We start from the raw sequence: 55,753 nt of genomic DNA, 5'->3' as shown, positions 1-55,753 counted from the left end.
GGCATCTGGGGCCTGCCAGGCCCCAGATGCCCCGCCCTGCTCGCGCTGCACGCGGAGACGCTGCTGTCCCGTGCGTTCCCATCGGTGCGGAGCTCGTTGTCGGAACCGGCAGGTCGGTTGTCCCTGCCGCGTGCCGCGTGCCGCGTGCCGCGTGCCGTCGGTCGGCGGACGGCACGCCCGGACCCACCCCAACTCCCTTCCGCACCCCTACCGTTACCGCGTGACCACCCGCGACCCCCTGCACCACGCCCTCCACGCCCCCGGCCCCCGCCCCCTCCCCGACGAGGCCGCCAGACTCCTGCACACGCTGGACGCCCCGCCCCGCCTTGCTGCCCACCTGAGACTCGTGCACGACGTGGCGTACGAGCTCGTCGAGTGGCTGGCGGAGCGGTGCCCTGGGATCCAACTGGACCGGCAGGCAGTGCTGTTCGGGGCCGCGACGCACGACGTGGGAAAGGCCTCGCACGTCCGCGAACTCTCCGGCCCCGGCTCCGCACACGAGGAGGCCGGCCGTGACCTCCTCCTGGCCCTCGGCGTCACCCCCGACCGCGCCCGCTTCGCTGCCACGCACGCGGCCTGGACCCTTCCCGGCATCGGGCTCGAAGACCTGCTCGTCAGCCTCGCCGACAAGATCTGGAAGAACAAGCGGGTGCAGGAACTGGAGGACCTGGTGGTCAGGAGGCTGGCCGAGGCTAGCGGCCGGACGGTGTGGGAGGAGTTCCTGGCCCTCGACGACATGCTGACGGCTGTAGGAGAAGGCGCGCAGGAGCGGCTGGCCTTTCAGACGGCCCACCCGGTGTGAGCCGGTCGGTCAGGCGACCGATCCCGGTGTGACCGGCCGACGCCCGGCGACGGCAGTACGAGACGTCTGGTCCCGGTGCGACGAAACGGGCGAGCCCCGTCGACTGGACGCCCCTGGCCATGCCCGCGCGGCTCAAACCCCGAGACTCCCCACCCCGCCCATCCATACAGCCAACCCCGAGACAGCCACCCCGCCCATCCACACGCCCAACCCGCCGCCCCCACCCGCAATCCCCCCACGAAACACCGCCACCTGTTTACAGTCGCCCCACTTCGCGCTACCTTCCGCAACACGTGGGGTGGGAGCGCTCCCATTCGGACGGACCGGAACCCGCCCGCCGGTCGCCCCCATCCCACGGCACCCGCAGGTGCCTGCAGGCACCCGCAGGCACCCGCAGGCAACCCCACACCTCGCACGGCCCGTACCCCAAGGAACGGACTGGACTGTCATGATCCTGACAAAGTTATCGAGGGTGACACGCCCCAGAGCCCTCTTCCTGGTCCTCGTCTCCCTGCTCGCCACCATCCCCGCCCTCAGCCTGGTCCTCACGGCCGGCGGCAGGGCGGAGGCCCACGGCACCCCGATGAAGCCCGCCAGCCGCACCTTCCTGTGCTGGCAGGACGCGCTGACCGACACCGGTGAGATCAAGCCGGTCAACCCGGCCTGCCGGAACGCGCAGGCGGTCAGCGGCACCACGCCGTTCTACAACTGGTTCTCCGTGCTCCGCTCGGACGGCGCCGGCCGCACCCGCGGCTTCGTGCCGGACGGCCAGCTGTGCAGCGGCGGCAACACCAACTTCACCGGCTTCGACGCCGCCCGCGACGACTGGCCGCTCACCCACCTCACCGCGGGCAAGACGGTCGACTTCTCCTACAACGCCTGGGCCGCACACCCGGGTTGGTTCTACGTCTACGTCACCAAGGACGGCTTCGACCCCAAGAAGACCCTCACCTGGGACGACATGGAGGCCCAGCCGTTCCTCAGTGTCGACCACCCGCCGCTCAACGGCAGCCCGGGCACGGTCGAGGCCAACTACTCCTGGACGGGGCAGCTCCCGGCGAACAAGTCCGGTCGCCACATCATCTACATGGTCTGGCAGCGCTCGGACAGCGCGGAGACCTTCTACTCCTGCTCCGACGTCGTCTTCGACGGCGGCAACGGCGAGGTCACCGGCATCCACGAGCCCGGCAACCCGTCCGAGCCGGTGCCCGGCACCTGCACGGCCACCCGCAGGACCACCGGCAGTTGGAGCGGCGGCTACCAGTCCGAGGTGACCGTCACCAACTCCGGAAACGTCCCGATGCTGGGCTGGATGGTCGACTGGGCCCTGCCGGCCGGACAGAAGGTCGACAGTCTCTGGAACGGCAACGCCACCTACACCGGCCAGGACGTGATGGTGCACAACGCCAACTGGAACGGCTCGCTCAGTCCGGGACAGAGCGCGACGTTCGGATACGTCGTCACCGGCTCCGGAGGCGACGCGGCCACGACCCTTCCCTGCAGGGTCGGCTGAGTAACCGTCAGAAAAACGCTCGGACCTTCCGCTCAGGACGGACCCGGTGGGGCTGTGCGCCACCGGGTCCGCGAGCCGTGCCGGAACTGGGGCGTGGGATGGATGACTCGGACGGTGCACGGGTGCTGAACCACGCGCCGGGCCGCACGGACAGCTGCCGCTCGCCGACGTGCGAGATCGCGAGCGTGAGACTGCCGCGGAACGCGCACCCGCACGTCTTCCCCCTGGCTACCGACTGACCTCCAACACTCCTCGCAACCAGTCGAGTTGCCGCCGCACCTGCACCCCGTCGCCGCCCTCGTGGCCGTTGTAGGGGTAGGCGTGGATCTCCTTGCGGGGGTTCACGCCGGTCAGTTCGCCGTAGCGGTTGAAGGCCGCGTACGCCCCGCTCGGCGGGCACACCGTGTCGCGCAGGCCGGTTCCGAAGTGGGCCGGGGCGCCGGCGCGCCGCGCGAAGGAGACGCCCTCCACATACGAGAGCGTGCGGTACGCGGCCTCCTCCACCCCCCGGTGCACCGAGAGGTACGCGCTGATCTCGCCGTACGGACTCGCGTCGGTCAGGTCCAGAGCGCGCCGGATCCCGCACAGGAAAGGCGCGGTGACCAGGACCGCCGCCAGATCCGGCACCAGCCCCGCGACCGCCAGCGCCAGTCCGCCGCCCTGGCTGTTGCCGACGGCCGCGACGCGTTGCGCGTCCACGTCCGGCAGCGCCCGCACCGCCGTCACCGCGCGCACCGCGTCCGTGATGAGCCGGCGGTAGTGGTAGGCGCGTGGATCGAGCAGCCCCCGTGCCGCGGGGCCCGGGCCGCCCGGTGCCGAGGGGTGCGGGTCGGAGGTCGCGCCGCCGTTGCCGTACTGGTCGCCCTGGCCGCGGTTGTCCATCAGCAGATGCGCGTACCCGGCGTTCACCCAGGTCAGCCGCTCGTGGGGGAGGCCGCGGCCACGGCCGTACCCGGCGTACTCGACGACCGCGGGCAGCGGCTCGCGCACCCCGGTGGGCCGGCTGTACCAGGCGCGTACCGGATCACCGGCGAAGCCGCGGAAGGTCACGTCCCAGGTCTGGGTCAGCCGCAGACCGCTCTCCGCCGGGCGCACCGACACCAACACGTCAGCCTGCGCCGCCTCCGTCAGGGTGTCACGCCAGAACTCGTCGAAATCGGGGGGTTCCTGGACGTCGGGACGGTACTGCTCCAGCTCCCTGAGGGGCAGGTCGAACGCAGGCACAGGGCACCTCGCATGAGTCGGTCCAAGTAATGAAACTTGCGGAGAGGGCCGGGATGTGGCCTTCGTGTCCTACCCCACTCCCGCCCCAGGTATCTCCTGCCCGCCCCATTGACAGCGCTTTCTCCGTGCCTCTAAGTTGCCGCGAACTTACCGGTAAGGGCTCGAAAGTTTCGGTTCCGTGCCTCCGTCTGAGAGGACCGAGCATGAGCACATTCGTCAAGTCGGCCTCTCCACCGTCCAGCGTCGAAGACCCACCCGTGGCCGTCACCCACCCCTCGCCGCGCAGGAGTTGGCGCCGGGCCCTGCGCCGCGACTGGCAGCTCTACTCGCTGGCCGTCCTGCCGCTGCTGTTCTTCCTGGTCTTCCGCTATCTCCCGATGATCGGCAACGTGATCGCGTTCCGGCGCTTCGAGCCCGGCGGCTCGATGTTCGGCGAGGACTGGGTGGGTCTGCGCTATGTGCGCATGTTCCTCAGCGACCCGACCTTCTGGCAGGTGTTCCGCAACACTCTGTGGCTCGGCGGGCTCACACTGCTGTTCTGCTTCCCCATCCCGATCGTCCTCGCCCTCCTGCTCAACGAGGTGCGCCGGCGCTCCCTGAAGCGGTTCGTGCAGTCGGTGTCGTACCTTCCGCACTTCCTGTCGATCGTGATCGTCGCGGGCCTCACGATGCAGATGCTCGCCACCGACGGGCCGGTCAACCACGCCCTCGCCTGGTTCGGCCACGACGAGATCCGCTTCATCCAGAGCCCGACTGGTTCCGCACGATCTACGTCGGCTCGGAGGTCTGGCAGACCGCCGGCTGGGGCACGATCCTCTACCTCGCCGCGCTCACCACCATCGACGAGGACCTGTACGAGGCCGCGCGCATCGACGGCGCCAACCGCTGGAAACAGATCTGGCACGTCACCCTGCCCGGCATCCGCCCCACCATGATCACGCTGCTGATCCTCAACATCGGCACCTTCATGGCGGTCGGCTTCGAGAAGGTCCTGCTGCTCTACAACCCGCTGACCTACCCGACCGCCGACGTGATCTCGACATACGTCTACCGGGCGGGCGTCGAGTCCAACAGCTTCAGTTACGCCGCCGCCATCGGCCTGTTCGAGGCGGTTATCGGCCTGGTCCTGATCACGACCGCCAACACGCTCTCGCGCCGCACAGTGGGGACCAGCCTGTGGTGAGACCGAGCCGTTCCTACCGGGTCTTCCAAGGCGTCAACGGGGTGATCCTGACCCTGGTGGTGCTCGTCACCCTGTACCCCTTCGTCAACATCGTCGCGAGGTCCTTCAGCGGGGAGCGGCAGATCCGGGCCGGTGAAGTGACCCTGTGGCCCAAGGGGTTCAACCTCACCACGTACCGGATCGTCTTCCAGGACTCGATGTTCTGGCGCAACTACGGCAACACCGTGTTCTACACGCTCGTGTCCACCGTCGTGGCCATGGTCCTGACCACCTGTTACGCCTACGTCCTGTCGAAGAAGAACCTCAGGGGGCGCGGCCTGCTCGTTGGCATCGCCGTGTTCACGATGTTCTTCACCGGCGGCCTGATCCCGAACTACATCCTGGTCACCGAGCTCGGGCTGAAGAACAGCGTCTGGGCCATCGCGCTGCCCAACGCGATCAGCGTCTTCAACCTGCTGGTGATGAAGGCCTTCTTCGAGAGCCTGCCGACCGATCTGGAGGAGGCCGCCCAGATCGACGGCCTGAGCACCTACGGCATCCTCCTCAGGATCGTGGTGCCGCTGTCCAAGGCGGTCGTGGCGACCATGGTGCTCTTCTACACGGTGTCCTTCTGGAACTCCTGGTTCAGCGCGTTCCTCTACATGGACCACTCCGACCTGATGCCGGTCACCGTCTATCTGCGCAACCTCATCGCCGGTGCCACCGGCGGCGGCAACGCGGGCGCCGGCACCGCGGAGCTCAGCCAGGTCGGCGCGAGCATCCAGGCGGTCACCATCGTGCTCACCGCGCTGCCGATCATCTGCGTGTATCCGTTCGTCCAGCGTTTCTTCGTCTCGGGCGTGATGCTCGGCGCGGTCAAGGGCTGACAGCACGTCAATTCACTTACGGAACAAGGGAGTATCCGTGGAGAACACCGGACAGCTGTCACGACGTCAGATCCTGGCCGCCGCGGGATTCATCGGCCTCGCCACTCTCACCGGCTGCGGTACCTGGCCCCCGTCCTCGCGCGCGGCGGCAATCACGTCGACTCCTTCTCGTACTGGACCTTCAGCGACATGTTCGAGGAGAACGGCCCGCCGACCGCGCTCTTCCACGGCGGCTTCGGCCTGCTCACCCACCGACAGGTGAGGAAACCGACCTACCACCTCTACGCCTTCATGGCCCGCATGGGCCCCGACCTGCTCACCCGCGGCGCCGACCACCTGGTCACCCGGCACCCCGACGGCCGGGTGACCGTCCTCGCCTGGGCGCCGGTCGACGCGAGCGGCGAGACCCCCGGGCCGACCCGCCACCGGCTGCGCCTGTCCGTGCCGGTGCCGGGTGCGCGCGAGGCGTTCGTGCGGCGGTCCGTGGTCGACGAGGAGCAGGGCAACGCCCGCACGGCCTGGCAGCGGATGGGCAGCCCGCGCTCGCCCCACCCGCACCAGCTCGACGTACTCCACGAGGCGGCCGAGCCCGGCCGGCAGCACCTGCGGCTGCCGGTCGAGGACGACCGGACCGCACTGGACCTGACGCTGGCCCGCCACGAGATCACGCTCGTGGAGGTGAACCCGGTCGTGGAGGAGGCACCGGAGTGGTGGGACGAACGCCGACTGCTGGGGACGGGGCCGCGGTGAGTGGGGTGAGCGGGGCACGTGGAGCGACCGAGGTGATCCCGGTGAGCCGAGTGCGGCGCGGCACCGTCCCACGCCGCCCACCCGCCGGGCAACGACCGCCCCAGAACCGCGCATCCCCCGCCCCTCACCCCACCACCTCCGCCGCACCCTCCTTCGGCACCGGCTCCCTCTCCCGCGCCGCCGCCCTCATCCACACCCTCGTCACCGTCGAGGCCCTGCTCCTCCTCGCCGCCTCCCCGGGCCTGGCGGGTCTGCTCCTGCTGGGCCCTGCCCCCGCCAACCTCCCCCTCGCCGCCGTATGCCTGCTGCCCCTCGGCCCGGCCACGGCCGCCGCCCTGTACGCCCTCCACCACCGCGACCGCGACCTCACCGACCTCCACCCGGCCCGGTCCTACTGGCGCGGCTGGCGGCTCAACGCCGTCCCCGTCCTGAAGCTGTGGACACCCCTGCTGGCCTGGCTCACGGTCATCGCCTTCACGCTCACCCACTTCACCGCCACCGGCCTGCCCGGCTGGTGGGCCGTGCTGCTCGCGGCGATCGGCGTCGGCTGCCTCCTGTGGGGTGCGCACGCGCTCGTTCTCACCGCCCTGTTCGCCTTCCGTGGGAGGGACACCGCACGCCTCGCCGGCTACTTCCTGTTCCGGCACGGCCGCGCCACCCTCGGCGCCGCCTCGCTGCTCGTCCTGTCGGCCGCCGGGACCGCCGTACTGACCGAGGCCCTGCCCGCCCTGCTGGCGGCCCCGCTGCTGCTGTCCCTGCTGCACAGCAGCCGTCCGGTGATCGCCGAGACCCAGGAGGACTTCACCGCATGAGCCCGTCGAGCTCCAAGATCCCCTACGGCGGCGACTACGACCCGGAGCAGTGGTCCACGAGGGCTTGGAGACCGCGACCGGGGTCTCAGCCGACGGCACGCGCCTGCTGTTCATCCTCAACCACGCCGACGCACCAGCCCGGTTGAAGGCTCACACCACCGCGATCGACCTGCTCACCGGAAACAGACGGAGGCGGACGCCCCACTCGCTCTCGACCGCAGGGGCGTCGCCGTCCTGCGCCCGTCAGTAGATGGTCCGCCCCCGCTCGTCCGGCACCCCGGACTTCCGGAAGAAGTAGCTGTTGACCTGATCGCGCCACTCGCGGGCACTGCGGAGCTGCTCCTCGAACCGCTCCGTCACCCGCGCGTGCCGCGCCGGGTCCACGAGGCCCGCCAGCGAGGCCCACACCTCCCGTGCCGCCTCCACCTCCGCCACGCCCTCGAAGTGGGTGTCGTAGATGTGCTGGATCACCGTCTTGCCGCTGTGCAGCGTGTGGTCGTACGACACGTGGTGGAAGAACAGCAGCAGCTCGTCCGGGCAGGTCTCCACGGACTCGTACACCTCGGCCCAGGGCTTCGCGTACTGCCCGGCGTACCCGGTCCCGCTCGCCACGCTCCGGTCGACACCGAGGCCGTCGCGGTCGGCGAAGTGGTAGGTGCCCCACGGGCTGTACTCGTATCCGTCGACGCTCGGCCCGTAGTGGTGCCCCGGCTGGACCATGAAACCGACTCCGAGCGGCGCGGTGTACTTCTCGTACGTCCGCCATGATCCGGTCAACACCGCGCGCACCCCCGCCGCCGGCCCGCTCCCGAAGGTGAGCCCGATCCATTCGTCGAGGACGCGATGCGGATCGGCCCCCGGCTCCCAGGCCAGCCGCCCGAACGTGTACAGGTTCGCCTGGGCCAGCGGATGCCCGGTCCAGAACACATCGTCCCCGACGTTGGACACGGCGACGAGCCCACCGCGCGCCACCTCACCGACCATGGCATCCCCGTCCATCCCGAAGCGCAGCACCTCGCTCCACATCGGCCCGAGCCAGCACGCGTGCCGCTGCTGCCCGGTGTACTCCTGCGTCGCCTGGAACTCCACCGCCAGCCGCGTGCCGGGCATCGCCCCGATGAGGGGTGAGACCGGCTCCCGGACCTGGAAGTCCATCGGCCCGTGCTTGACCTGGAGGACGGCGTTGTCGGCGAACTCCCCGTCCAGCGGCACGAAATGGTCGTACGCGGCCCGCGCCCGGTCGGTCGAGCGGTCCCGCCAGTCCTGGCGGTGGTCGTAGACGAAGGCCCGCCAGTGGACCGTACCGCCGTGCGGTTCCAGAGCGGCGGCCAGCATGTTGGCGCCGTCGGCGTGGGTGCGCCTGTACGCGAACGGGCCCGGCTGTCCCTCGGAGTCGGCCTTCACCACGAACCCGCCGAAGTCGGGGATCGCCGCGTACACCCGCGCGGTCGCCTCGGCCCACCACGCCGAGACGTCCGGGTCGAGCGGATCGGCCGTCGGCAGACCGCCCAGCACCATCGGCGCGGCAAAGGTCACCGAGAGATGGACGCGCATCCCGTACGGCCGCAACGCACCCGCGATGTCGGCGACTTCACCGATCCGGTCGGTCAGCAGCCGTGCCTCGGTCGCGTGCACGTTGACGTTGTTGACGGCCACGGCGTTGATCCCGCAGGCCGCGAGCAGCCTGCCGTACTGCCGCACCCGGCCCAGGTCCCCGCGCGTCCGTCCGTCTTCCCAGAACAGCGACCCGCCGGCGTACCCGCGCTCCACCTGGCCCATGACCGGGTGCACAGCCACGTTGTCCCAGTGGTCGAGCATGCGCAGTGCCAACTGCGGTTGCTGCTGCTCCTGTTGGAGCTGCCCCTGGAACGCCGCCTCCCCGAGCCGCACGACGTGGAAGAACCCGTACAGCAACCCGCGGGCGCCGGACGCCGTGACGGTCGTACAGCCGTCACGGCGTCCGTACACGAACCCCTCGGAGCCGTCGTCACCGTCCAGCTCCAACACCAGGTCGCAGGACTCGAGTTCGCGCGAGACGCTTCCGCCGAACCGTTCACAGGCCGCCGCCACCTCCCCGTGGACCGTGTCCACCAGTGGACCCGAGCCGCGGATCAGGGTCCGCCGGGTGCCGATCGGCCGGAACGCCTCGTCCGGCAGCCAGGCCGGATCGACACCCTGCATGAGACCCCCAACGCTCCCGCTCAGGCGAGCAGTTCGACTTCCGAGACCACCGCCTCGCCGTCGAGCACGAGCCGGTACTTCCCGTACGTACCCGGAGACCTCACGGAGAACGCCCGTGTCTGCCGGTCCCATGCGAAGGACTCACCGGAGCGCCGGTCGAGGGTCTTCCACGTGGTCCCGTCGTCCGAGCCCTGGAACGTCCAGCCGCCCGGCGCCTTCGTGCGGTCCCCGGAGGACGTCACCGTGTACTGCCGGGCCCTGACCGATCCGGACACCGGCAGATCCACCGAGGTCACGGTCGCGTTCGTCGCGGAGGTGTTGTCGAACAGCGCCCCGTCACCGGCGAGCACGTCCGCACGCGGCGTCGGCACCTCGTCGGCCCGGGTGATGGACACCGGGGCCGCGTTCTTGCCCGTGCCCCACTTGGACGGCCGTGGGCCCATGTCGAAGTCCAGGACGGCCCCTTTGGACAGAACCGAGTGGGGGAGCGAAGTCGACGTCCAGGGCTTGCCGTTGACCTTCAGGCCCTGCACGTACACGTTCTGCGCACTGTTCTTCGGCGCCCTGACCACCAGGTCCCGGCCGTTCTCCAGATGGACGGTGGCCTTGGTGAACAGCGGTGAGCCGACGGCGTATTCGCCGCTGCCCATCACCAGCGGGTAGAAGCCCAGCGCCGAGAACAGGTACCAGGCCGACTGCTCGCCGTTGTCCTCGTCACCGTGGTAGCCCTGCCCGATCTCGCTGCCGACGTACAGCCGCGACAGCACCTCGCGGACGGTCTTCTGCGTCTTCCACGGCTGACCGGCCGCGTCGTACATGTAGGTGACGTGGTGGGCGACCTGGTTGGAGTGCCCGTACATGCCCATGCGGACGTCCCGCGCCTCCGTCATCTCGTGGATGACCCCGCCGTAGGAGCCGACGAAGTCCGGCGCGGCCGTCTCGGGCGTCGCGAAGTACTCGTCCAGCTTCTCGGCGAGCCCGGAGCGGCCGCCGTACAGGTTGGCGAGGCCCCGGCTGTCCTGCGGGGCGGTGAAGGCGTAACCCCAGCCGTTGGTCTCGGTGTAGTCGTAGCCCCACACACGCGGGTCGTAACTCGACGAGGGGACACGCCAGTTGCCCGCCGCGTCCCGGCCCTGGAAGAAGCCCGCCTTCGAGTCGAAGAGGTTCACGTAGTCACGGGCCCGGTTGAGGAAGTACTCCGACTCCTCCTTGTAGCGCTTCTCGCCGGTCTTCGCGTACAGCGCCCGTCCCATGCGGGCGATGCCGTAGTCGTTGAGGTAGCCCTCCAGCGCCCAGGACAGGCCCTCGTGGGTGTCGGTACTGGTGTAGCCGAGGAAGGGCGCGGTATCCATGCCCTTGCGGCCCACACCGGAGGACGGGGGCGCGACCGTGGCGTTCTTCAGGGCCGCGTCGTACGCCGACTTCGCGTCGAAGTCGACCCCCTTGACGTACGCGTCCGCGAAGGCGACGTCCGAGGAGGTGCCGGTCATCAGGTCCGCGTAGCCGGGGGAGGACCAGCGCGAGGTCCAGCCGCCGTCCTTGTACTGCTGGACGAACCCGTCGACCATCTCACCCGCCTGAGAGGGCGTCAGCAGCGAGTACGCCGGCCAGGTGGTCCGATAGGTGTCCCAGAAGCCGTTGTTGACGTACACCTTGCCGTCCACGATCTTCGCCCCGGTGTGCGTCGGGGTGTCGGGAGAGGGCATCGGGGAGAACGGCGAGGCGTACTGGTACTGCGAACCCACCTTCTCGAAGCCGGAGTTGGGGTACAGGTACAGCCGGTACAGGCTGGAGTACAGCGTGGTCAGCTGGTCCTGTGTGGCGCCCTCCACCTCGACCTTGCCGAGCAGCCGGTCCCAGGACCGCCGGGCAGCGCCCTTCACGTCGTCGAAGGACGTGCCGTCCGGGATCTCCTGCCGCAGGTTGTCCTTGGCCTGGTCGATGCTGATGAGGGAGGTGGCGATGCGCAGGGTGACGGTCCGGTCGGCGCCGGCGTCGAAGCGCAGATATCCCTTGACCCCGCTCGACGAGCCGTTCTTCACCGCCCGGTCGAACACGCCGTACACGAAGAGCCGGGTGGCTCCCGTCGACAGCCCGGACTTCACGTCCGAGTAGCCCGTGAAGGTCCCGCTCGCCTGGTCGAGCGTCAGCCCCGCCTGGTCCGTCACGTTGTCGAAGAGGACGCTCGCGTCGTCGCCCGGGTAGGTGAAGCGCAGGGCCGCCGCGTGGTCGGTGGGCGCCATCTCCGCCTTCAGCCCGTTCTCGAACCGCACCCCGTAGTAGTACGGGCGCGCGGTCTCGTTCTCGTGCCGGAACGCCAGCTCCCGCGCCTCCCGGCCGGTCTCCGGGGTCCCGGAGGCGGCCGACGGCATCACCTGGAAGGTCTGCCGGTCGCCCATCCACGGACTCGGCTCGTGGCTCGCGCTGAACGCCTGGATCGTCGGCAGGTTGTCCGCGTTGTTGGCCCGCGCGTAGTCGTACAGCCAGCTCAGCGAGGACGCGTTGGTCACCGGCGTCCAGAAGTTGAAGCCGTGCGGCACGGCCGTCGCCGGGAAGTCGTTGCCGCGCGAGAAGCCACCGCTGGAGTGGGTGCCGCGGGTGGTGAGCGCGTAGTCGGACAGATGCGCCTTGGGAGCCTCGGGCGCGGCCCGCTCCAGTGTCACGTCGTCCAGCCAGCCCCGGAACTTCGCCGGCCCGCCCGGGGAGTCGTACGCGACCAGGATCCGGTCGACGGTCTTCCCGGCCGCGACCGAACCGATCCGCGCGGCCACGTTGTTCCACTGGTTGACGTAGAGCGCCTTCGAGGCGCCCTGCCCCTGCGGCGACAGCGTGAATCCGTGCTGGTCACGGGCCCCGAGGTCGCTCAGGAAGGTGCCGTCGGTGAACGCCAGGTCCACGGCGACGTTCGTCGCGTCGTAGTCCCGGTCGCCGTCCGCCATCGCCGGGAAGATCCGGTAGGACAGCCGGGTCAGCGCGTCGACCTTCACGTCCACGTCGAAGACCTTGTTGTACGAGTACGCCCGCCCGTCCGCGGTGTGCCGTCCGGCGTAACGCAGGGCCCTCTTTCCGGTGAATCCGGCGCCCGCCTTCGCGGTGGGCGATCCGCTCGGGCCGCGGTCGACCAGCGAGAGCATCTCCGGCGGCACCGGCCCCTCGCCGCCGCCCGTCGACAGCTGCACATCGGCCAACTGGAGGATGCCCGGGGCGCCGTTGTTCTTGGTGATCTCGAGCCGGAAGTGCTGGTATTCGGCCGGATCCGCGATGTCGTATGACTTTGTCCGGAACCGTTCGTCGAACGATTCACCGGAGCGGGTGTCGAGGGTCTTCCAGTCCTTGCCGTCCGTCGAGCCCTTCAGCGTCCAGTCGCGGGGATCGCGCTCGGCGACGTCATTGGCCGAGGTCAGCGCATAGGTGACCACCTTGAGCGGCTTGGCCAGGTCGAACTCTGCCCAGCCGGTGGACTCGAAGGCCAGCCACTTGGTACCGGGCTCGCCGTCGACGAGGTTCTCCTTCACCTCGCCGCCGCCGGTGTTCTCGGCGCTCGCCCGGACGTCCGTGACCTGGTCGGTGACATTGCCCGGGATGCCGGTGCGGTAGCCGCCGTCGACGCCGGAGGCCCTGTCGCCGTCGACGCTGCTGGTCCAGTCGGGGGCCGGATCTCCCGCCTCGAAGGAGGAGGCGAACCCCCGGTCGGCCGGGGCGGGCACCTCCGGCAAGGCGACCGCCGCGCCCTGGGAGCCCACCGTCACGCAGAAGGCGGCCGTGATCACGACCGCCGTACTCCGTCTGAGCCGAGTTCTGTACCGATCCATCGGCGAGTACCCTCCCTGCACAAGGACGGACAACGTTGTCACACAATCCGTGCAAGGATCAGTAGTGGCCCAAGTGGTCAGTGATGTCAAGAGTGTTGACTGTGGCATTCGGGGCTTATGTCGAGGATTTTTCCGGCAAGCTTCGCGCAGGCCGCCCATATTTCCGCGAGGTCTCAACTCGAACACACCCATGGCCAACATTGCATTCGATCTTGCTACGCCGACCGGAAGTGGACTATACCTGTCGGCGATTCACCCCTCGTGAACGAACCTCTTGCACGAAGCTCCTGCACGAACCTGCTTGACCTGACCGCGGTGCCGGGGAGGATCCGGTTCACCGCCTGAGTCCTGGAGAAGGCGAGGACTTGAGCATGGGATCCACTTCCGCCGAGAACAGCAACAACGGCAGCGCGGGTGTAGGCCGCCGCGATCTGATCAAGCGGTCGGCCGCACTAGGTCTGATCTCCGTCCCCACGATGAGTTTCCTCTCCGCGTGCGCCAGCAGCGGCGGCGACGACAGCGGCGACAAGGCCAAGGCGGGCAAGAAGACCGCGAAGAACCCCCTGGCCGTCAACGACACCGCGCAGATGGAGTTCGTCCTGTTCGACGGCGGGTTCGGCAAGGAGTACGCCGAGGACGCCGTGAAGATCTACGAGAAGAACTTCCCCAAGGCCACGGTGAAGTTCTCGGCCACCCAGAAGATCCAGTCCACCCTCCAGCCCCGCTTCAACCAGGGCACCCCGCCGGACCTCATCGACAACTCCGGCGCCGAGCAGATGGACATGGGCGTCCTGGTCGGCAAGAACCAGCTCGCCGACCTCACCCCGCTCCTGGACGCGCCGTCCTACGACGACCCGAACAAGAAGGTCCGCGACACGCTGCGCCCCGGCATCGTCGAGATGGGCCAGTTCGACGGCGACCCGGTGTGGATCATGTACTACGCGTACACGGTCTACGGCGTCTGGTATTCCCAGAAGGCCCTCGACTCGCTCGACGAGCAGTACCCGGAGACCTGGGACCAGATGCTCGCGGTGTGCGCGAAGGCCAAGAAGCAGGGCATCGCGGGGTGGACGTACGCGGGCAAGTACCCGTACTACATCCCCTTCTCGCTCTACCCGATGATCGGCAAGGTCGGCGGCCGCGAGGTCCTCGACGCGATCGACAACCTGGAGCCGAACGCCTGGAAGAACCCGGCGGTCAAGGCGTGTTTCGACGCCTACTACGAGCTCTACAAGAAGGGTTACATCCTCAAGGGCACCCCGGGACTCGACCACATCCAGTCGCAGACCGCCTGGGCCCAGGGCAAGGCGCTGTTCATCCCGAACGGCTCCTGGGTGGAGAACGAGTCGGCGAACGTCATCCCCAAGGACTTCGACCTCGCGGTCTCGGCGCCCACCGGCATCGACTCCTCGGACAAGATGCCCTTCGGCACCATCTGGGCCTCCGGCGGCGAGCCCTTCATCGTCCCGGCCAAGGCGAAGAACACCGCGGGCGGCATGGAGCAGCTGCGCATCATGCTCAGCGAGGCGTCCTCGAAGAACTTCACCGCCAAGGTCAAGTCGCTGACCGCCTACAACGGCGGCACCGAGGGCATCAGCCTCACCCCGGGCCTCAAGTCCGGTGTGGCCGCGCTGAAGAAGGCCGGCGACAACGTGGTGAACCCGCGCATCCAGGACTGGTACGTCCAGCTCCAGAAGGAGCAGATCGGGGTGGCGGGCCTCGGCGAGATGATGGCCGGACGGCTCACCCCGGCGGAGGCCATCAAGAAGATCCAGGGCTACGCCGACGCGGCCGCGAAGGACTCGTCGATCAAGCACTACAAGCACCAGTAACGGCGACGGAGCGGCGATGCAGCACGGCAAGTACCGGTTCATCGTGGGGTTTCTGGCGCTGCCCCTGGGACTGTACGCGCTCTTCGTGGTCTGGCCGTTCATCCAGTCCATCTACTACTCGTTCACGGACTGGACCGGCCTGAGCCCCGAATTCAAGATGGTCGGCCTGGACAACTACCGGAGGATGCTGAACGACCCGATCTTCTGGAAGTCCTTGCAGCACAGCTTGATCTTCGCGCTCGTGCTGCCGCTGGTGACGATCAGCCTGGCGCTGTTCTTCTCCTTCATGATCAATGTCGGCGGCCGGAAGAGAAAAGGGGGCCCGGTCGTCACCGGTGTCCGGGGCTCCTCCTTCTACAAGATCGTGTATTTCTTTCCGCAGGTCCTCTCGATCGCGATCGTCGCCCTGTTGTTCGCGTTCGCGTACAACCCGGACAGCGGTGCCATCAACTCGGTTCTGAGCGGGATCGGGCTCGACAGCGTCCAGCCCCTGTGGCTGGGCGACCCGAGCCTCGCCCTGTGGGCCGTGATGGCGGTCCTGGTGTGGTCCACCGTCGGCTTCTTCGTGGTCCTGTTCAGCGCCGGCATGGCCTCCATTCCGGCGGATCTGTACGAGGCCGCGCTGCTCGACGGGGCGGGACGGGCCAGCACGTTCTTCCGGATCACCCTGCCGCTGCTGTGGGACACCGTGCAGTCCGGGTGGGTCTACATGGGCATCCTGGCCCTCGGCGCCGAGTCGTTCGCGGTCGTACAGATCATGACGACCGGGCCCGGCGGTCCCGACTACTCGACCACCGTCATGGTCCTGTACGTGTACCAGAAGGCGTTCCGTGACGGGCAGGCCGCCTACGCCACCACCATCGGTGTCGCCCTGCTCGTCGTCACGCTGGCGTTCGCCGCCCTGGTGATGCGGCTGGGCCGGCGCGAGCGGCTGGAGTACTGATCAGATGAAGACGACCGAAACCCCCGTACCGGCGGAGTCCGGTGCTCCCGTCGCCAAGGCCGCCCCGGACGACCGGCCGCCCCGGAAGGAGAGGAAGGAGGGCGGTGTCCTCAACGTCTTCTCGCACGGTGTCCTGATCCTCTGGGCGATCATGGTCGTGATGCCGCTGCTGTGGGCGGTGATGACGTCCTTCAAGGACGACAGCTCCATCTTCAACTCGCCCTGGGCGCTGCCGGACAAGCTGCACTTCGACAACTGGTCGCGGGCCTGGACCGACGCCAACATGAGCGACTACTTCCTCAACACCATTCTGGTGGTGGCGGGTTCACTCATCGGCACGCTGGTCCTCGGCTCGATGGCGGCGTACGTACTGGCCCGGTTCGACTTCCCGGGCAACCGTTTCATCTACTTCCTGTTCATCGGCGGCATGAGCTTCCCGATCATGCTGGCGCTGGTCCCGCTGTTCTACGTCGTGAACAACATGGGCCTGCTGAACACCATCCACGGGCTGATCCTGGTCTACATCGCCTACTCGCTGCCGTTCACGGTCTTCTTCCTGACCGCGTTCTTCCGCACGCTGCCGACCTCGGTGGCGGAGGCGGCCTTCGTGGACGGGGCCTCGCACTCCAGGACGTTCTTCCAGATCATGCTGCCGATGGCCAAGCCGGGCCTGATCAGCGTGGGGATCTTCAACTTCCTGGGCCAGTGGAACCAGTACATGCTGCCCACGGTGCTCAACACCGACCCGGACAAGCGGGTGCTGACCCAGGGACTGGTGCAACTCGCGGCCAGCCAGGGCTACAAGGGCGACTGGTCGGGCCTGTTCGCGGGCCTGGTCATGGCAATGCTCCCGGTCCTCGCGGCCTACATCATCTTCCAGCGACAGGTGGTGGCCGGGCTGACGGCGGGCGCCCTGAAGTAGTCCACGGGCCGCCCGCACGGGCGTCACCCTTTCAAGATCCGGATCTTGAAAGGGCGGCGCCCCTCCGGCATGGGCAAGAACGCGGATAGTGTTCAACCTCTTGACGGGAGGCGACCCTAACGGCTCAGCTTAGAGTTCACTAGTTGGACATAGACGGGGCCCCATCGCTGCGGTCCCGCGCGCAGGAGGTCGTCGTGGAGACTCCGGGGTCGCAGTCGTCGCTGCACCGAGCCAACCTGGAGCGGGTCGTGCGGGCCGTCCGGCTGGCCGGGTCGCTCACGCAGGCGGAGATCGCCCGGACCACGGGACTGTCCGCCGCGACCGTCTCCAACATCGTCCGTGAGCTCAAGGACGGTGGAACCGTCGAGGTCACGCCCACCTCGGCGGGTGGTCGGCGGGCCCGCGCGGTCTCCCTGAGCGGAGACGCCGGCATCGTCATAGGGGTGGATTTCGGGCACACCCATCTGCGCGTCGCGATCGGGAACCTCGCCCATCAGGTGCTCGCCGAGGAGTCCGAGCCGCTGGACGTGGACGCCTCCTCCAGTCAGGGCTTCGACCGGGCGGAACAGCTGGTCAGCCGGCTGATCGAGGCGACCGGCGTGGACCGCTCGAAGATCGCCGGGGTGGGCCTCGGCGTGCCCGGCCCGATCGACCTGGAGTCCGGCTCCCTGGGCTCCTCCGCCATCCTGCCGGGCTGGATCGGCACCAAGCCCGCCGAGGAGCTCGGGGGGCGCCTCGGCGTGCCCGTGCACGTGGACAACGACGCCAACCTGGGCGCCCTGGGCGAGCTGGTCTGGGGAAGCGGCCGGGGGGTGCGCGACCTGGCGTACATCAAGGTCGCGAGCGGTGTGGGCGCCGGACTGGTGATCAGCGGGCAGATCTACCGCGGCCCAGGTGGCACAGCGGGAGAAATCGGGCATATTACTCTTGATGAGTCCGGCCCCGTCTGCCGTTGCGGCAACCGCGGCTGCCTGGAGACCTTCGCGGCCGCGCGCTATGTGCTCCCGCTGCTCCAGTCCAGCCACGGCACCGATCTCACCATGGAAGGCGTTGTTCGACTCGCACGGGACGGAGACCCTGGCTGCCGTCGGGTGATCGCCGACGTCGGCCGACACATCGGCAGTGGAGTCGCCAATCTCTGCAACTTGCTGAACCCGAGCCGAGTCGTCCTGGGCGGTGATCTCGCCGAGGCCGGTGAGCTGGTGCTCGGGCCGATCAGGGAGTCCGTCGGCCGCTATGCGATCCCCAGTGCGGCACGTCAATTGTCCGTGCTTCCAGGGGCACTTGGAGGTCGGGCGGAGGTGCTCGGAGCACTCGCCCTCGCCCTCAGCGAGATGGGTGATTCGACCCTTTTGGACAGCACGCTGCATGCAGCGACACCTGCCTTCACTTAGAGAACGCAGGACGCCGTTGCCATCTCGTTAAGTATTTACTTCTTGACGTCGCACGTGTGGCCGAGTTGACTTCCAGCCACCTCGGCCGCAACGACGCGGCCTCGTCAGGGAGGTTTCTCAAGTGAACACGCTCATGCGTCGTGCCGCCGTGTCCGTAGCGATTTCGGCGCTCGCCGTCTCGGTCGCCGCCTGCGGCAAGGCCGGCGACAGCAACAGCGGCAGTGACAGCAGCAGCTCCGGCTCCGGCAGCAAGTCGATCGGCCTGCTCCTGCCCGACAACGTCACCGCGCGGTACGAGAAGTTCGACAAGCCGTACTTCGTGGCCAAGGTCAAGGAGCTGTGCAGCGACTGCACCGTCTCCTACGCCAACGCCGCGGCCGACCCGGCCAAGCAGGCCCAGCAGATGAGCAGCATGGTCACCAAGGGCGTCAAGGTGATCGTGGTCTCCGCGCAGGACTCCGCCGCCATCAAGTCCTCCATCGCCTCCGCGGTGAGCAAGGGCGTCAAGGTCGTCGCGTACGACCGTCTGGCCCAGGGCCCGGTCTCCGCGTACGTCTCCTTCGACAACGTCAAGGTCGGCGAGCTCCAGGGTCAGGCCCTGCTCGACGCCCTCGGCTCCAAGGCGACGCCCAAGGCGAACGTCGTCATGATCAACGGTGACGACGCCGACCCGAACGCCGCGCAGTTCAAGGAAGGCGCGCACAAGGTCCTCGACGGCAAGGTCAAGATCGCCTACGAGCAGTCCGGCCTGTGGAAGGACACCGTCGCCGCGCAGAAGGTGTCCGCGGCCATCACCCAGCTGGGCGCCAAGAACATCGCGGGCGTCTACGCCGCGAACGACGGCATGGCCGGTGGTATCGCCAACACCCTCAAGGGCGCGGGCATCAGCACCATCCCGCTGACCGGTCAGGACGCCGAGCTCGCGGCCATCCAGCGGATCGTCGCCGGCACGCAGTCCGCCACGGTCTACAAGGCCTACAAGCCGGAGGCCGACACCGCCGCCGAGCTCGCGGTCAACCTGCTGCAGGGCAAGGACATCAAGTCCCTGGCCGACACCACGGTGACCAGCGGCTCCGGTGACAAGGTCCAGGCGAAGCTGCTGACCCCCGTCTCGGTGACCGTCAAGAACATCAAGGACACGGTCGTCAAGGACGGTCTGTACAAGGTCACCGACATCTGCACCGCGGACTACGCCGCCGCGTGCAAGAAGGCCGGCCTTCAGTAAGAGCCGCTGAGCCCTCGGGGCGAGTCCTTCGACGGACCCGCCCCGACAGGCAGGCACAGAGCCTGTCCGGCGCCCGCACCGCCTTCATACCCCGCTGCGGGGCGGGCGCCGGACGGAAGCATGGCGGACGCAGCCGTTGCCAAGAAGCATCGGCCGCGCGCATGTTCGACTAGTAAATGCGTACCAACGGCACAACTCGTCAGTCGAGTGCTACGAGCCGAGTGCCGTGCGTACGACCCCTCCGCGCCTTACCCCAAGCGCGGCATCCCCGCCGGTCAGGCGGCGAAGGAGATGGTTAACGTGTCCGCTACGCCCGTGCTGGCGTTGCGCGGAGTTTCCAAGCGATTCGGTGCGGTGCAGGCCCTCACCGATGTCGAACTGGAGGTCCACGCCGGTGAAGTGGTCGCCCTCGTCGGCGACAACGGCGCCGGAAAGTCCACGCTGGTCAAGACGATCGCCGGTGTCCACCCCATCGATGAGGGCATCATCGAGTGGGACGGCAGCCCGGTCAGCATCAACAGGCCGCACGACGCCCAGGGACTCGGCGTCGCGACGGTCTACCAGGACCTCGCCCTGTGCGACAACCTCGATGTGGTCGGCAACCTCTACCTCGGACGCGAGCTGCTGCGCCGCGGCGTCATCGACGAGGTCACGATGGAGCAGAAGGCCCGCGAGCTGCTGAGCACGCTCTCCATCCGCATCCCGAGTGTGCGCATCCCGATCGCGAGCCTGTCCGGCGGTCAGCGCCAGGTCGTCGCCATCGCGCGCGCCCTGATCGGCGACCCCAAGGTCGTGATCCTGGACGAGCCCACCGCCGCCCTCGGCGTCGAGCAGACCGCTCAGGTCCTCGACCTCGTCGAGCGGCTGCGCGAGCGCAACCTCGGCGTCATCCTCATCAGCCACAACATGGCCGACGTGAAGGCAGTCGCCGACACCGTCGCCGTGCTACGGCTGGGCAGGAACAACGGTTCCTTCTCGGTGAAGGACACCAGTCAGGAAGAGATCATCTCCGCGATCACGGGTGCCACGGACAACGCCGTGACCCGTCGCGCGGGGCGTCGCAGCACGGAGGCCGCGAAGTGAGCGACACATCCAAGGTTTCCAAGGCGGACGCCGCGACGGAGCACCAGACCACGGTTGCCCCCGCCGACGATCCCACCGCCGCGCCGGTCTCGGTGGTCGACCCCCGGCTGCTGGTCCGCGAAGAGGGCCTCAAGGGCTACTGGACCGAGTTCACCCGCAAGGTCAAGGGCGGTGAGCTGGGCTCCCTGCCGGTCGTGATCGGCCTGATCGTCATCTGGGCGATCTTCCAGTTCAAGAACGACCGCTTCCTGAGCGCCGACAACCTCTCCAACATCAGCTACTACATGTCGGCCACCGGCATGATCGCCATCGGCCTGGTGTTCGTGCTGCTGCTCGGCGAGATCGACCTGTCGGTCGGCTCCGTCAGCGGCCTGGCCTCCACCCTGTTCGCCGTGTGGGTGGTGCAGCACGGCATGAACGCCTGGCTCGCGCTGCTCCTGGCGGTTCTCGTCGGCATCGCCATCGGCGCACTGCACGGCTGGTTCTTCGCCAAGATCGGGGTGCCGGCATTCGTCGTCACCCTGGCCGGCCTCCTGGGCTGGAACGGTCTGATGCTGTGGCTGCTGGGCTCCAGCGGCACCATCAACATCCCGTCCGACTCGGGTCCGGTCCACCTGCTCGGCCAGAACTCCTTCTTCATGGACCAGGCCATCATCGGCGGGTACCTGCTGGCCGGCCTCGCCGTCGTGCTGACCCTCGTCGGCAACTTCGGCGAGCAGCGGCGCCGCAAGGCCGCGGGTGTGCCCTTCCGGCCGACCGGCGAGATCCTGCTGCGCGTCGGCGCGCTCGCCGTCGCGTCCTTCGTGGCCGCGGCCGTGCTCAACAACGCGAACGGTGTCTCCAACTCGCTGGTGATCTTCCTGGCGGCACTGGTGATCGTGGACTTCGTGCTGCGGCGTACGACGTACGGCCGCAAGGTCTTCGCGGTCGGCGGCGGCATCGAGGCGGCCCGTCGTGCCGGTATCAACGTGCCGATGGTCCGTATCACCGTGTTCGCCATCTCCGGCGGGTTCGCCGCGATCGGCGGTATGTTCTTCGCCGGCCAGACCGCGAGCGCCACGCTGTCCGCCGGTGGCGGCAACACCCTGATGCTCGCCATCGCGGCGGCCGTCATCGGCGGTACGAGCCTGTTCGGCGGCCGCGGTTCGGTGTGGTCCGCCCTCCTGGGCATGCTGGTCATCCAGTCCATCACGACCGGTCTGGACCTGCTGAACATGAACGCCTCGATCCAGTACATGATCACCGGCGGTGTTCTGCTGGGCGCGGTCGTCATCGACTCGGTGTCGCGCAGGTCTCAGAAGGCGGCGGGTCGCGGATAGCGCCTGGTCGCACCCTGCAGGTCGATCCTCTTGCCCGGCACCCACCAGGTGCCGGGCAAGATTGTTCTCGCAGAACATTAGACTCGACCCGCCCGGCAAAGCTCGATCAGCTCTAACGCAAGGAGGCACGGGTGCCGCTGCTGACCCGTATCAGGGGACCGCGTGATCTGGACCGGCTCAGCCTCGAGGAGCTGGACCAGCTGGCCGAGGAGATCAGAAGTTTCCTCGTCGGCGCGGTCTCCAAGACCGGCGGCCACCTCGGCCCCAACCTCGGTGTGGTCGAGCTGACCATCGCCCTGCACCGGGTGTTCGAATCGCCCAGGGACCGGGTCCTCTTCGACACCGGCCACCAGTCGTATGTGCACAAGCTGCTCACCGGGCGCCACGACTTCTCGAAGCTGCGCTCCAAGGGCGGGCTGTCCGGCTATCCCTCGCGCGCCGAGTCCGAGCACGACGTCATCGAGAACAGCCACGCCTCGACCGTCCTCGGCTGGGCCGACGGCCTCGCGAAAGCCAACCAGGTGCTCAAACGGGACGACCACGTCGTCGCCGTCATCGGTGACGGAGCCCTGACCGGCGGTATGGCCTGGGAGGCGCTCAACAACATCGCCGACGCCAAGGACCGTCCGCTCGTCATCGTCGTCAACGACAACGAGCGCTCCTACGCGCCGACCATCGGCGGCCTCGCCAACCACCTCGCGACCCTGCGCACCACCGACGGCTACGAGCGCTTCCTGGCCCGCGGCAAGGACCTCCTGGAGCGCACCCCGGTCGTCGGCCGGCCGCTCTACGAGACCCTGCACGGCGCCAAGAAGGGCCTCAAGGACTTCATCGCGCCCCAGGGCATGTTCGAGGACCTCGGCCTGAAGTACGTCGGCCCCATCGACGGCCACGACATCGAGGCGCTGGAGTCGGCGCTGGCCCGCGCCAAGCGGTTCGGCGGCCCGGTCATCGTGCACTGCCTCACCGAGAAGGGCCGCGGCTACAAGCCCGCCGAGCAGGACGAGGCCGACCGCTTCCACGGCATCGGCCCCATCCACCCCGACACCGGCCTGCCCGTCAAGACCTCCGCCGCCAGCTGGACCTCCGTCTTCGGCGACGAGATGGTCAAGCTGGGCCGGGAGCGCGAGGACATCGTCGCCATCACCGCGGCGATGCTCCAGCCGGTCGGTCTGAAGAAGTTCGCGGACACCTTCCCCGACCGCATCTACGACGTCGGCATCGCCGAGCAGCACGCGGCCGTGTCCGCGGCGGGCCTCGCGACCGGCGGGCTGCACCCGGTGTTCGCCGTCTACGCCACCTTCCTCAACCGCGCCTTCGACCAGGTCCTCATGGACGTCGCCCTGCACAAGTGCGGTGTGACCTTCGTGCTCGACCGGGCCGGCGTCACCGGCGACGACGGCGCCTCGCACAACGGCATGTGGGACATGTCGATGCTCCAGGTCGTGCCGACGCTCCGGCTCGCCGCCCCGCGCGACGCCGAGCAGCTGCGCGCCCAGCTGCGCGAGGCCGTCCAGGTCGACGACGCGCCGACCGTGCTGCGCTACTCCAAGGGCGTCGTCGGCCCCGCCGTACCCGCCGTGGGCACCGTCGGCGCCATGGACGTCCTGCGTGAGCCGGGGTCGGACCGGCCCGACGTGCTCCTCGTCTCCGTCGGCGCCCTCGCCCCGATGTGCCTGGAGATCGCAGGACTGCTGGACAAGCAGGGCATCTCCACCACCGTCGTCGACCCGCGCTGGGTCAAGCCCGTCGACGAGGCCATGGCCCCGCTCGCCGAGCGGCACCGCGTGGTCGTCACCGTCGAGGACAACTCCCGCGTCGGCGGCGTCGGCTCGGCGATCGCCCAGGCCCTGCGCGACGCGGGCGTCGACGTCCCGCTGCGCGACTTCGGCATCCCGCCGCGCTTCCTCGACCACGCCTCCCGCGCCGAGATCATGGCGGAGATCGGGCTGACCGCGCCCGACATCGCCCGCCAGGTCACGGGTCTCGTCTCGAAGCTGGACGGCCGCTACGACAGCGCCCCGGCCGAGGCGGAGCCCGCCCGCGACTAGCGCCCGCACCCCTCGCCCGTACGGGCCGGTGACACCACTCCTGGCAGTGGTGTCACCGGCCCGTTCGCGTGAATCCGCCCGCGCCGGGGCATACGACCTACGCCCCCTCTCGATCATGTCGGGGACGACACAGCGTGGGAGGTACCCGTGAGCAGCACCCTCTTCCGGACGAAGAAGGTCGAGCAGTCCATCCTCGACACCGAGGAGCCAGAGCACGCGCTCAAGAAGTCGTTGTCCGCGCTGGATCTGACCGTCTTCGGCGTCGGTGTCATCATCGGCACCGGCATCTTCGTCCTGACCGGCACCGTCGCCAAGAACAACGCCGGCCCGGCGGTCGCCCTGGCCTTCGTCGTGGCCGGCGTCGTCTGCGCGCTCGCCGCGCTCTGCTACGCCGAGTTCGCCTCCACCGTCCCGGTGGCCGGGTCGGCGTACACCTTCGCTTACGCCTCCCTCGGCGAACTGCCCGCCTGGATCATCGGCTGGGACCTGGTCCTGGAGTTCGCGCTGGGCACGGCGGTGGTGTCCGTCGGCTGGTCCGGCTACATCGCCTCGCTGCTGGACAACGCGGGCTGGCATCTGCCGGCGGCGCTCGGCAGCCGCGACGGGGCCCACGGCTTCGGCTTCGACATCCTCGCCGCCGCGCTCGTCCTGGTGCTCACCGGCATCCTCGTCCTCGGCACCAAGCTCTCCGCACGCGTGACCTCGGTCGTCGTCGCCGTCAAGGTGGCGGTCGTGCTGACCGTGATCATCGCCGGCGCCTTCTTCGTCAAGGGCGACAACTACCGCCCGTTCGTCCCCAAGGCGCAGGACGTGCCGGCCGGTGACAGCCTCAAGTCACCGCTGATCCAGCTGATGTTCGGCTGGGCGCCCTCCAACTTCGGCGTGATGGGCATCTTCACCGCCGCCTCCGTCGTCTTCTTCGCCTTCATCGGATTCGACGTCGTCGCCACGGCCGCCGAGGAGACCAGGAACCCGCAGCGCGACATGCCCCGCGGAATCCTCGGCTCCCTCGTCATCTGCACGACGCTCTACGTGGCCGTGTCGATCGTCGTGACGGGCATGCAGAAGTACACCGACCTGTCCATCACGGCCCCGCTCGCGGACGCCTTCAAGGCCACCGGCCACCCCTGGTTCGCGGGCTTCATCAGCTTCGGCGCCGCGGTCGGCCTCACCACGGTCTGCATGATCCTCCTCCTCGGCCAGACCCGGGTCTTCTTCGCGATGAGCCGCGACGGACTGCTGCCCACGTTCTTCTCACACGTCCACCCCAGGTTCCGGACCCCGCACCGTCCGACCATCCTGCTCGGCGTGATCATCGCGATCGTCGCCGGCTTCACGCCCCTGAGCGAACTCGCCGAACTGGTCAACATCGGTACCCTGTTCGCCTTCGTCGTCGTCGCCATCGGCGTGATCATCCTCCGCAAGTCCCGCCCGGACCTGCCCCGCGCCTTCCGCACCCCCTGGGTGCCGTTCATCCCGATCCTGTCGGTGGCGGCCTCCCTCTGGCTGATGCTCAACCTCCCGGCCGAGACCTGGCTGCGGTTCGCGATCTGGATGGTTATCGGTTTCGCCGTGTACTTCCTCTACGGCCGCACCCACAGCCGCCTCGGCCGCCGCACGGCGACGACGGCCGACAGCACGGAGTAACACGTACGTTCCGCCTGTCCGGCCCTGTATGTCCTGCTCAGCCAGGAAATGCGGGGCCGGCCGTATGGGCCGGAACGGGTGTCGGGGCGACGGCAGGGGCGCGTTGTCGGCTGTGGGCCGGTGGGGGCTGGTCGCGCAGTTCCCCGCGCCCCGAGCGGGTGCAGTCAACGCATGCCCAGCTGTACCCCGAACCCGCAGGACGCGCATCTCACGGCCGGACCGTCCGCGGCCCCGCCACCTCCGCCCCCAACTCCGCGACCCTGCGGCGAAGTTCCCGATCCGCCGTCACCACCAGCACCGGCCGATCGCCCCCCACGCCCGCCACCAGCTCCACCATGTGGTCGTCGCCGCTGCCGGGAGCCGACTCCACCCGGACCCCCGGCACCGACTCCACCCCCCGAGCCGCTCCCTCCACCACCAGCACGATCTCCACCGCCCCGTCCCGCCCCGGTACCCCGTCCACCGCCAGCCGGTCCCGCAAACGCTCCGCCGCCCCGCGCCGGTCCCGCCACCACCCGTCCGGCACCGACCCGACGACATTCGCGGCATCCACGACGACCAGCAGCACGTCACTCATGCCCTCAGCGTCCCATGACCGGCCCGCCCGAAGACGGCGCCAACAGCCCGATTACAGTGGAGCCGTGTCAATGGTCCGTACAGTGAACGGCGACTGGCTCATCCGCGGCCGCGACGGCCGACTCGGCGTCTACGCCACCCGCGACGAAGCCGTGCGGTGCAGGGCGGAGCGCCGCCCCGGCGGCGACACCTGGCTGCCCTGGCGCAAGGTCGGCGGCGACCAGCGCCTGCACCCCGGACTCGCCGTGGGACACGGTGCCGACGGCTACGCACACCTCGCCGCCTGGCGGCCCACCAAGGGCCAGGAGTCGGGCCTGGTCCACTCCACACACTTCCGCGTCCACCTCGCCGCCCTCGACTGGGCGGCGGTCGGCCACCCCGACAAGGCCGGCGCGCGCACCGGCACACCCGCCGTGGCCGTCGACGCGGAGGGACGGGCCCATGTCTTCGTCCGCAATCGCGGCGGCGGTGTGCACGCCCTCATCCAGAAGGAGCGCGGCGGCTGGAACGCCTGGGCCGACCTCGGGGGGACCGGCGTGCACGAGCAACTGGCCGCCGTGGCGGGGGAGTCGGGCCGCGTCGAGCTGTACGGCACCGACCCGGCCGGCATCCTGCGCTGGCTCCAGGGGGAGGCGGGCGCGCCTCCCGTTCCGGCCGACCCGCTGCCGGTGCGCGTCGAGCCGGGCACACTCAACGCGCTGCCCACCTCGAAGGAACACACCACCCTGTTCTTCGCGGACCCCGAGGGCATGCTCTACGCCTGGCGTCCGGGCACCGAGCCCACACCGCTGCTGGCGGCGGCCGGCCCCGGCCCGGCGGCCCTGCTGCGCTGCACCCTCGAGGGCCACGACTGCACCCTGCTCGCCCAGCGTTCGGCCTCCGGCCGGGTCGCCTTCGCCGCCTGTCCGACCGAGCAGGAGTCGGCGGGCCTGTGGTGGACGGAGTCAGGGCCGCAGTTGCCGGCGGGTACGGCCGTGGCCCTCGCCGAGGACGCGGACGGCCGTATCGTCGCCGCCACGGTGACCCCCGACGGGGACCTCCGGATCGCCCGGCAGAAGGACGAGCCGGGCCTGGCCCTGGCGGCCTGGCAGGAGGTCTGACGGCCCGCCGTGTCCGGCTGAACGTCACCTGCCGGACTCCGTACGAGGCACGGTGAACGACTGAGGGCCCCCGCCGAAGCGGAGGCCCTCCTCATTCGTGCCGGGGGGTTACGCCGGAACCGACGCCACGCCCGGAGCCAGGAACTTCTTGCCGTTCACGCGCTCGGAGACACCCTCGCGGTCCAGGTACGGCGTGATGCCGCCCAGGTGGAAGGGCCAGCCGGCGCCCGTGATCAGGCAGAGGTCGATGTCCTGCGCCTCGGCGACGACACCCTCGTCGAGCATGAGCCCGATCTCCTGCGCCACCGCGTCCAGGACGCGCTCGCGGACCTGCTCCTCGGTCAGGACGACATCGCCCTGCTTGAGGAGCGCGGCGACCTCGGGGTCGAGCTCGGGCTTGCCGCTGTCGTAGACGTAGAAGCCGCGCTTGCCCGCCTTGACGACGGCAGCGAGGTTCGGGGAGACCGTGAAGCGGTCCGGGAAGGCCCGGTTGAGGGTCTCCGAGACGTGCAGACCGATCGCGGGACCGACCAGCTCCAGGAGGACGAGCGGGGACATCGGCAGGCCGAGCGGCTCCACCGCCTTCTCCGCCACCTCGACCGGGGTGCCCTCGTCGATGACGTTCTGGATCTCGCCCATGAAGCGGGTGAGGATGCGGTTCACGACGAACGCCGGGGCGTCCTTGACCAGCACCGCGGTCTTCTTCAGCTTCTTGGCGACGGCGAACGCCGTGGCCAGCGAGGCGTCGTCGGTCGCCTCGCCGCGGACGATCTCCAGCAGGGGGAGGATCGCGACCGGGTTGAAGAAGTGGAAGCCGACGACCCGCTCGGGGTTCTTCAGCTTCGACGCCATCTCGGTGACCGACAGCGAGGAGGTGTTGGTGGCGAGGATCGCGTGCGCCGGGGCGACCGCCTCGACCTCCGCGAACACCTGCTGCTTGACGCCGATCTCCTCGAACACGGCCTCGATGATGAAGTCCGCGTCGGAGAAGCCCTCGGCCTTGTCCAGCACACCGGTGACCAGGGCCTTGAGGCGGTTGGCCTTGTCCTGGTTGATACGGCCCTTGCCGAGCAGCTTCTCGATCTCGGCGTGGACGTAGCCCACACCCTTGTCGACGCGCTCCTGGTCGATGTCGGTCAGCACGACCGGCACCTCCAGGCGGCGCAGGAAGAGCAGCGCGAGCTGGGAGGCCATGAGGCCCGCGCCCACGACGCCGACCTTGGTGACCGGGCGGGCCAGGTTCTTGTCCGGAGCACCGGCCGGCCGCTTGCCGCGCTTCTGCACCAGGTTGAACGCGTAGATGCCGGAGCGCAGTTCGCCACCCATGATCAGGTCGGCGAGGGCCTGGTCCTCGGCGTCGTAGCCCTGCTGGAGGTCGCCGTTCTTCGCGGCCTCGATGATGTCCAGGGCGCGGTAGGCGGCCGGAGCGGCCCCGTGCACCTTCGAGTCCGCGATGAAACGGCCCTTGGCGACGGCCTGGTCCCAGGCCTCACCGCGGTCGATCGCCGGGCGCTCGATGACGATCTCGCCCTTGAGGACGGACGCCGTCCACAGCAGGGACTGCTCCAGGAAGTCCGCGCCCTCGAACAGCGCGTCGGCGATGCCCAGTTCGTAGACCTGCGCGCCCTTGAGCTGCTTGTTCTGGTTGAGCGAGTTCTCGATGATCACCGAGACGGCCTTCTCGGCGCCGATCAGGTTCGGCAGCAGGGTGCAGCCGCCCCAGCCGGGGACCAGACCGAGGAAGACCTCGGGGAGCGAGAAGGCGGGCAGGGCCGCGGAGACCGTGCGGTAGGTGCAGTGCAGACCGACCTCGACGCCACCGCCCATCGCGGCACCGTTGTAGTACGCGAAGGTCGGCACCGCGATGCCCGCGAGGCGCTTGAAGACCTCGTGGCCGCCCTTGCCGATGGCGAGCGCGTCCTTGTGCTCCTTGAGGAGCTCGACGCCCTTCAGGTCCGCGCCGACGGCGAAGATGAACGGCTTGCCGGTGATGCCGACACCGACGATCTCGCCGGCCGAGGCCTCCTTCTCGACCTGGTCGATGGCGGTGTTGAGGTTCGCCAGCGAAGCCGGGCCGAAGGTGGTCGGCTTGGTGTGGTCGAAGCCGTTGTCCAGCGTGATGAGGGCGAAACGGCCCGCGTTGAACGGCAGGTCCAGGTGGCGTACGTGCGCCTGGGTGACGACCTCGTCCGGGAACAGCTCGGCCGCACCCTTCAAAAGCTCCGTGGTGCTCACTTGCTGCCTCCGGCGTCCTTGTGGTTCGGGTTCTCCCAGATGACCGTCGCGCCCATGCCGAAGCCGACACACATGGTGGTCAGGCCGTAGCGGACCTCGGGCTGCTCCTCGAACTGACGGGCCAGCTGCGTCATCAGACGCACACCCGAGGAGGCCAGCGGGTGACCGAAGGCGATGGCGCCGCCGTACTGGTTGACGCGTGCGTCGTCGTCCGCGATGCCGTAGTGCTCGAGGAAGGCCAGGACCTGGACGGCGAAGGCCTCGTTGATCTCGAACAGGCCGATGTCGGAGATGGACAGGCCCGCCTGGGCGAGGGCCTTCTCGGTGGCCGGGATCGGGCCGTAGCCCATGACCTCCGGCTCGACACCCGCGAAAGAGTACGCCACCAGGCGCATCTTCACCGGCAGGTCGTTCTCGCGGGCGAAGTCCTCGGAGGCGATGAGGGAGGCGGTGGCGCCGTCGTTCAGACCGGCCGCGTTACCCGCGGTGACCCGGCCGTGCACACGGAACGGCGTCTTCAGCCCGGCGAGGTTCTCCAGGGTGGTGCCGGGACGCATCGGCTCGTCGGCCGTCACCAGGCCCCAGCCGGTCTCGCCGGCCTCCGGGTTGGTGCGGCGCACCGAGATTGGGACCAGGTCGGCCTGGATCTTGCCGTTGGCGTACGCCTTGGCGGCCTTCTCCTGGGAGCGCACGGCGTACTCGTCGGCGCGCTGCTTGGTGATCGTCGGGTAGCGGTCGTGCAGGTTCTCGGCCGTCATGCCCATGAACAGGGCGGAGTCGTCGACCAGCTTCTCGCTCACGAACCGCGGGTTCGGGTCCACGCCCTCGCCCATGGGGTGGCGGCCCATGTGCTCGACACCACCGGCGATGGCGATGTCGTACGCCCCGAAGGCCACGGAACCGGCCACCGTGGTGACGGCGGTCAGCGCGCCGGCACACATGCGGTCGATGGAGTAACCGGGCACGGACTGCGGCAGACCGGCGAGGATACCGGCGGTACGGCCGATGGTGAGCCCCTGGTCACCGATCTGCGTGGTCGCGGCGACGGCGACCTCGTCGATCTTCTTGGGGTCGAGACCCGGGTTGCGGCGCAGCAGCTCCCGGATCGCCTTCACGACGAGGTCGTCGGCACGGGTCTCGTGGTAGATGCCCTTCGGGCCCGCCTTGCCGAACGGGGTGCGGACGCCGTCGACGAAGACGACGTCCCTGACGGTACGAGGCACGATGGCTCTCCTCCAGATGCGGGATCTGCACTGCTGCGATGCGCTGAGCGCGCGCTCAGGACCCATGCTACTTATCAGTAACGTGACTGCACAGTCCTGGGGGAGGGAGCGGCGAAGGTCACACCGCGGGAGGCGCCGTGGAGCCCCTCGGTGTCAGTACCGGAGTGGGCACGGGGTGCGAGCCGGGTCCCTCGCCGGTGATTACTCCGAACAGGGTCCGAGCCGCCTCGGCACCGAATCCGTGCACGTCATGGCTCATCGCGGAGAGCGTGGGATGGGTGAGCCGGCACAGCTGGGAGTCGTCCCAGGCGAGCAGCGAGACATCGCGAGGGACGTGCAGGCCCATCTCCGCGGCGACCGACAGCCCGGCCACCGCCATGATGTCGTTGTCGTAGACGATCGCCGTCGGCCGGTCCGTCGGCGGGGACGTCAGCAGGGACCGGGTGGCCCGCCCTCCGGCCTCTCCCGAGTAGTCGGTGGTCACCTGCCAGGCCCCGGCCAGCCCCAGCCCGCGCGCCGCGTCGTCGAACGCGGCCGTCCGCATCGCCGTATGGCCCAGTGCCGCCGCACCACCCACCCGGGCGATCCGCCGATGCCCCAGGGCCGCCAGATACCGCACGGCCTCCGTCACGGCGGTGGCGTCGTCGGTCCACACGGAGGTGAGGCCGCCGGTGAGGGAGGGATGCCCTACGGCCGCCACCGGCATCCCCAGCCGTTCGGCCGCCGCGACACGCGGATCGTCCGCCCGGAAGTCGACCAGGATCGACCCCCCGACCTGGCGTCCCCGCCACCACGTCTCCTGGAGCCCGACCTCCTCCTCCACGTTCCGCACGAGCCGCAGCAGCAGCGAGCAGTTCCGCTCGATCAGCACGCTCTCCACACCCGACACGAACTCCATGTAGAAGGGTTCGAGCCCCAGCAGCCGGGCCGGCCGGCAGATCGCGAGCCCCACCACGTCCACCCGTGAACCGGCCAGCGTGCGTGCCGTCAGGTTGGGTGCCCAGCCCAGCTCCCGCGCGGCCCGGAAGATCCGGTCCCGGGTCGCCTCCGACAGCCCCGGCTTGTGGTTGAAGGCGAGCGACACGGCCCCCTTGGACACCCCGGCGCGGGCGGCGACGTCCTTGATGGTGACGCGCGAGGCCGGCTGGGCTGTCATCGGCCGGGCTCCAGGCAGTACAGGGCGGACCGGGCGGCATCCGCGTCAGGAGTCTCCCAGCCGCTCACCCCGATGGTCACCCGCTCCCCGGGCAACAACGTCACCAGCCCCCGGTCGGCCCGCGCCGCCGGACCCAGCCGGTCGGCCTGGAGCAGCAGATCCCGTACGAGGGTGTGTGCGGTCACCGTCACGGTCCCCGGCGCCACGGAAACGTCGAACTCGGGCCTGGGGTAGGGGATGTCACGGTCGGGGCAGGGAAAGTGGAGAGCCCGGTACCCCCCACCCGCGTCCGCACCCGAATCCGCCACCAGGAACTCCTTCGCCCCCACCGGCACCACCTCCGTCGGCACCGTCACCTCCGCGACCGCCCGCCGGTCCGCGCGGAACGTCACCTCGGTCTCGCCGATCACCTCGCCGTCCACCGACATCCGTCGTAGCCGCAGCGCCCCCGCCCACGGCTCGCCCGCCTGATTGACGACGGCCAACACCTGCCCCTGGCCCCGCTCCTGAACCGTCAGCAGCCGGTCCGCGTACAGGCGCCGCAGCTCGTGGTAGAGCGGCTTCTCACGTCCGTCCCCGTCGACGGCGGCCCAGGACGTCACCGGCCAGCAGTCGTTGAGCTGCCACACCACCGTCCCCGCACACACCGGCCAGTGCGACCGCCAGTGCTCGATCCCGGCGGCCACGGCCCGCGCCTGGTTGACCTGCATGAGGTAGTGCCAGCGGTCGAAGTCCCCCTCGGGGAACACGAAATGGCGTTCCAGGCCCCGCCGGAGCTTCCCGTTGCCGTCGTCCGCCTTCTGGTGGTGCAGCACACCGGGGGAGTCCGCGGCGAGCTCCTCCCCGGGCAGCGCACGCGCGAGCGTCGCGTACGCGGGCGGTGCCTGCCAGCCGAACTCGGCCACGAACCGCGGGACCTCCTCGCGGTACCCGGCGTAGTCGAGACGGTTCCACACCTCCCAGGAGTGGTGCGTCCCGTGCGCCGGGTCGTTCGGGTGGTGCTCCCACGACCCGGACCAGGGACTGCCCGCCGTGTAGGGCCGTGTGGGGTCCAACTCGGCCACCACCCGCGGCAGTACGCCCAGGTAGTACCCCTCGCCCCAGGAGTCCCCGGCGAGCCGCGCCTCCCAGCCCCAGTCCCGAAAGCCCCACAGGTTCTCGTTGTTGCCGTTCCACAGCACGAGCGAGGGATGCGGCATCAGCCGTACGACGTTCTCCCGGGCCTCCGCCTCCACCTCGCCCCGCAGGGGCTGCTCCTCCGGATAGGCCGCGCACGCGAACGGGAAGTCCTGCCAGACCAGCAGCCCGAGTTCGTCGCAGGTGTCGTAGAAGTCCTCGCTCTCGTAGATCCCCCCGCCCCAGACCCGTACGAGATCGACGCCCGCGCCGGCGGCCTGCCCGAGCCGCTCCCGGTAGCGCTCACGGGTGATCCGGGAGGGGAACACGTCGTCCGGGATCCAGTTCACGCCGCGCGCGAAGAGCCGCTCGCCGTTGACGACCAGACAGAACCCGGTGCCGTGCTCATCGGCCGACCGGTCCAGTTCGACGGTCCGGAACCCGACCCGCCGCCGCCACACGTCCAGTGGGCCGCCCTCGTGCAGCAGCGTCAACTCGACTTCGTAGAGCGCCTGTTCGCCATAACCGCGCGGCCACCACAGCCCCACGTCCGGTACCTCGAGGCGTACGGTCCCCGAGGTCCCGTCGATCGCGGCGCGTACCCGTACCCCGCCCACCGTGGCCTCGACCGTCAGCGGCGCCTCCACCCTGGCCCGCTCCACCTCGACCGCCAACTCCACGACACCGAGGCCGTGTTCGACGGTCACGAGCGGTCGTACCCGGGCGATCCTGGCCGTCGACCACCGCTCAAGGCGCACCGGCCGCCAGATCCCGGCCGTCACCAGCGTGGGTCCCCAGTCCCAGCCGAACGAACAGGCCATCTTGCGGAGGTACTGATAGGGCTCGGCATACGCGGCCGGCCGTTCGCCCAGCTTCCCGCGCACCGCCTCGGCCTCGGCGTAGGCGGACACGAACCGCACGGCGAGCCGCCCGGACATGCCGGTCACGTCGAAGCGGTACGAGCGGTGCATGTTCCTTGTCCGGCCCAGGAGTTGACCGTCCAGCAGGATCTCGGCCGCGGTGTCCAGACCGTCGAAGACGAGGTCGGTCTGCTCATGCCCGTTCGTGGGCGCCAGATCGGTCTCGTAGGTCCACTCCCGCCGCCCCACCCACGCGACCTCGCTCTCGTTGCGCCCGAGAAAGGGGTCCGGGATCACCCCGGCCGCCAGCAGATCGGTGTGCACACAGCCCGGCACGACGGCCGGCAGCGCGCCCCCCTCGTGCCGCAGGAGCCATCCCTCGGTGAGCGGTGTGGCCTGAAGCATGTCCCCACTCCCTAAACCGATCAAGTCCAGTACTGCAGAAGCTTTTTGGAATCGCAGCCATCGTTGGCGAGATAGGGACTTTACCGGTTAAGAAAACGTTGTCAGAGTTCCGAACCAGCCAACCCGCTCGTGCTCGTCCGTCCCGTGAACGGAGCTGATGCACATGAACCGCCGTACAGTCCTGGCCATGGCCGTGGGAGCCGCCCTGCTGATCCCGGGGTGCACCGGCGCCGGGGGATCGTCAAAGGGGGCCGACGCCAAGGCCCCTGACGATCCGTCTAAGGTCTCCGGAACCATCAAGGTCCTCACCGTCCGCACCGACCTCGTGCAGGACGGCACGATGAAGAAGTACGCCGCCGAGTTCAACAGGACCTACCCCAAGGTCAAGGTGGAGTTCGAGGCCCTCACGAACTACGAGGCCGAGGTCAAGATCCGGATGAACACCGAGAACTACGGTGACGTCCTGCTGATCCCCGCGGTCATCAAGAAGGCCGACTACCCGAAGTTCTTCGCCTCGCTGGGCACCGCGGCCGAGCGCAGCAAGAAGTACCGCTTCACCGACTACACCACCGTCGACGGCAAGGTCTACGGACAGAGCCCGATCGGCGTGGCCCCCGGGTTCCTCTACAACAAGCGGATCTGGAAGGAGGCCGGGGTCACCGCATGGCCCACCACCCCGGCCGAGTTCATCAAGGACCTCAAGGCCATCAAGGCCAGGACCGACGCGATCCCGTACTACACCAACTTCGCGGCCGGCTGGACGCTCACCTCGTGGACCTCCGTCAACGGCGCCGTGCACTGCGATCCGCAGGCCACCACCAAGCTCGCCGAGGGCGACCCGTGGGCCAAGGGCGCCGACCTGCGCGTCGGTGACACCCTGCTCCACGACATCGTCAAGGCGGGCCTGATCGAGAAGGACCCCACGACCAGCAACTGGGAGGAGTCCAAGCCCCGCACCGCCAAGGGCGAGATCGCCACGCAGTGGCTCGGCACCTGGGCGATCGTGCAGTTCCAGGACGCCGCCAGGAAGGCCGGGGTGAACCCCGACGACATCGGCTTCATGCCCTTCCCGTCGCAGACGGACGGAAAGTTCTGCGCGACCGTCGCGCCGGACTACAACCAGGCCGTCAACGTCCACTCCAAGTACAAGGAGGCCGCCCGCGCCTGGATCGACTGGTTCACCGACAAGTCCACGTACGGCAAGGACAACCTGGCCATCTCGCCGCTGAAGAACGCCTCCATGCCCGAGGTCCTCAAGCCGTACGAGGAGCAGGGCGTGAAGCTCATCGAGGTGGACGACTCCAAGGGCGCCCAGGTCAAGCAGATCGACAGCGACTCGGAGGTGGGCATCAACGCCCCCGAGTACCGGCAGAACCTCGTCGATCTCGCCCGCGGAGCCCGCAAGGGCAGTCTCGACGGCTTCCTCGCCGATCTGAGCAAGCGCTGGACGGACGCCCAGAAGAACCTGGGGTCCTGATGACGGACACCACACAGAAGGCGGCCGTGGAGGTGATCCCGGCCGCCCCCGTCCCGGAGCCCGCCTCGCGCCGGACCCGGACGTGGCGGCGCCTCACGCCCTGGCTGTTCCTGATCGCCCCGCTCGCCCTGCTGATCACCTTCACCTACGCGCCGATCGTCAACATGCTCGCGTACAGCTTCACCGACTGGGACGGCGTCAGCCCCGTGCTGCACTACACGGGCGCGGAGAACTACCAGGAGGTCTTCACCCGCCCGGATCTCTTCGAGGTCTTCTGGGTCAGCGGCTACTACCTGGCCGCCTCCGCGGTCCAGATCGTCCTGGCGCTCTACTTCGCGACGATCCTGAGCTTCAACGTCCGCTTCCGGAACTTCTTCAAGGGCGTGCTCTTCTTCCCGTACCTGATCAACGGGGTCGCCATCGGGTTCGTGTTCCTCTACTTCTTCCAGGACGGCGGCACCCTCGACTCGGTGCTGAGCCTGTTCGGAGTGCACACCGACCACGCGTGGCTCGGCACCCCGGCCTCCGCGAACACCTCGCTGGCCGGCGTCTCGGTCTGGCGCTACCTGGGCCTGAACTTCGTCCTCTTCCTGGGCGCGATCCAGTCCATCCCGGGGGAGCTGTACGAGGCGGCTGAGCTGGACGGCGCCAACCGCTGGCACCAGTTCCGCCACATCATCGCGCCGGGCATCAAACCGATCCTGACGCTGACGGTGATCCTCTCGATCTCCGGCTCGCTGTCGGTCTTCGAGATCCCGTACATCATGACCGGCGGCGCGACCGGCACCGAGACCTTCGTGATCCAGACGGTCAACCTGGCCTTCCGCTTCAACAAGACGGGCCTGGCCTCGGCGGCCGCCGTCGTCCTCCTGCTGATCATCCTGCTGGTGACCTGGGTGCAGCGGCGCCTGGTCCCCGACGACAAGGTGGACCTCGTATGACCCGCCGTACGATCGCCCGCGTCCTGGTCCAGCTGTCGCTGATCGCCGCGACGGTGGTCGTCCTGCTTCCGCTCGTGGTCGTCCTGCTGACGTCCCTGAAGTCGGAGAAGGAGATGGCGAACACGAGCGGCGCCCTCGACCTGCCGCACGACCCGCTGAACTTCCACAACTACGTGGCGGCGTTCCAGGACGGCGGGATGCTCTCCGCGTTCACCAACACGGCGATCATCCTGGTGGTCTCGGTCGGCGGCACGGTCCTCATCGGCTCGATGACGGCCTACGCCATCGACCGCTTCACCTTCCGCTTCAAGAAGCTGGTGGTGGCGCTCTTCCTGACGGCCGCCCTGGTGCCCGGCGTCACCACCCAGGTCGCGACCTTCCAGATCGTCAACAGCTTCGGGATGTTCGACTCCCTGTGGGCGCCGATCGCCCTCTACATGGGCACGGACATCGTCTCGATCTACATCTTCCTGCAGTTCGTCCGCTCGATCCCGATCTCCCTGGACGAATCGGCCCGCCTGGACGGCGCCAACGCCTTCACGATCTACCGGAAGATCATCTTCCCGCTGCTGAAGCCGGCGACGGCGACCGTGGTGATCGTGAAGGGCATCACCGTCTACAACGACTTCTACATCCCGTTCCTGTACCTGCCCTCGAAGGATCTTGGCGTGATCTCGACGTCGCTGTTCCGCTTCAAGGGCCCGTACGGGGCCCACTGGGAGGTCATTTCGGCAGGAGCGGTCCTGGTGATCCTGCCCACGCTCATCGTCTTCCTGTCGTTGCAGCGCTTCATCTACAACGGCTTCATGAGGGGCGCGACCAGATGACTCCCCAGGGGCGCGGGGAACTGCGCGAGCAACCACAACGCACCCGCAGCCGCCGTGTCCCAGGAATCACCCACGGCGGCTAGGCGGAAAGCGCGGCCACCAACACAGGAGTCACCTGTTCCACCTGCCACGCCCGAGCCCCGTAGCCGGCCAACGCCGCTTCCACCGACTCCGCGCTCACCACACCCGGCGGCTCCCAGCAGACCCGCCGCACGGTGTCCGGTGTGATCAGGTTCTCCTGAGGCATGTTCAGGGTCTCGGCCAACGCGGACACCGCGGCCCGGGCGGCGGACAGCCGTGCGGCCGCCGCGGGATCCTTGTCGGCCCAGGCGCGCGGGGGCGGAGGTCCGGTCACCGGCTGACCGGGCTGCGGCAGCTGTGCCTCGGGAAGGGCCCTGGCCCGGTCCACGGCCGCCTGCCACTGCTCCAGCTGACGCCGCCCCATCCGATGCCCGAACCCGTTCAGCGCGGCCAGCGCATGCACGGTGACCGGCACGGCGAGCGCCGCCTCGACGATCGCCGCGTCGGACAGCACCTTGCTCGGGGACACGTCACGGCGCTGGGCGATCCGGTCCCGGGCCTCCCACAGCTCCCGGACGACGGCCAGCTGCCGGCGCCGCCGTACCTTGTGCATCCCGGAGGTCCGGCGCCAGGGCTCCTTGCGCGGCTCGGCCGGCGGAGCGGAAGCGATCGCGTCGAACTCCTCGAGCGCCCACTCCAGCTTGCCCTGCCGGTCGAGCTCCTTCTCCAGCGCGTCCCGCAGATCGACGAGAAGTTCCACGTCGAGGGCGGCGTAGCGCAGCCAGGGCTCGGGCAGCGGGCGGGTCGACCAGTCGACGGCCGAGTGGCCCTTCTCCAGTACGAAGCCGAGCACGCCCTCGACCATCGCGCCGAGCCCGACCCGGGGGAACCCGGCGAGCCGGCCGGCCAGCTCGGTGTCGAAGAGGCGCGTGGGGATCATGCCTATCTCCCGCAGACACGGAAGATCCTGCGTGGCGGCGTGCAGCACCCACTCCGCATCGGAGAGCGCCTCGCCCAGACCCGAGAGATCGGGACAGGCCACGGGGTCGATCAGCGCCGTCCCCGCTCCCGCGCGGCGCAGCTGCACGAGGTACGCGCGCTGTCCGTAGCGGTAGCCGGACGCCCGCTCGGCGTCGACGGCGACAGGGCCGGAGCCAGCGGCGAACGCGGCGATCACCACGGCGAGCGAGTCGTCGTCGGCGATCACGGGCGGGATGCCCTCGCGCGGCTCCAGCAGAGGGATCGGAGCCTCCGCGACAGAAGATCCGCCATCGTCCGGAGGGGCGCCTCCGGTGGTTCGCAGTGAAACGTCTGCTGCGGTCTCTTGGGCGTCGGTCACATGTCAAGGGTATCTGTGTATGGACAGCGCCTGCCGACGGAACGTTCCGTCGGCAGGCGCCTGGGGGTCGTAAACCAGTCAGCTCGGTGAAAGCCCCGGTTCACGTCCGTGAACTGTGAGGCGTGAAGAGCCTCAGTGGATGATGCCGGTACGGAGGGCCACCGCCACCATTCCGGCGCGGTCTCCCGTGCCGAGCTTGCGGGCGATCCGGGCGAGGTGGCTCTTGACGGTGAGTGCGGACAGGCCCATCGAGACGCCGATCGCCTTGTTGGACTGCCCTTCGGCCACCAGCCGCAGGACCTCGACCTCGCGGCCGGAGAGCTCGCGGTAGCCGCCCGGGTGGCTCGGGGCACCCGGGGGGCGGCGGTGCATACGGGCGGCGGCGGCGCCGATGGGGGCGGCTCCCGGTCGGGTGGGGAGCCCGAGGTTGGTCCGGGTGCCGGTGACGACGTAGCCCTTGACGCCGCCCGCGAGGGCGTTGCGTACGGCGCCGATGTCGTCGGCCGCGGAGAGGGCGAGGCCGTTGGGCCAGCCCGCGGCGCGGGTCTCGGACAGCAGGGTCAGGCCGGAGCCGTCGGGGAGGTGGACGTCGGCGACGCAGATGTCTCTGGGACTGCCGATTCGGGGACGGGCCTCCGCCACGGAGGAAGCCTCGATGACATCGCGCACACCGAGCGCCCAGAGGTGACGGGTGACGGTGGAGCGGACGCGCGGGTCGGCTACTACCACCATGGCGGTGGGCTTGTTAGGGCGGTAGGCGACCAGGCTTGCGGGCTGCTCGAGGAGAACGGACACCGGGCCTCCTGGGGTGCGGGACGGCTTGGAAGGTCACAGACGTCTTCGGCACCGAACCCGGCGTCCTTTAGAGAATGATCACGATCTAGTGAGTAACAATTAGTGCAATTCGGACGTACGGTCGATCGTTCGGTGAGCAAATCGGTTCGTTCGACGACTCACTCCTGACTGAAAGTGGCCGTATCGACAAATTGATGCGCCATGTGGGTGGCCGGTACCGCTGGTCGGACAGGGGGTCAGCGCGCCTGGGGATCCCGGCGCTGCGGCAACGTCACGACCGACGCGTCACCCGGACCGGCCGGCGGCAGACCCGCGACCTGGGCCAGCAGATCGCACCAGGCGGCGAGGTGCCCCGCGGTGTCCGGCACGCCGCCGAGGCCCTCGCGGGGCGTCCAGGAGGCACGGATCTCGATCTGCGAGGCCGCGGGGCGCTCGGACAGGCCGCCGAAGTAGTGCGAGCTCGCGCGCGTGACGGTGCCGCTCGGTTCGCCGTACGACAGCCCGCGCGCCGAGAGCGCGCCGGTCAGCCACGACCAGCACACCTCGGGCAGCAGCGGGTCGGCGGCCATCTCCGGCTCCAGCTCCGCGCGCACGAGCGTCACCAGCCGGAAGGTGCCCTGCCAGGCGTCGTGGCCGTCGGGGTCGTGCAGCAGCACGAGGCGCCCGTCGGCGAGGTCCTGGTCGCCGTCGACGACGGTGGCCTCCAACGCGTACGCGTGCGGGGCGAGCCGCTGGGGCGCCCGGGTCGGCTCGATCTCGATCTGCGGCCGCAGCCGACTGCCGCGCAGGGCTTGAACCGCGGCCTGGAAAGCCGGCGGAGCCGCACCGCTCCCATCCCGGTCACTCCCCTTCGCGTCGTCCATTCCGCCCGAGTCGTCCGACAGTCGTCCTTGTGCCGCAGCCATGCGGGAAGGTTAAGGGGAAGGGGGGCGTGGTGCGGGCCTAGACACCCTGACTCGACTCCATGCCCACACAGACACCGCGCACTCGGCACTCATCGCACCGTGCGAGACTTTCCGACGTGAGTGCACTCGAGACGCCGCCGTCAGCCACGTACGAATCCGCCTTCCTCAAGGCCTGCCGGCGCGAACCCGTGCCGTACACCCCGGTGTGGTTCATGCGCCAGGCGGGGCGCTCACTGCCGGAGTACCGCAAGGTGCGCGAGGGCATCCCGATGCTCGAGTCCTGCACGCGTCCCGAGCTGGTCACCGAGATCACCCTCCAGCCGGTCCGCCGGCACGACGTCGACGCGGCGATCTACTACAGCGACATCGTCGTCCCGCTCAAGGCCATCGGCGTCGACCTCGACATCAAGCCCGGCGTCGGCCCGGTCGTCGAGCAGCCGATCCGCACGCGTGCCGACCTCGCCCGGCTCCGCGACCTCACCCCCGAGGACGTCTCCTACGTCACCGAGGCCATCGGCCTGCTGACCCGCGAGCTCGGCCCGACGCCCCTCATCGGTTTCGCCGGCGCGCCTTTCACCCTCGCGAGTTACCTCGTCGAGGGCGGCCCGTCCCGCACGTACGAGAACGCCAAGTCGATGATGTACGGCGACCCCGAGCTGTGGGCCGACCTCCTCGACCGGCTCGCCGAGATCACCGCGGCCTTCCTGAAGGTCCAGATCGAGGCCGGCGCCTCCGCGGTCCAGCTGTTCGACTCGTGGGCCGGCGCCCTCGCCCCCGCCGACTACCGCCGCTCGGTCCTGCCCGCCTCCGCGAAGGTCTTCCAGGCGGTCGAGGGGTACGGCGTCCCCCGCATCCACTTCGGCGTCGGCACCGGTGAGCTGCTCCAGCTGCTGGGCGAGGCCGGCGCGGACGTCGTCGGCGTCGACTGGCGGGTCCCGCTCGACGAGGCCGCCCGCCGTGTCGGCCCCGGCAAGGCGCTCCAGGGCAACCTCGACCCGACGGTCCTGTTCGCGTCCACGGAGGCCGTCGAGGCCAAGACCCGGGAGGTCCTCGACTCGGCCGAGGGCCTGGAGGGCCATGTCTTCAACCTCGGCCACGGCGTCATGCCGTCCACCGACCCGGACGCGCTGACCCGACTCGTGGAGTACGTCCACACGCACACCGCCCGTTGAGTCACCACGTGTGCCGGGGCCGCGCCTTCCTGCCGAACAGCAGACCGCGCGGTTCCGGCGGCGGGGGAGTGCCCGGCTTCAGCGGCCAGGCGAGCAGCATCCCGACGAGGAAACCGACGACATGCGCCGCGTACGCCACCGTGCCCGCGGCGGAGACTCCCTCGCCGGACGAGTACACCGCCTGGAGCCCGAACCAGAAGCCCAGCACCAGCCAGGCCGGCAGCCTGAGCGGCAGGAACACCAGGAAGGGCACCAGGACCCACACCCTGGCCTTCGGATACAGCACCAGATAGGCGCCCAGGACCCCGGCGATGGCCCCCGAGGCGCCGATCAGCGGGTCGCCCGAGCCGGCGTTGAGCAGCGCGAAGCCGTACGACGCCGCGTAGCCGCAGACGACGTAGAACAGCGCGAAGCGCACATGCCCCATGCGGTCCTCGACGTTGTTGCCGAAGATCAGCAGGAAGAGCATGTTGCCCAGCAGGTGCAGCCAGCCGCCGTGCAGGAACATCGCCGTCAGGACCGACAGCGCGGGCGACTTGTCGTAGTCGGGCGGGGCCACCACACAGCCCGCCGAGCCCTGTGCGCTCGTGCCGACGTCGCCGGTGGGGACGAGCCTCGGCATCTGATGGTGGATCAACTCCTGCGGGACCGCCGCCCAGTGGTCCAGGAACGCCTGGAGATGGCACAGCTGGGACAGGCTGCTGTCGCCCGCCACGGAATCGGCCAGGCCGGGCGTGAACAGGAACACGAGGACGTTCGCGGCGATGAGCGCGTATGTCACCCAGGGGGTGCGGCGCACGGGGTTCACGTCATGGACGGGGATGACCACAAGGAAGTAGTGCCCCCGATGGATCCCGCGAATCGGTGCGATGCCGCTGAACACCCGCACGCACGTGTGCGTATGTCTCCTCAACCGCCCGCGGCACGGGGAAGGCGGGCCGCGGGGACTACGTGAGGAACAGCGATGAACGACCGTATTGCTCCGCCGATGCACGCTCTTCCCGACGGTGAGGCCGAGCTCTCCCTGGTGGTGCGACTGCCGTGGGAGGACGTGGCCAGGCTCGGCCAGGAGGCCGGGCGGCTGGCGGCCCAGATGCAGCGGCCGGTGACGCTCGACGAGGCGGTGAGCAACCGGCTCAGGTCCACCCGGGCCGGGACCCACGCCAAGCCGGCGGGTGAGCAGCCGGCCGCGATGCCCAGCAGCGCCAGCGCCTCCGTCTCGGCGCTGCCGCCCAGGCCGCCGGCCGACCAGGCCCGCCAGGCGATCGAGCGGATCAACGGAACGGCGTAGCGCTCAGGAGCCCCGCACCTTCGCGACGGCCTTCCTGGCCGCCACCAGCACCGGATCCCACACCGGGCTGAACGGCGGCGCGTACCCCAGGTCCAGGGCCGTCATCCGTTCCACCGTCATCCCCGACGTCAGAGCCACCGCGGCGACGTCGACCCGCTTGGCCGCTCCCTCTCTCCCGACGATCTGCACGCCGAGCAGCCGCCCCGTGCGGCGCTCGGCGAGCATCTTCACCGTCATGGGGGAGGCACCCGGGTAGTACCCGGCCCGGCTGGTGGACTCGATCGTGACCGAGACGAACTGCAGGCCCACCCGACGGGCGTCCTTCTCGCGCAGCCCGGTGCGGGCGATCTCCAGGTCGCAGACCTTGCTGACGGCCGTGCCGACGACCCCGGGGAAGGTGGCGTAGCCGCCGCCCACGCCCGTGCCGATGACCTGGCCGTGCTTGTTGGCGTGGGTGCCGAGCGCGATGTGGCGCTCCTGCCCGGACACCAGGTCGAGGACCTCCACGCAGTCACCGCCCGCCCAGATGTTCTCGTGGCCGCGCACCCGCATCGCCAGGTCCGTCAGCAGGCCGCCGTGGTTGCCCAGCGGCAGGCCGGCCGCCCTCGCGAGCGTCGTCTCCGGGCGCACGCCGATGCCGAGGACCACCACGTCCGCCGCATACTCCGCGTCCTCCGTGGCCACGGCACGCACCCGGCCGTCCTCGTCGGTGAGCACCTTGGTCACCGCGGTGTCGTTGACCATGGTGATGCCCAGGCCCTCCATCGCCTCGTGCACCAGGCGGCCCATGTCCGGGTCGAGCGTCGACATGGGCTCACTGCCCCGGTTGACGACCGTCACCTCGTAGCCGCGGTTGATCAGGGCCTCGGCCATCTCCACGCCGATGTAACCGGCGCCCACCACCACGGCCTTGCGGCCACGCGTGTGTGCCAGCGTGTCGATGAGCGCCTGCCCGTCGTCGAGGGTCTGCACGCCGTGCACACCGGGCGCGTCGGCACCCGGCATGTCCGGGCGGATCGGACGGGCGCCGGTCGCGATCACGAGCTTGTCGTACGACGTCCAGGACTCGGCCCCCGAATCGAGGTCACGCGCGCGTACCCGCTGCCGCTCGACGTCGATCTCCGTGACCTCGGTGCGCATCCGCAGATCGATGCCCCGCTCCCGGTGCTCCTCGGGCGTACGGGCGATCAGCTGGTCCGGCGCGGTGACGTCTCCGCCCACCCAGTACGGGATGCCGCACGCCGAGTAGGAGGTGAAGTGGCCCCGCTCGAACGCCACGATCTCCAGCTCGTCGGGGTCTCGCATCCGGCGTGCCTGCGACGCCGCGGACATTCCCGCGGCGTCGCCACCGATCACGACCAGACGTTCCCTCGTGTCCCGCGTACGGCTCATGTTCATGCGAACACGCTACGAGGGCGCGGCATTTCAGTCCCGTTCGCCCCTCTCCTGCGTGCGTCCCGGCCCCTCCTCGCGGCGCCCCGGGTCCGGGACGGGACGCGCCATGGGCAGCGGGCCCAGCGCGGTCGAGGCCGCCGCGGGCGCGGGTCGGCGCGGCAGCCGGGGGCGGACCAGCCGCAGCCACACCAGCACGAGCAGCGCGATCCCCGCGAGGAACGGCAGCACCGCGGCCACCGCCACCACGATCCAGCGCAGCATGGTCACGAACGCGTCCCAGCCGCCCGCGAGCGCGTCGCCGATCCCGGGGTCGTCCTCCTCCGCGGCCTTGACGACGGGCGACTCCGACAGGGACAGGGTGATGGTGGCCAGGCTCGTGCGGTCCTTCAGGGACGCCTGGCGGGCGAGCAGCGACTCCAGGTCGGCCTGACGGGTGCTCAGCTCGCCCTCCAGGGTCACCACATCACTCAGCCGGGTCGCCTTGTCCATCAGCTCCCGGATCCGCGCCACACTCGCACGCTGCGTCGCGATCCGGCTCTCCACGTCGACGACCTGGTCGGTGACGTCCTGCGCGTTCGCGGTGCGCTCCAGGAGCTTGCCCGCGCCCTCCAGGTCGCCGAGGACCTCGTCGTACTTCTCGACGGGCACCCGCAGCACCACCTCCGTCTGCTCCCGCCCCTCCTCGTCCCGGGAGGTGGACTCCTTGCCGACGAACCCGCCCGCGCTCTCGGTGGTGGTGCGGGCCGCGGCGAGCGCCTTCGGCACGTTCTTGACCTGCACGGTCAGCGTGGCCGTGCGGATGATGTGGTTCACCGCGGGCTGGGGCGCGGCGGTGGCCTGCTTGCCGCCCGCGCCGGCCTCGGCGCCGGCCGCGCCGTCCGCTTGACTCTGCGCCGCCTTGTCGTCGGACAGGGCGCTGCCGCCGTCGCTGGTGCTGGCGGCGCCTCCGCTGCACCCGGTCAGGGCGAGGCCCGCGGCGAGCAGGAGGCCGGCCAGGGCCCGTCCGGGCCGTACGGAACGTCGTGATCGTGATGTGCGCATGGGCGTTCCCCCGAGGGTCGTGAACAACTGCGTGAACAACTGACGGTCCTTCGACGCCGGAGGGGGCGCGAACGTTGGACTCCGGCGGTCCCGATGCGGTCACGGTCAGGACTCGTGAAGGACACCGGGCCGCCGGAGGACTGTCAGTGGGGTCTGAGAGGCTGGGGCCATGAGCGGATCACAGGTCGTCGTCATCGGAGCCGGCATCGCGGGACTGGCCGCGGCCCACCGGCTGGCGCGGCGCGGCGCGCGCGTCACCGTGCTCGAGGCGTCGGACCGCGTCGGCGGCAAGCTGCTGCCCGGCGAGATCGCGGGCGCGCGCGTGGACCTCGGCGCCGAGTCGATGCTGGCCCGCAGGCCGGAGGCGGTGGCCCTCGCGCGTGAGGTGGGCCTCGGCGGGCGCCTCCAGCCGCCGGCCACCGCGACCGCCTCGATCTGGACCCGCGGCGCCCTGCGCCCCATGCCCAAGGGCCATGTCATGGGCGTTCCCGGCACCGCGGAGGCCCTGGCCGGGGTGCTGTCCGACGAGGGCCTGGCCCGCATCGAGCAGGACGCCGGCCTGCCCCGCACGGAGGTCGGCGAGGACGTGGCGGTCGGTGAGTACGTGGCGGCGCGCCTGGGCCGCGAGGTCGTCGACCGTCTCGTCGAACCCCTCCTCGGCGGGGTGTACGCGGGCGACGCGTACCGCATCTCGATGCGCTCGGCGGTCCCGCAGCTCTTCCAGGCAGCGCGGACCCACACCTCGCTGACGGAGGGCGTGCGCGAGATCCAGGCGAGGATGGCCGCCAACCAGCAGACCGGGCCGGTGTTCATGGGTATCGAGGGCGGCGTGGGCACCCTCCCGCTCGCCGTCGCCGACTCGGTGCGCGCGCAGGGCGGCGAGATCGTCACCGGCGCCCCGGTGAGCGAGCTGCGCCGCGAGCCGTCCGGCGGCTGGAAGGTCGTCACCGGGGACCGCGTCCTGCACGCCGACGCCGTGATCGTCGCCGTCCCCGCCCCGGCCGCCGCAGGTCTGCTCCGCGCGGAGGCCCCCGAGGCCGCCACCGAGCTCGACACCGTGGAGTACGCCTCCATGGCCCTGGTCACCCTCGCCTACCGCCGCTCCGGCACCGCCCTGCCCGCGGGCAGCGGCTTCCTCGTCCCGCCGGTCGACGGCCGCACCATCAAGGCGTCCACCTTCGCCTCCCAGAAGTGGGGCTGGATCGCCGACGAGAACCCGGACGTCGTGGTCCTGCGCACCTCCGTCGGCCGCTACGGCGAGACGAAGATCCTGGAGCGCGACGACACCGACCTGGTGGACGTCTCCCGCCACGACCTGCGCGAGGCCACCGGCCTCGACGCCACGCCCCTGGAGACCCGCGTCACCCGCTGGACCGACGGCCTGCCCCAGTACCCCGTCGGCCACCACGCGCGCGTGGCCCGCATCCGCGAGCACGTCGCCAAGCTCCCGGGCCTCGCCGTGTGCGGCGCGCAGTACGACGGCGTCGGCATCCCGGCCTGCGTCGCGAGCGCCCACGCGGCCGTGGACCAGATCCAGGGCGACCTGGCCGCCGTACGGGAGCTCACGGCCAACCCGGTGCAGAGCCTGCACGGCGGAGCGGGAGAATAGGGGCCATGAGCAACGACGCCCCCACCCCCGAGTCCGGCAGGGTCCCGAACAAGGGCAAGCTGGCCAAGGACCTCAACGAGGTCATCCGGTACACGCTCTGGTCCGTCTTCAAGCTGAAGGACGTGCTGCCCGAGGACCGCACCGGCTACGCCGACGAGGTCCAGGAGCTGTTCGACCAGCTCGCCGCCAAGGACGTCACGATCCGCGGCACCTACGACGTGTCCGGGCTGCGCGCCGACGCCGACGTCATGATCTGGTGGCACGCGGAAACCAGCGACCAGCTGCAGGAGGCGTACAACCTCTTCCGCCGCACCAAGCTGGGCCGCGCCCTGGAGCCGGTCTGGTCGAACATGGCGCTGCACCGCCCCGCCGAGTTCAACCGCTCGCACATCCCGGCGTTCCTGGCGGACGAGCACGCCCGCGACTACGTCAGCGTCTACCCGTTCGTCCGGTCCTACGACTGGTACCTGCTGCCCGACGAGGACCGCCGCCGCATGCTCGCCGACCACGGCAAGATGGCCCGCGGCTACCCGGACGTCCGCGCCAACACGGTCGCCTCCTTCTCCCTGGGCGACTACGAGTGGATCCTGGCCTTCGAGGCCGACGAGCTCTACCGCATCGTCGACCTCATGCGTCACCTGCGCGCCTCCGAGGCGCGGATGCATGTCCGCGAGGAGGTCCCGTTCTACACGGGCCGCCGCAAGGACATCGGCGACCTGGTGGCGGGCCTCGCCTGATCAGCGGGCCGGTGTGCCGGCCGTCTTCCGGGAGCCGCCCTTCGGCTCTGGCTCGGGGTGCGGGGCGCACGCGGCGCGCCGCACCGGGAGGCGGCCGTCCAGCAGGTAGGCGTCCAGGTAGCCGTTGACGCAGGGGTTCGGGCCGCCCGCGATGCCGTGCGTGCCCGCGTCCCGCTCCGTCACCAGCACCGAGCCGGACAGCCGCCGGTGCAGCTCCAGCGCACCCTCGTACGGAGCGGCCGCGTCCCTCTCGGCGGCCAGGACCAGCGTCGCGGGCAGCTCACCGGGCCCCGTCCGCACGTCCAACGGCTCCTGCCGGGCCGCGGGCCAGTACGCGCAGGGCAGGTTCATCCACACGTTGTCCCACGTCTCGAACGGCGCCACCCGCGCCAGCCGGGTGTTGTCCCGGTCCCACACCTTCCAGTCCGTGGGCCAGGGCGCGTCGTTGCACTCGACGGCCGTGTAGACCGCGTTGGAGTTCTCCGCCTCCTTGGCCGCCTCCTGATGCGACGCCGCCTGCTGGATCAGCGGCTTCGGATCGCCCTTGAGATACGCCGACAGCGCCTGCGCCCGGTGCGGCCACAGGTCGTCGTAGTAACCGGCCGACAGGAACGCCCCCTGGAGCTGGCCCGGTCCGACCTTCCCGCCGGCCGGCTCGGCGGCCAGCTGCGCCGCCGCCTTCTCGTAGCTGCGCAGCACCTCCTCGGCCGTGGCCCCGAGCCCGTACACGTCGTCGTGCCGGGCGACCCACTCCCGGAAGTCCGTCCAGCGCTCCTCGAACGCGGCCGACTGGTCCAGGTTGTTGCGGTACCAGACCTGCTCCGGGGCCGGGTTCACCGCCGCGTCGAACACCATCCGCCGGACATGCGAGGGGAACAGCGCCGCGTACAGCGCGCCGAAGTACGTCCCGTACGACGCCCCCATGAACGTCAGCCTCCGCTCGCCCAGCGCGGCCCGCAGGACGTCGAGGTCCCGGGCGTTGTTCAGGGAGGTGTAGTACGGCAGAGCCGCGCCCGCCCGGTCCGCGCACCCGCGCGCGTACGCCTTCGCCTGCGCGATGCGTTCCTTCTTGTACGACGGGGAGGGGTGCGTCGGCGCCTGTGTGGGCGCCTTGATGTACTGCTTCGGGTCCGTGCAGGACAGCGGTGCCGAACGGCCCACCCCGCGCGGGGCGTAGCCGACCAGGTCGTAGGCGGCGGCGAGCCCCTTCCACTCGGGGAGCGCGCCGACCAGCGGGAAGTACATGCCGGAGGCGCCGGGACCGCCGGGGTTGAAGACCAGGGCGCCCTGCCGGGGCACCCGGCGCTTGCTGTTGTGCGGGTCCTGCTGGGTGGCCCGCACCCGGCTGACGGTCAGTTTGATCTGCCGGCCGTCGGGACGCGCGTAGTCGAGCGGGACGGACACCGTGCCGCACTGGACACCGTCGGGCAGGTCCTCCACCTCGGGGCAGCTGCCGAAGCGGACGCCGGCCGCCCCGGCGCGCGCGGCGGCGACGGCGGTGCCGTGGAGTTCCGCCGCGCCGGGGGCGGCCGGAGCGCCCCCGGCCGGTGCGGCGGTGAGCGTGGTCAGGAGCAAGGATCCGGCGGCCGTGTAGAGGGCGGGAGCTCTCATCGGTGTCCCTTCGGAGCGCGGCGGCGACAAAAGGGATGTTTGGTTCGGCTGTGGGTGAAGGCAAGCACCGCCCCGCCGGTGTCGGCCCCAATGCCTCCGTGCGCCCCCGGGGCGGGCTCGGTCGCGCCGGTGCATAGGGCGGTGCTTCGCGGGGGAGGCGCTGCTGCGCGCCGCAGTGCGAGCCGCGTACGCCGTCGACCGGCTCGCGACCCCACCGCCGCAGCTCGCGCGTGTCCGCAGCCCGGCAGGCGAGGGCGGGCTCAGTCGCGCCGGTGCGGGCGGCGGTGCGTCTCGCCGTGTCCGCCGGGCCGCTCTCCTCGCCGCTCCTCGCCGTGGCGGCCGTCGTGCTGCTCACGGTGGGCGAAGGCCGCGCGCAGGTCCGGTTCGCCGACCGCGCTGATGCCGCGCACGGCGACGCAGGTGAGATACGTCCGCTCGTCCGTGCCGCCGGGGCGTCGGGTCAGGGCGCCGAGCAGCCGCTGACCCGCCGGGGACGCCCAGCGCGAGTAGGGGTGCACCTCCATCCGCGCGATGGCCAGACAGCTCAGGCTGAGGGCGAGCGGCAGCGCGAACCAGAGGGCGACCAGGTGCCGCGGCATCGGAGACGGGGCGGGCGCCAGCAGCGCGATCGCGCCCAGCGCGACGACGGCCCCCGCGGCCAGCCGTACCTGACGGACGCCCGCGGCGATGCCGGAGCGGGCGCCGTCGGGTACGGCGAGCCCCGCGTCCACGAGCCGGTCGGCGAGGCTGCGCACGGCGTCCGCCGAGGCCGCGTCCGCCCGCACCGGAGCGATCCGGGACTGCCCCTCGGGCCCGATGGCCCCGATGACCGTGCGCTCCATCTCGTCCCGCCCGCGCGGATCGACGACGGTCGCCCAGCCGGTGTGGGCCAGCAGCAGCCGGCGCTGCCGGGCCATGGAGACGAGCGTCAGATCGGCGACCCGCCCCGGGCCGCCGGAGAGGAACGCGGCCTCGTACAGCGTCAGGTCATGTGCCCGGGCATCCGCGTCCGGGGCCGCCGCGTGTACGGCGGCCAGGCACAGCCGCGTACACGCGGTGCCGGCGGCGGCCCAGGCCAGGAGCAGCAGGAGAACCCAGAACATGCCGCGTTTCTATGCCAAAGGCTCCTGGCGGCGCCATGGCCTGTTCACGATCCGGACGGAGTGTTGTCGGTGTGTGACGTTCCGTTTGTCCTGAAGTGAACTACGAGGAGGCGGGGGCCGGGGGCGGGCTGGAGGCGGCCGGGGGAAGGGTGAAGGTCGTCGCGTACGGCGACGGCGTGACCGGGACGACCGCCCCCGGGTCGGCCGTCGGACCCGGCGGCGCGGGGGAGTTGGTGATCGGCGGAGTGCTGCCCGCGGCCAACTCCTGGGCCAGCGCGCCGAAGTCGACGTACCCGGTGGCCTCCAGGATCTTGATGTGGTCCAGCACCGTGCTGTTGGCGTCGTCGGCCAGGGCGCGGACCAGGGAGTTCTGGGTGCTCGCGCGGACTTGGGCGACGACGGAGAACACCCTGCCGTGCGCGAGGCGCAGGATGTTGGCGAACTGGCGGTCGTAGTCGACGCCCTGGGCCTGGTCCAGGGTGGAGAGCCACTGCTTCTGCTGGTCGTTGGGCTCGTTGGGCAGGGCGAGTCCGAGCTTGGCGGCCACGTCACGCACGCGGGCGTCGAGGAACGTATGCCCCTCCACGAGGTGCTGCCCCGCCGTCCGCACGGCCTGCGTCGTCCCCTTCTGCTCCGCCTGCTGTCCCGCGGGCAGCTCCCACAGCCCCGCCAGCCGCACCTTCGTGACGAAGTCGCGGTCCAGAGCGGAGAGCGGCCCGTACGGAGTCGTCACGGTCCCGGCGTTGAGCACGCTCAGTCCCGTGCCGGAGCGGTCGGCGTACGACCAGATCGGGACGAGCAGTGCCACGAGCGTCGCGGTCAGTCCGGCGATGATGATCCCGGTGCCGGAGAAGATGCCTCGTCCCTTGACGGGCGGTCGTGGTCGCGGTCGCATGGTGCCTCCTGTTGCGGCACCGCACGCTAGTGGGTTTCAGGTGCGGGACTGACATATTACTGCCGGGCCAACGTCGACTTCCCCGTCGACATCCCCGGGCACGCCCGCGGCGGCTGCCCGTGGCCCCGGACCCCGGCTCCCGTCCCGTCACCGCCGCAGCAGTACCCTCCGCGTGGCCCGGGCCAACCGGACCGCCGGCCTCCGGGACCTCGGTGCCGGTCCCGACCGCTCCAGCCACCACTCCCGCAGCTCCCGCCGCACCCGCGCGTCCCCCGACTCCCCGGCCGGCGACAGCTCCCCGCCCAGCAACAGGCGCTCGGCGAAGCTCAGCGCGTCCCGCCGGTATCCGTCCGTCATCGGCGACCCCTGCGCGTACCGCAGGAACGCCGGCCGGTAACCCGCCCCGAGGATCACCGGCAGCTCGGGCGCCACCTTCGCCACCACATCCGCCCGCTTCCCCGCGAGCGCCCGCGCCTGCACCCCCAGCCGCACCCGGTCGAACCCCTCCGGCACCGGGGTCCCCGCCACGAGCGCGGACAGCAGCGCGGTCTGGGCGAGGGCGAGCCGCTGGCGGGCGGGGCCGGTCGAGACGCTCGACGGCTCGGCGGCAGCCCGCCACCCACCATCGGCCCGCACGCCGCCCCCCTTCTCCACCGCCTCCCGGATCGCCCCCAACTCCCCTTCCAGTTCGGCCGGTTCGGGAAAGTTCTCGTCCCGCTCCAGGAGCACGCCGGGCGGCGAGACACGGGACGCGAGGTCGGTGAGGATGTCGAGGACCGGCCGCGGAACCGGGTGGGCATGGCTGTCGTGCCACACCCCGTCCCGCTCGAACCCGCCCGCGACATGCACGTACGCGATCGCTTCCAGGGGCAGTTCGGCGAGCGCCTCGGCAGGGTCCTCGTCGCGGTTGACGTGGTTGGTGTGCAGGTTGGCCACGTCGATCAGCAGCCGTACGCCCGTCCGGTCGGCGAGGTCGTACAGGAACTGCCCCTCGGTCATCTCCTCGCCCGGCCACGAGATCAGTGCGGCGATGTTCTCCACGGCCAGCGGCACCGGCAGCGCGTCCTGCGCGATGCGGATGTTCTCGCAGAGGACGTCCAGGGCGTCCCGGGTGCGGGGGACGGGCAGCAGATGCCCGGCCTCCAGGCGCGGGGAGGCCGTCAGCGGGCCGCCCGCCCGGACGAACGCGATGTGCTCGGTGACCAGCGGCGAGCCCAGCGCCTCGGCCCGCTCGGCGAGCGACTGGAGCCGCCCGGCGTCGGGCCGCTCCGCCCCGCCGAGGCCGAGCGAGACACCGTGCGGCACCACGGTCACCCCGCGCTCGCGCAGCCGCCGCAGCGACTCGGGCAGATGCCCGGGACAGACGTTCTCGGCCACGACCTCGACCCAGTCGATGCCCGGCATGCCCTCCACGGCGTCCGCGATCTCCGGCCGCCACCCGATACCCGTGCCCAGTCGCTCCATGGTCCGTCCCCTCCCGGCCGCTCCCGCATCCGCTCCGGTCGTCGCCCCCTCGGCGTGACGGGGATATGGCCCCGGGGCGCGGGCCCCAACCGTCCCGGGAGGACGTTCAGAGCAACATTTGAGCTTCGGGCGGGGCGAGGTCACCCGCCCGTTCCGGGCCACGCCTGCGGCTCCCGGCCCAGCAGCCGCAGTGTCTCCTCCAGCGGCCCGGCCCCCTCCGGAACCCTCAGCGCGGGCGCGAACGCGAACCCAGGCCCACGGCCGGCCGGATCCGCAGGAACGCGCCGGGCCACGGACAGTGCCGCAGCCAGGACCTCGTCGGCCAGCCGGAGCCGCACGCCGAGCGTGGCCGCCACGTCCCACGCGTGCACGACGTAGTCGACGAAGTGAAAGCCGATCGCCATACGGCCGGCGAACCCTCCGCCCAGCTCCGGCAGCACGAACTCCCGCTCCGGCACGCCGGGTTCGGCGAAGGCCGCGAGCACCGCGTCCGCGGCCGCCCGATGCGCCCGGGCGGGCTCACCCGTCCCCGCCGGTTCCCGCCAGTGCTCCGGCTCGCCGCCCACGCCCCGTGCCGCGGCCGCGAACCCGTGGTGCTGCGCGGTCATGTGCGCTACCAGCCGCCGCAGGTCCCACCCCGCGCAGGGAGTGTCCCGCGCCCAGTCCCCGTCGTCCCCGCCCCGGGCCAGCTCCACCACCCGCACAGCCTCCCGTACGGCGATCCGGTCCAGCTCGACGACATCCATCAGCACTCCTCGGCGATCGGTCAGCATCCGTAGCGCGACCATAAAAATAAACGAACGATCGTGCTACTAGATTTCGAGACGGAGGCGCCTCGACGACCGGCCCGCTCCAGATCTCAGCCCCGCAACCGCGAGGCGATCCCCCGCCGGGCCCTGGCATAAGGCGCGGCCTCGCCGTGCAGCACCGACATCGCGTTCGCGGTCTCCATCAACGCGACGACCTCGAAGGCCACTTGGGCGGGATCGGTGTCCGCGCTCAACTCGCCCGCGGCCCTCGCCCGCTCGGCACACTGCTCCAACTCCCCGAGCCAGGCGTGCTGTGCCTCGACGAGGGCGTCATGCACGGCCCCCTCGCGCGCGTCGAACTCGGCCATCACGCCGTAGAAGAAGCAGCCCCCCGGGAAGACCCGCTGCTCGGAATAGCGCAGCCAGCCCTCGCACAGGCCCCGCAGCCGGGCGAGCCCGTCGGCCGCCTCGGAGACCGGGTCCAGCACCTCGGCGACGAAGATCCGCGAGGCCTCCCGCACGGTCGCCAGCTGCAGCTCCTGCTTGGAGCCGAACAGCGCGAACACCCCGCTCTTGCTGAGCTCCAGCTCCCCGGCCAGCCGCCCCACCGACAGCGCCTCCAGCCCCTCGACCGAGGCGATGTCGACGGCCCGCCGCAGCACGGTCCGCCGGGTGCGGTTGCCCCGCTCGACGCGCCCGTCGACCCCGGTCATCGCAGTGCCGGATGGTCCGCGACGACCGTGCAGGAGCCCGGCGCGATCTCGGTGAAACCGGCGTCTCGGACCAACGGCAGCCCGCTGCCGGTCAGTTCGGACCAGCGCCCGGGCTCCGACGTCCGCACGGCGAGCGGGAACCCGGCGTCCCGCCAGACCGCCCGCTCCTCGACCGACAGTTCCCACCAGGCCAGTTGGGCTCCGTGGCCGGCCTGGGCCATCGCCTTGCCGGCCGACATGTCGAGATCCGGGTTGAGCCACAGGACGGGAGCAGTCGTATCCGCCGGCGCGGGCGGTTCGGGGTCGTCGAGGTCCGTGCCGGAGACCTGGAGCCTGGCCAGCTCCTTGGGCCACCCGTCGAGCGGCACGGGCGGAAACACCCGCACCTGCGCAACGTTCCCCGTCACGGTGATCCCGGGCAACGCCTCGGCCCGCCGCCACTCGGCGCCCCGGGCCCGCCGTACGACCTTCCGGATCCGGGCGTCCTGCCAGTCCCGCACGGCCTCGGCCCACTCCCCGTCGCCGGCCGCGCGCTCGTCGCCGAGCAGGACGAGAACGGCGCGGGCGGCGGTCTCCAGAGCGTCGGTACGAGCGGGCGGCGCGGCCTTCTCGATACGGACGACCAGGGGCAGCACGAACTGGGGTGCCTGGTCGCGTGCGGTCGGCTCGGTACGGAAGGGGCTGTCGGTCGAAGGCGTCACGTCGTGGCTCACCCGGACCACCCTAAGGTCACCCGGAGCAGGCCGTCCGCTGAGCCTCCTGCCACTCGCACACCGGGCACAGCGTGAGCCCCTTGTACGACTCCGGGTACTCGGTCGGCTTCCGGCACAGCACGCACTCCGCGTACGGCGGTCCGTCGGCGGCCGGAGGCTTCGGCATCTCGCCGATCGTGCAGTCGTCCTCGCTCATACCTCCAGCCTAGGACCCGATCAGTTCGGACACCTTCACGAACCGGAACCCCCGCGCACGCAGCTCCGGCACCACCGCCCGCACCACCCGCTCCGTCGTCGGCGCGGCACTGCGCGTGCAGTGCATGACCACGACCGAACCCGGCCGCACCCCCTCCAGCACCTGCCGCGACACGGCCTCCGCGTCCGTCGCGAACGCGTCCCCGCTCACCACGTCCCACTGCACGGCGGTCACCCCGACCGGGGTCAGCGCCTTCAGCGCCCGCCGGTCGTAGCACCCGCCGGGAAAACGGAAGTACGGCCGCGCGTCCGGCACCCCCGCTCGGCGGAACGCCGCGTACGCCCGCTCCACGTCCGCCCGCATCCGGTCCCCTGAGACCGTCGGCAGCCCGTAGCAGTCGGCGGTGAAGGCGTAGTGGCTGTAGGAGTGGTTGGCGACCTCGAAGAGCGGGTCCCGCCCGAGGGAACGGGCCTGCTCCGGGTACTCCTCGGCCCACCGCCCGGTCATGAACACGGTGGCCGGCACCTTC

General features: G+C 70.3%; 45 protein-coding genes and 2 pseudogenes. 24 read left to right on the top strand and 23 right to left on the bottom strand.

Going from position 1 to position 55,753, the window contains the following annotated elements; all coding sequences use genetic code 11:
* Positions 1 to 220 precede the first annotated feature (220 nt).
* Together ACFVYN_RS13450 and ACFVYN_RS13445 are read left to right on the top strand one after the other, a co-directional pair.
* Positions 221 to 802, top strand: a complete 582-nt coding sequence (locus tag ACFVYN_RS13450; RefSeq protein WP_389996940.1) for an HD domain-containing protein — start codon at positions 221 to 223, stop codon at positions 800 to 802.
* A 448-nt stretch (positions 803 to 1,250) separates the two neighbouring features.
* A complete protein-coding gene (locus ACFVYN_RS13445; RefSeq protein WP_389996938.1) occupies positions 1,251 to 2,315 on the top strand; it encodes a lytic polysaccharide monooxygenase in 1,065 nt (354 codons plus the stop codon).
* 228 nt (positions 2,316 to 2,543) lie between these two features.
* Here the strand turns inward: ACFVYN_RS13445 and ACFVYN_RS13440 are convergent, their stop codons facing one another.
* Entirely contained in the window at positions 2,544 to 3,539 is a 996-nt protein-coding gene (locus ACFVYN_RS13440) for an acetylxylan esterase (RefSeq protein ID WP_389996935.1), read from the bottom strand.
* A gap of 203 nt (positions 3,540 to 3,742) precedes the next feature.
* On the opposite strand from ACFVYN_RS13440, the pseudogene ACFVYN_RS13435 reads away from it, so the two are divergent.
* From ACFVYN_RS13435 to ACFVYN_RS13415, 5 genes and pseudogenes are all read left to right on the top strand, one after another.
* Positions 3,743 to 4,722: pseudogene (locus ACFVYN_RS13435) on the top strand (ABC transporter permease).
* On the top strand, positions 4,716 to 5,588 hold the full coding sequence (locus ACFVYN_RS13430) for a carbohydrate ABC transporter permease (protein ID WP_389996933.1): 873 nt from the start codon (positions 4,716 to 4,718) through the stop codon (positions 5,586 to 5,588). The pseudogene ACFVYN_RS13435 and the gene ACFVYN_RS13430 overlap by 7 nt, the downstream one beginning before the upstream one ends.
* Before the next feature lie 120 nt (positions 5,589 to 5,708).
* Positions 5,709 to 6,338 (top strand): annotated as a pseudogene (locus ACFVYN_RS13425) (xylan 1,4-beta-xylosidase); the annotation flags it as partial.
* Between the two features lie 188 nt (positions 6,339 to 6,526).
* Positions 6,527 to 7,150, top strand: coding sequence for a hypothetical protein (locus tag ACFVYN_RS13420; protein WP_389996969.1), 624 nt, complete (start codon positions 6,527 to 6,529; stop codon positions 7,148 to 7,150).
* Positions 7,151 to 7,199: 49 nt separating this feature from the next.
* Positions 7,200 to 7,400, top strand: coding sequence for a Beta-galactosidase C-terminal domain (locus tag ACFVYN_RS13415; RefSeq protein ID WP_389996931.1), 201 nt, complete (start codon positions 7,200 to 7,202; stop codon positions 7,398 to 7,400).
* Here ACFVYN_RS13415 and ACFVYN_RS13410 read toward each other — a convergent pair.
* Both ACFVYN_RS13410 and ACFVYN_RS13405 read right to left on the bottom strand, forming a co-directional pair.
* Positions 7,394 to 9,331, bottom strand: coding sequence for an alpha-glucuronidase (locus ACFVYN_RS13410; RefSeq protein WP_389996929.1), 1,938 nt, complete (start codon positions 9,329 to 9,331; stop codon positions 7,394 to 7,396). The genes ACFVYN_RS13415 and ACFVYN_RS13410 overlap by 7 nt on opposite strands.
* 20 nt (positions 9,332 to 9,351) lie before the next feature.
* Complete coding sequence (locus ACFVYN_RS13405) at positions 9,352 to 13,143, bottom strand: GH92 family glycosyl hydrolase (protein ID WP_389996926.1); 3,792 nt, start codon at positions 13,141 to 13,143, stop codon at positions 9,352 to 9,354.
* A 371-nt stretch (positions 13,144 to 13,514) separates the two neighbouring features.
* On the opposite strand from ACFVYN_RS13405, the gene ngcE reads away from it, so the two are divergent.
* The 9 genes from ngcE (at position 13,515) to ACFVYN_RS13360 (ending at position 25,559) form a co-directional block, all read left to right on the top strand.
* The gene (gene ngcE, locus ACFVYN_RS13400; protein ID WP_389996923.1) at positions 13,515 to 14,975 is read left to right on the top strand and encodes an N-acetylglucosamine/diacetylchitobiose ABC transporter substrate-binding protein; all 1,461 of its coding nucleotides are present in this window, start codon (positions 13,515 to 13,517) and stop codon (positions 14,973 to 14,975) included.
* Positions 14,976 to 14,991: 16 nt separating this feature from the next.
* Positions 14,992 to 15,918, top strand: coding sequence for a carbohydrate ABC transporter permease (locus ACFVYN_RS13395; protein WP_389996921.1), 927 nt, complete (start codon positions 14,992 to 14,994; stop codon positions 15,916 to 15,918).
* A gap of 4 nt (positions 15,919 to 15,922) precedes the next feature.
* The gene (locus ACFVYN_RS13390) at positions 15,923 to 16,840 is read left to right on the top strand and encodes a carbohydrate ABC transporter permease (RefSeq protein WP_389996918.1); all 918 of its coding nucleotides are present in this window, start codon (positions 15,923 to 15,925) and stop codon (positions 16,838 to 16,840) included.
* A 194-nt stretch (positions 16,841 to 17,034) separates the two neighbouring features.
* Positions 17,035 to 18,234: an ROK family protein gene (locus tag ACFVYN_RS13385; protein WP_389996916.1), complete on the top strand. Its 1,200-nt coding sequence runs from the start codon at positions 17,035 to 17,037 to the stop codon at positions 18,232 to 18,234.
* Between the two features lie 133 nt (positions 18,235 to 18,367).
* Entirely contained in the window at positions 18,368 to 19,459 is a 1,092-nt protein-coding gene (locus tag ACFVYN_RS13380; protein WP_389996966.1) for a sugar ABC transporter substrate-binding protein, read from the top strand.
* Positions 19,460 to 19,750: 291 nt separating this feature from the next.
* On the top strand, positions 19,751 to 20,542 hold the full coding sequence (locus tag ACFVYN_RS13375; protein WP_389996913.1) for an ATP-binding cassette domain-containing protein: 792 nt from the start codon (positions 19,751 to 19,753) through the stop codon (positions 20,540 to 20,542).
* Positions 20,539 to 21,861 (top strand): sugar ABC transporter permease, encoded by a 1,323-nt coding sequence (locus tag ACFVYN_RS13370; protein WP_389996910.1) that lies wholly within the window; start codon positions 20,539 to 20,541, stop codon positions 21,859 to 21,861. The genes ACFVYN_RS13375 and ACFVYN_RS13370 overlap by 4 nt, the downstream gene beginning before the upstream one ends.
* A gap of 131 nt (positions 21,862 to 21,992) precedes the next feature.
* A complete protein-coding gene (dxs, locus tag ACFVYN_RS13365) occupies positions 21,993 to 23,912 on the top strand; it encodes a 1-deoxy-D-xylulose-5-phosphate synthase (RefSeq protein WP_389996907.1) in 1,920 nt (639 codons plus the stop codon).
* A 147-nt stretch (positions 23,913 to 24,059) separates the two neighbouring features.
* Positions 24,060 to 25,559 (top strand): amino acid permease, encoded by a 1,500-nt coding sequence (locus tag ACFVYN_RS13360; RefSeq protein ID WP_389996904.1) that lies wholly within the window; start codon positions 24,060 to 24,062, stop codon positions 25,557 to 25,559.
* A 208-nt stretch (positions 25,560 to 25,767) separates the two neighbouring features.
* Here the strand turns inward: ACFVYN_RS13360 and ACFVYN_RS13355 are convergent, their stop codons facing one another.
* Positions 25,768 to 26,136 (bottom strand): NTP pyrophosphohydrolase, encoded by a 369-nt coding sequence (locus tag ACFVYN_RS13355; RefSeq protein WP_389996901.1) that lies wholly within the window; start codon positions 26,134 to 26,136, stop codon positions 25,768 to 25,770.
* A 70-nt stretch (positions 26,137 to 26,206) separates the two neighbouring features.
* Between ACFVYN_RS13355 and ACFVYN_RS13350 the strand changes: the two genes are divergently transcribed.
* The gene (locus ACFVYN_RS13350) at positions 26,207 to 27,235 is read left to right on the top strand and encodes a hypothetical protein (RefSeq protein WP_389996898.1); all 1,029 of its coding nucleotides are present in this window, start codon (positions 26,207 to 26,209) and stop codon (positions 27,233 to 27,235) included.
* Between the two features lie 108 nt (positions 27,236 to 27,343).
* Here ACFVYN_RS13350 and ACFVYN_RS13345 read toward each other — a convergent pair whose 3' ends face one another.
* The 4 genes from ACFVYN_RS13345 to ACFVYN_RS13330 all read right to left on the bottom strand — a co-directional run bounded on the left by ACFVYN_RS13345 (position 27,344) and on the right by ACFVYN_RS13330 (position 34,230).
* Positions 27,344 to 29,470 (bottom strand): 3-hydroxyacyl-CoA dehydrogenase NAD-binding domain-containing protein, encoded by a 2,127-nt coding sequence (locus ACFVYN_RS13345; RefSeq protein ID WP_389996895.1) that lies wholly within the window; start codon positions 29,468 to 29,470, stop codon positions 27,344 to 27,346.
* The gene (locus ACFVYN_RS13340) at positions 29,467 to 30,693 is read right to left on the bottom strand and encodes a thiolase family protein (protein WP_389996892.1); all 1,227 of its coding nucleotides are present in this window, start codon (positions 30,691 to 30,693) and stop codon (positions 29,467 to 29,469) included. Before ACFVYN_RS13340 ends, ACFVYN_RS13345 begins: the two co-directional genes overlap by 4 nt.
* A gap of 118 nt (positions 30,694 to 30,811) precedes the next feature.
* Complete coding sequence (locus tag ACFVYN_RS13335; protein WP_389996889.1) at positions 30,812 to 31,849, bottom strand: LacI family DNA-binding transcriptional regulator; 1,038 nt, start codon at positions 31,847 to 31,849, stop codon at positions 30,812 to 30,814.
* Positions 31,846 to 34,230, bottom strand: a complete 2,385-nt coding sequence (locus ACFVYN_RS13330; RefSeq protein ID WP_389996886.1) for a glycoside hydrolase family 2 protein — start codon at positions 34,228 to 34,230, stop codon at positions 31,846 to 31,848. Before ACFVYN_RS13330 ends, ACFVYN_RS13335 begins: the two co-directional genes overlap by 4 nt.
* A 163-nt stretch (positions 34,231 to 34,393) precedes the next feature.
* Here ACFVYN_RS13330 and ACFVYN_RS13325 point away from each other — a divergent pair, with 163 nt between their 5' ends.
* Genes ACFVYN_RS13325 through ACFVYN_RS13315 form a run of 3 tightly spaced genes read left to right on the top strand, consistent with a single transcriptional unit; the run spans position 34,394 to position 37,475 of the window.
* Complete coding sequence (locus tag ACFVYN_RS13325; protein ID WP_389996884.1) at positions 34,394 to 35,707, top strand: extracellular solute-binding protein; 1,314 nt, start codon at positions 34,394 to 34,396, stop codon at positions 35,705 to 35,707.
* On the top strand, positions 35,707 to 36,648 hold the full coding sequence (locus tag ACFVYN_RS13320; protein WP_389996881.1) for a carbohydrate ABC transporter permease: 942 nt from the start codon (positions 35,707 to 35,709) through the stop codon (positions 36,646 to 36,648). Before ACFVYN_RS13325 ends, ACFVYN_RS13320 begins: the two co-directional genes overlap by 1 nt.
* A complete protein-coding gene (locus ACFVYN_RS13315) occupies positions 36,645 to 37,475 on the top strand; it encodes a carbohydrate ABC transporter permease (protein WP_389996878.1) in 831 nt (276 codons plus the stop codon). Before ACFVYN_RS13320 ends, ACFVYN_RS13315 begins: the two co-directional genes overlap by 4 nt.
* A gap of 79 nt (positions 37,476 to 37,554) precedes the next feature.
* On the opposite strand, the gene ACFVYN_RS13310 is transcribed toward ACFVYN_RS13315, so the two are convergent.
* The 3 genes from ACFVYN_RS13310 to ACFVYN_RS13300 all read right to left on the bottom strand — a co-directional run bounded on the left by ACFVYN_RS13310 (position 37,555) and on the right by ACFVYN_RS13300 (position 40,535).
* Positions 37,555 to 38,835 (bottom strand): HRDC domain-containing protein, encoded by a 1,281-nt coding sequence (locus ACFVYN_RS13310; protein ID WP_389996875.1) that lies wholly within the window; start codon positions 38,833 to 38,835, stop codon positions 37,555 to 37,557.
* A 132-nt stretch (positions 38,836 to 38,967) separates the two neighbouring features.
* A complete protein-coding gene (locus tag ACFVYN_RS13305) occupies positions 38,968 to 39,630 on the bottom strand; it encodes a response regulator transcription factor (protein ID WP_007385400.1) in 663 nt (220 codons plus the stop codon).
* Positions 39,631 to 39,866: 236 nt separating this feature from the next.
* Positions 39,867 to 40,535, bottom strand: a complete 669-nt coding sequence (locus ACFVYN_RS13300) for a DUF3000 domain-containing protein (RefSeq protein ID WP_389996871.1) — start codon at positions 40,533 to 40,535, stop codon at positions 39,867 to 39,869.
* A gap of 116 nt (positions 40,536 to 40,651) precedes the next feature.
* Between ACFVYN_RS13300 and hemE the strand changes: the two genes are divergently transcribed.
* On the top strand, positions 40,652 to 41,707 hold the full coding sequence (hemE, locus tag ACFVYN_RS13295) for a uroporphyrinogen decarboxylase (protein ID WP_389996869.1): 1,056 nt from the start codon (positions 40,652 to 40,654) through the stop codon (positions 41,705 to 41,707).
* Position 41,708: 1 nt separating this feature from the next.
* Here the strand turns inward: hemE and ACFVYN_RS13290 are convergent, their stop codons facing one another.
* Positions 41,709 to 42,536 carry a rhomboid family intramembrane serine protease gene (locus ACFVYN_RS13290; protein ID WP_389996964.1) on the bottom strand — a complete coding sequence of 276 codons (828 nt, stop codon included), beginning with the start codon at positions 42,534 to 42,536 and terminating at the stop codon, positions 41,709 to 41,711.
* Positions 42,537 to 42,671: 135 nt separating this feature from the next.
* Here ACFVYN_RS13290 and ACFVYN_RS13285 point away from each other — a divergent pair, with 135 nt between their 5' ends.
* Positions 42,672 to 42,998, top strand: a complete 327-nt coding sequence (locus ACFVYN_RS13285; RefSeq protein ID WP_389996866.1) for a hypothetical protein — start codon at positions 42,672 to 42,674, stop codon at positions 42,996 to 42,998.
* Between the two features lie 3 nt (positions 42,999 to 43,001).
* On the opposite strand, the gene ACFVYN_RS13280 is transcribed toward ACFVYN_RS13285, so the two are convergent.
* Both ACFVYN_RS13280 and ACFVYN_RS13275 read right to left on the bottom strand, forming a co-directional pair.
* Positions 43,002 to 44,396, bottom strand: coding sequence for an FAD-dependent oxidoreductase (locus tag ACFVYN_RS13280; protein ID WP_389996863.1), 1,395 nt, complete (start codon positions 44,394 to 44,396; stop codon positions 43,002 to 43,004).
* A 27-nt stretch (positions 44,397 to 44,423) separates the two neighbouring features.
* Positions 44,424 to 45,434: a DUF4349 domain-containing protein gene (locus ACFVYN_RS13275; protein WP_389996860.1), complete on the bottom strand. Its 1,011-nt coding sequence runs from the start codon at positions 45,432 to 45,434 to the stop codon at positions 44,424 to 44,426.
* Positions 45,435 to 45,603: 169 nt separating this feature from the next.
* On the opposite strand from ACFVYN_RS13275, the gene hemG reads away from it, so the two are divergent.
* The gene (gene hemG, locus ACFVYN_RS13270; RefSeq protein ID WP_389996857.1) at positions 45,604 to 47,043 is read left to right on the top strand and encodes a protoporphyrinogen oxidase; all 1,440 of its coding nucleotides are present in this window, start codon (positions 45,604 to 45,606) and stop codon (positions 47,041 to 47,043) included.
* Positions 47,044 to 47,048: 5 nt separating this feature from the next.
* Positions 47,049 to 47,780 carry a hydrogen peroxide-dependent heme synthase gene (gene hemQ, locus ACFVYN_RS13265; protein WP_031052469.1) on the top strand — a complete coding sequence of 244 codons (732 nt, stop codon included), beginning with the start codon at positions 47,049 to 47,051 and terminating at the stop codon, positions 47,778 to 47,780.
* On the opposite strand, the gene ACFVYN_RS13260 is transcribed toward hemQ, so the two are convergent.
* From ACFVYN_RS13260 to ACFVYN_RS13220, 9 genes are all read right to left on the bottom strand, one after another.
* Positions 47,781 to 49,391 carry an alpha/beta hydrolase gene (locus ACFVYN_RS13260; RefSeq protein ID WP_389996854.1) on the bottom strand — a complete coding sequence of 537 codons (1,611 nt, stop codon included), beginning with the start codon at positions 49,389 to 49,391 and terminating at the stop codon, positions 47,781 to 47,783.
* A gap of 260 nt (positions 49,392 to 49,651) precedes the next feature.
* The gene (locus tag ACFVYN_RS13255; protein ID WP_389996851.1) at positions 49,652 to 50,494 is read right to left on the bottom strand and encodes a TIGR04222 domain-containing membrane protein; all 843 of its coding nucleotides are present in this window, start codon (positions 50,492 to 50,494) and stop codon (positions 49,652 to 49,654) included.
* A gap of 100 nt (positions 50,495 to 50,594) precedes the next feature.
* Positions 50,595 to 51,389, bottom strand: coding sequence for a DUF4142 domain-containing protein (locus ACFVYN_RS13250; RefSeq protein ID WP_389996848.1), 795 nt, complete (start codon positions 51,387 to 51,389; stop codon positions 50,595 to 50,597).
* A 147-nt stretch (positions 51,390 to 51,536) separates the two neighbouring features.
* The gene (locus ACFVYN_RS13245) at positions 51,537 to 52,853 is read right to left on the bottom strand and encodes a DUF692 domain-containing protein (RefSeq protein WP_389996845.1); all 1,317 of its coding nucleotides are present in this window, start codon (positions 52,851 to 52,853) and stop codon (positions 51,537 to 51,539) included.
* A 140-nt stretch (positions 52,854 to 52,993) separates the two neighbouring features.
* The gene (locus ACFVYN_RS13240; RefSeq protein ID WP_389996842.1) at positions 52,994 to 53,599 is read right to left on the bottom strand and encodes a TIGR03086 family metal-binding protein; all 606 of its coding nucleotides are present in this window, start codon (positions 53,597 to 53,599) and stop codon (positions 52,994 to 52,996) included.
* 113 nt (positions 53,600 to 53,712) lie between these two features.
* A complete protein-coding gene (locus tag ACFVYN_RS13235) occupies positions 53,713 to 54,315 on the bottom strand; it encodes a TetR/AcrR family transcriptional regulator (protein ID WP_389996839.1) in 603 nt (200 codons plus the stop codon).
* On the bottom strand, positions 54,312 to 55,028 hold the full coding sequence (locus tag ACFVYN_RS13230; protein ID WP_389996836.1) for a peptidyl-tRNA hydrolase: 717 nt from the start codon (positions 55,026 to 55,028) through the stop codon (positions 54,312 to 54,314). Before ACFVYN_RS13230 ends, ACFVYN_RS13235 begins: the two co-directional genes overlap by 4 nt.
* 16 nt (positions 55,029 to 55,044) lie before the next feature.
* Complete coding sequence (locus tag ACFVYN_RS13225; RefSeq protein ID WP_389996833.1) at positions 55,045 to 55,224, bottom strand: hypothetical protein; 180 nt, start codon at positions 55,222 to 55,224, stop codon at positions 55,045 to 55,047.
* Between the two features lie 9 nt (positions 55,225 to 55,233).
* A partial coding sequence (locus ACFVYN_RS13220; protein WP_389996830.1) for a polysaccharide deacetylase family protein occupies positions 55,234 to 55,753 on the bottom strand: 520 nt, incomplete at its 5' end.

It is taken from the genome of Streptomyces sp. NPDC058307, from assembly GCF_042880295.1.
Lineage (GTDB): Bacteria > Actinomycetota > Actinomycetes > Streptomycetales > Streptomycetaceae > Streptomyces.
This window is presented reverse-complemented; position numbering and strand designations above follow the sequence as displayed.

Excerpts from the sequence above, each read along its gene's own strand:
- hemQ (WP_031052469.1), top strand. The coding sequence starts at position 47,049 with ATGAGCAACGACGCCCCCACCCCCGAGTCCGGCAGGGTCCCGAACAAG.
- ACFVYN_RS13275 (WP_389996860.1), bottom strand. The coding sequence starts at position 45,434 with ATGCGCACATCACGATCACGACGTTCCGTACGGCCCGGACGGGCCCTG.
- ACFVYN_RS13390 (WP_389996918.1), top strand. The coding sequence starts at position 15,923 with ATGAAGACGACCGAAACCCCCGTACCGGCGGAGTCCGGTGCTCCCGTC.
- ACFVYN_RS13380 (WP_389996966.1), top strand. The coding sequence starts at position 18,368 with ATGCGTCGTGCCGCCGTGTCCGTAGCGATTTCGGCGCTCGCCGTCTCG.
- ACFVYN_RS13320 (WP_389996881.1), top strand. The coding sequence starts at position 35,707 with ATGACGGACACCACACAGAAGGCGGCCGTGGAGGTGATCCCGGCCGCC.
- ACFVYN_RS13255 (WP_389996851.1), bottom strand. The coding sequence starts at position 50,494 with ATGTTCTGGGTTCTCCTGCTGCTCCTGGCCTGGGCCGCCGCCGGCACC.
- ACFVYN_RS13330 (WP_389996886.1), bottom strand. The coding sequence starts at position 34,230 with ATGCTTCAGGCCACACCGCTCACCGAGGGATGGCTCCTGCGGCACGAG.
- ACFVYN_RS13335 (WP_389996889.1), bottom strand. The coding sequence starts at position 31,849 with ATGACAGCCCAGCCGGCCTCGCGCGTCACCATCAAGGACGTCGCCGCC.
- ACFVYN_RS13410 (WP_389996929.1), bottom strand. The coding sequence starts at position 9,331 with ATGCAGGGTGTCGATCCGGCCTGGCTGCCGGACGAGGCGTTCCGGCCG.
- hemG (WP_389996857.1), top strand. The coding sequence starts at position 45,604 with ATGAGCGGATCACAGGTCGTCGTCATCGGAGCCGGCATCGCGGGACTG.
- ACFVYN_RS13240 (WP_389996842.1), bottom strand. The coding sequence starts at position 53,599 with ATGGATGTCGTCGAGCTGGACCGGATCGCCGTACGGGAGGCTGTGCGG.
- ACFVYN_RS13405 (WP_389996926.1), bottom strand. The coding sequence starts at position 13,143 with ATGGATCGGTACAGAACTCGGCTCAGACGGAGTACGGCGGTCGTGATC.
- ACFVYN_RS13280 (WP_389996863.1), bottom strand. The coding sequence starts at position 44,396 with ATGAACATGAGCCGTACGCGGGACACGAGGGAACGTCTGGTCGTGATC.
- ACFVYN_RS13235 (WP_389996839.1), bottom strand. The coding sequence starts at position 54,315 with ATGACCGGGGTCGACGGGCGCGTCGAGCGGGGCAACCGCACCCGGCGG.
- ACFVYN_RS13395 (WP_389996921.1), top strand. The coding sequence starts at position 14,992 with ATGCAGCACGGCAAGTACCGGTTCATCGTGGGGTTTCTGGCGCTGCCC.
- ACFVYN_RS13260 (WP_389996854.1), bottom strand. The coding sequence starts at position 49,391 with ATGAGAGCTCCCGCCCTCTACACGGCCGCCGGATCCTTGCTCCTGACC.
- ACFVYN_RS13300 (WP_389996871.1), bottom strand. The coding sequence starts at position 40,535 with ATGGCTGCGGCACAAGGACGACTGTCGGACGACTCGGGCGGAATGGAC.
- ngcE (WP_389996923.1), top strand. The coding sequence starts at position 13,515 with ATGGGATCCACTTCCGCCGAGAACAGCAACAACGGCAGCGCGGGTGTA.
- ACFVYN_RS13350 (WP_389996898.1), top strand. The coding sequence starts at position 26,207 with ATGGTCCGTACAGTGAACGGCGACTGGCTCATCCGCGGCCGCGACGGC.
- ACFVYN_RS13375 (WP_389996913.1), top strand. The coding sequence starts at position 19,751 with ATGGTTAACGTGTCCGCTACGCCCGTGCTGGCGTTGCGCGGAGTTTCC.
- ACFVYN_RS13445 (WP_389996938.1), top strand. The coding sequence starts at position 1,251 with ATGATCCTGACAAAGTTATCGAGGGTGACACGCCCCAGAGCCCTCTTC.
- ACFVYN_RS13355 (WP_389996901.1), bottom strand. The coding sequence starts at position 26,136 with ATGAGTGACGTGCTGCTGGTCGTCGTGGATGCCGCGAATGTCGTCGGG.
- ACFVYN_RS13245 (WP_389996845.1), bottom strand. The coding sequence starts at position 52,853 with ATGGAGCGACTGGGCACGGGTATCGGGTGGCGGCCGGAGATCGCGGAC.
- ACFVYN_RS13315 (WP_389996878.1), top strand. The coding sequence starts at position 36,645 with ATGACCCGCCGTACGATCGCCCGCGTCCTGGTCCAGCTGTCGCTGATC.
- ACFVYN_RS13225 (WP_389996833.1), bottom strand. The coding sequence starts at position 55,224 with ATGAGCGAGGACGACTGCACGATCGGCGAGATGCCGAAGCCTCCGGCC.
- ACFVYN_RS13250 (WP_389996848.1), bottom strand. The coding sequence starts at position 51,389 with ATGCGACCGCGACCACGACCGCCCGTCAAGGGACGAGGCATCTTCTCC.
- ACFVYN_RS13325 (WP_389996884.1), top strand. The coding sequence starts at position 34,394 with ATGAACCGCCGTACAGTCCTGGCCATGGCCGTGGGAGCCGCCCTGCTG.
- ACFVYN_RS13285 (WP_389996866.1), top strand. The coding sequence starts at position 42,672 with ATGAACGACCGTATTGCTCCGCCGATGCACGCTCTTCCCGACGGTGAG.